Source organism: Pseudoalteromonas xiamenensis (assembly GCF_030994125.1).
Taxonomy (GTDB): Bacteria; Pseudomonadota; Gammaproteobacteria; order Enterobacterales; family Alteromonadaceae; genus Pseudoalteromonas; species Pseudoalteromonas xiamenensis_B.
In genome coordinates this window covers 2,245,001-2,295,000 of sequence record NZ_CP099917.1, presented here as the reverse complement: position 1 = coordinate 2,295,000, position 50,000 = coordinate 2,245,001, and the positions used below count along the sequence as shown (strand labels likewise).

Genomic DNA, 50,000 nt, shown 5'->3' with positions numbered 1-50,000 from the left:
GGTGGTTTAAAAACCATTTCTCGCTTTGCTGAACTGGTTGTGCCTTTCATGGCGCTCGCCTATCTATTACTCGCACTCTATATATGTGCAATAAATGCCGAGTTATTACCATCCGTGTTTGTAAAAATAGTTCATAGTGCATTTGGCATGGAACAAGCAGGTGCTGGCGCAATCGGTTACGCCGTAATGCAAGCCATGATCCAAGGAATTAAACGCGGTTTGTTTTCCAATGAAGCGGGTATGGGTAGTGCAGCAAACGCAGCCGCTACAGCGACGCCAAACCCAAATCACCCAGCATCACAAGGTTATGTGCAAATGCTAGGGGTATTTGTTGATACGCTCGTTATTTGTAGCGCGACAGCGGCAATAATTTTGCTTTCAGAAGCCTATGCTCCAGGTTCAGAGCTGACCGGCATCGCACTAACGCAGGCGGCTCTTGTCAGTCATGTTGGCGAATGGGGGGCGAGTTTCATCGCGATTGCGATTTTATTCTTCGCATTCACCTCTATTGTCGCGAACTATTCCTATGCCGAGACAAATTTACTGTTTCTAGAACATAACCATGAAAAGGGATTAATGTTATTCCGTTTGTGTGTACTTGGTATGGTGATGTGGGGCTCACTCAGTGAACTTGGCATTGTCTGGACACTGGCAGACGTATCCATGGGTTTTATGGCGATTATTAACGTTATCGCTTTATTTATGCTTTCAGGCGTCGTGATTTGGCTAACTAAAGATTATCAATCGCAATTAAAAGCTGGACAAATTCCAACGTTCGACCCGAGCAAACATCCGCATCTTGCTAAAACTTTACCTAAAGGCATTTGGCATTAGATTCATTTTCGGCGCTAGGTAAAAGTAGCGCCTACCTTCCGATTATTAAGTGTGCAATCAACACCTAAGCAGTTGCCTTTTAAAAAAATCTCCGTATAGTAAGGCCCGTTGTCGGCATATAGCGCAGCCTGGTAGCGCACTGTCATGGGGTGTCAGGGGTCGCAGGTTCAAATCCTGCTATGCCGACCATTCTTCCTCTCCCCTATTTCTGAATCTACTTTATCTTTCTATTTCCCTGATCCATCAATCATTTTTAATGCTTTGAACACGCAAACTTGACACGTGACTGAATGCAATCACGCGTCAACAGACGATACAGACAACTTACTTACTGTCTTGGTGCGACATAGCGATAGATCAATCGCTTTTGTTGAAGGGTCAAATTAGGCTGCTTGAGTAACTGCTGCAATGATTTCTCTGCTTCTGGGTAGTCACTACTGTATTTACCTAAATACTGAATAAGGTTGCCCTGCTCTGAAACGTTTTGTGTGAGGTTTAATCGGCTGCTCGCCCACTGAATACTTTTTTCCGTCGGGACTGCATTGACTAATGACTTGGTTGCGTTTTCACGCAAACTTTCCGACTCAACCGAATCCAACTTGTCGACTAAAGCATCCGTCGCATCGGGTAATTCTAAATTTGCCAATGATTCAAACGCGCTCGCAACAACTCGATCACTCTTGTTTACGGTGTACTGTTCAAACGTCTCTATAAAACGTGGCATCCTTGAATTACTGAGTGCAATTAATACTTCACTGGCTTGCTCTTCAGTGTTTGCGGTATCTAAACGTCGTAGCATTGCTTTGCTTAACGAATGTTGTATCTGTTCGTCAACTTCATTTGCATTGATAAGTGACCCCAACGCGTAAAGTGCCATACTCGACAGCTCTTTTTCATCCTGTGATCCATCATTCGCTTTATGCTCATACACCCACCACAACCCATCGATTAACCCCTGAGTGGGCCGAACGAAATCATGACTATAAACAATCGCTCGAGTACGAATAAGAAGATCGAATTCGTTCTTTGACATTGCATCAGCAAACGCTTGCTGCGCTTCAACCGTACCCGATTCAGTCATTGCGTACCACAGCCGTAAATCTACTTCATCCGAGATTTCAGCAAGATGTGTATTCATATACTCAATCAGTGCACGCACTTGCTCTGGATTTTCGCGAAACCATGCCGTTAACTGTTCAATCGCTTGATCTTCGTCGGCAATTATCGCTTTAGAAAACCAAGTCACTATATCACTGTTACTATCAAAACTTAGAGCTTGTTTGCGCTGGCTAGCATGTTGAGCACGTTGGGGTTGCTGATATTGTGCTCGTAACTCGTCCATGGATATGCTGTGTTCAAGTTTTTTATCAACACGTGTTGCAGTTAAGGTAATGTGCTGAGTTAATTCCATGACCCGCTCACTCCCTTGTTGAATCTCTATTCTTTGTGTCGAAACCACCGAATCGACAAGAGTTGTATGTACATTCAGCGTAATTTGGTCGACGCTTTCTTTGAGCGAAAGTATTGAGTTTGGTAAGTCGAACATCGTCTGACTACGAGTTTGGCCTTGTAAATAGTCGGTTTTAATTCGCTCTAGGTGTTTTGCATCTTCTTGTTTATAAGTCGCATGGTAGAACCCCACATTATCCTGTTCCGTCGTTTGCCAAATAGAGGCTGATTCATCGTCTCTGACTACTTGTAATTTTGAAAATAAATTAAGCAGTAAATCACGCTGCGGCTCACTGTAGGTGAATTCAGTCTCATCCAGTTGCCAAGCTCCGTTATTCGTCTTTTCTACTAACACCGCTTTTGCTAACTCCATCGCAATTTCTGGGTCAGTGCCTTTTAGCATTTTTAAGTACGCGATTCGTTTCGTCGGCTGAGCATCCGTATGTTGCAATACGATTATGCCGGAGATGTTTTCTTCAATGCGTTGCAGAGGTGCATTCACAGGGCTGTTAAACAAGGCCGACATAATAGCTCCACTATTTAAACTGCCACTCGAGTTCAACTCAAACTGGTAAGCCTGTATCTCAGGATGACTAGGTGTACTGTCGGTTGACGCGCTCTCTTGTCGCGGTTGCATGATTGCTACAACCAATAAAGCAGCCACACCAACAACACCTGCAAATAAACCGATTTTTTTAATCATATTCTCTACCAAAAAGAAAGGGGCTAAGCCCCTTTCCAACTAAACCAACTTAGATAGTCACCTCAGATGGTGAACCAACATCTATTATTCAATTGTGATCACTGGCGCATTTCGTTTGTTAAATTGGTAACCATGGACTTGGCCTACAATATCAACCGACTTACACCCTTTCGGGAGTTTATAACGCTCGTTAAAACTCTTTTTCAGTGTCTTTTTAAATTGACCATTACACCCCGACAGAGTCAGGTAATCTTCTGGACTGAGGACAATTTTCATCCAAAGAAGCTTAAAGACATTTGCCTCTGCAATACGACCTTTCGCAGACACGTATGCATAAGTGGACTTTGGTTGTTTGATAACGAGTTTCGTTTTTACCTTCAATGCAGCCATTTTAGGCATACGATACTCTTTCATTTCGCCCCACGTTTTACCCCCTTTCCAGAGGTTGTTCGTGTTGCGCGTCCCACTCCACTCCATAATTGTCTTAGACTTTTTATTCCATTTAAACCCTAACCACTTTGGCTTTTTCCATTTGGCCCACACAGATACCTTACCATCCAGATGACGACGAATAAAATCAAGACTCGCATTAAGTTCTGCGTAATCGCCACCCAGCATTCGGAACGTCGTCGAGAACGGCGCATCGAGTCGCATCAAGTTAAGATCGACCGATACACCCGCTTTCGCCACCCATGCATTCACCGATACCCCACCAGAGGCGTCAATCGATGCATAAGGCCCTATTGTACTGCCTAATATATTTCCACGTGCGACATAAACATTCCCAGTGATACCGGCTTCGCCTTTAATTGCACCTTTAAGGGTAAATTTGATGCCCCAGTAGTAATAGTTCTTTTTCTTTTCTTTTTTCTTGTACTTGCGATACCTTTCTTTACCTTTACTATCGCGCGTTTCCCAAAGTACATAAATGTCATCACGGTAATAGTCACCGACAACCTTTTTCTGTTTCCAGTAAACCTGTCCAAACACTTTAACCGTGTTTTCCCAGTAACTGTTGTACGGATCTTCCAATGCCGCACCATAGAAATCGGCGTTCAAGACATCATGTTTACCGCCAAACATGTACACTTTTAAGTGTCCACCAGCGTCAAAAAAGCCTTCATACGGAATATTTAAATCGCCCACACGATAGCGAAGACGACCATCCAGTCCATATTCAATGCGGAACTTGGATTTATTACCACCACTGCCGTTCATACCCTCTTGCGCGAACGTGACTATCGTTCCTCGCGCTTGGTCTACTGCATTGTTGGTACGTGATGATGTTTCAGGTTTAACGTCATCATGAAGATAAATCACAGGAATACGAAAAGTATTGTTTAAACGCTGTTCAGGGAGCTCATCCAATTGAGCATCTGGGTCCAATTCAATGACTAGCTCGCCTTGCACATCAGTGCCATTCTGCTTAAGTGCATCGTATAACGCTTCGGTTGCATAAAGCTCAACACTAGCACCCATTTCTTCACCTGTGCGCACGCTTGCACAACTTTCTTCTTCAGGGCACGCAACATCAAAAAGCCAATCAGAGCCATTCAACAGCTCAGTGACCTGACCATTTTCATCAATGGCCAATGCATCATCTTGTTCCGTGGCTTCACGTTGACGAGTGCGATTTGTTAGATTGAGCGGATAACGGCCTAATGTTGCTGATTCAAAGAAAAATTTCGTTGTGAGCGGATTTACCACATTCGCATAATCTGATGTGACAGAAAAGTTAGCTTCTAACAATGGCGCTTCCGTGTTTAATTCGCGCGAATCATCAGGACGCTCACCAAGGACGAAACTGTAGTTGTTTACGTTTGCGGACAGAAAACGTACATCACTCGATATGTTAGGTGAGTAAATAACGTAGCCTATAAGTAGATTCGATAAAATCGTTTCACTTTCTAAATCCTCTGCAAGTTGGGTCACCATTCGCACTTCAAACGCGCCCGCCGGAATGTCTTCATCAAAACCCAGTACATGGTTGATGTCATTGACACCAACCTGCAGATCAATGGCTTCTTGACCGACAAGATACTGTTCTTGAGTGAGTGTGTCCTTCAGTACGTAGTGCATTACTGCCCCAGATAAAAGTACATCACTTCGAATCCCGATATGTGCTGCCAACTCATTTTGTTCATTCGTCACAAACGTACTTGGCGACCCGACTAACTCTAGCTCAGCGGCTGAAACAAGTGGGCTTGCAACCAAACCAAGTACCGCAATGGTCTGCATAACGCGTTTCTTACCTAAGCGGCGGAGCATGACCACAGCCATCATAAACACTAACAACCAGAACATACTTCCTCCTGACTTGGTGTTATTTGTGTCTGGTGTTTTATCACCATTTCCATCACCTGTTTGTGGTTTCACCGTAGCGATGACACCTGGATCTACAATGACACCATTGGCCTGTTTATCATCGTCATTTGGTCCACCATCTTGGAGCGTGATTTCGAGACACTCATTTCCTTCTACAAGTCCTGGTACATAGTCTTCATGACCAATCCAAGGACACACTCCGAGTGTTGTTGGCGCAGAACGAAGTACGTTATGTGCATCTTCCACAAAATCAAACCAACCCAAATTAGCGTTGTATTTACGATACTTCGCGTCTTTTGGTAAAGGTACATTCAGCGGCAGAACTAACTGAGTCTGTTCACCTTGCTTGACATTGTGAATCTCAAAATCCCAGACTCGCGTGACGAAGTCATAGTGACTGTCAGTAGCCGTGAATTGTTCAAGGAATACGGAACCACTGCCTTGAGTTAGCGCTTGTTTACCCGCTTTTAGAATCGTCCCAATTGCCGATTCTGCAAGTCGCTTCTCGCCATTGGCGTTTTCTACTTCCATTTGGTTTTGGGCCAAATAACGATTGTCTAGATAGTCAGGAATGTTATCGTTGTCGCTGTCGCCCAGCCCTTCTTCGACATCAGGAACACCATCACCATCTGAATCTTCAGATGAACCAGGCTCAGCCGCTAACACTGAAAAACGATATACCGCAGAGGTAGATAAAGGTTGTGTACCGTTGTCCGTCGCATTTAATGTGATTTCGTATAGCCCTTCTGCTAATGCACTTGGGTCAAATGCAAAACCGGTGTTCGATGGCGTGTTTGAGCCAATCGCACTCGGCACTGTCCAGTCAAGTGTGATCTCGTCTTGATTCGCGTCAGTAACATCAGCGGCTACCTGTACCATTCCACCATCACGCGTGATCCAAATGGCAGGAGCGCCATTTTGTAGGACGGAAAGTGAAATCGCCGGTGCTAGATTTGCAGAGGTAACCTCTATCGACACGGTGTTAGCAGTTCCGATGTTTGCAAATGAAAGTTCATTTCGAGCCGCAAGCTGAGACAAACGAACGCCTAATTGCCCTTCAAATTCATCCGTTAAACCTAGCTGCGCAACATCGATTAGAATGGCTTGTTCAGCATCCCCTTGTGCAAAAGAGACGCTACCAGTTTGCAATACACTTTGGTCTTTTGCATCAAACACTTCAAAACCAACGCTAAGTGGATATACAGGCGATTCACCATTCGTTTTAACGCTAAGCTTAACCACACCATGGTGCGATGTTGTCATTAATTGCCCGCTTTCTAATAGGCTAAGCATTGGGCGCACGTAGACGTCTTGGATTGTAGAAGCGCTGTTACCTGCACTGTCCTTCGCCGTTAACTCAACACTGTGCTTACCCGGCGCCAGGACCAACGCGTCGCGTTGAATTTCAATCACTCCGTCATTCAAGTCATAGGCATAATCTTCTTCAAACCATTCTTCATTGAACCCTGTCAAACGCTCAGTAGCGTTTAACCACACCGGTGAGCGAATCACAAACGTAGGTGGCGCTGAATCAAGTTGAGGATTGAGGCCATTGAGGTATTCATATTGGTTCGTCAAACCATCCGAGTCTAAATCCAGCTCTGCATCCGCCGCATTTTCTGGGTCTAAATCGTAGCGACGCTCGAATGCATCAGGCATAAGATCGCCATCGCTGTCGAGGTAATCTTTACCATCAAGAGGGTCCGTACCTTCAAGTAGCTCTTCCCTATCAGAAACTTGGTCTGCATCAGAGTCTTTGAAGTCAAACGCATTCAATGGATCAGTACCATCACGTTTTTCTTCCGCATCAGATGTCCCATCACCGTCACTATCAAGGTAATCAGTGACATCAAACGCATCGTTACCCGTTAAGGTTTCATGGAAATCAGGTGCACCATCGCCATCACTATCAAGGAAACTCGCTAGATCGTTTGGATTAGTGCCTTGCTCAATTTCAATAAAGTCAGGTACCAAATCGCCATCAGAGTCTTTATCTGATGCATCATTGGGGTTAAATCCAAGTCGCAACTCAAGATAGTCAGCAAGACCGTCACCATCAGTATCTTTGAAACTTGCAACGTCGCTTGGGTCCGTGCCCTCGCGAGCTTCGATGTAATCAGGCACACCATCTTTGTCGGTATCTAGATACACATTGCTATTGGCTTCATCCGTTTGTTGTACGAACTCAACAAAGTCTGGTACGCCATCCTCGTCGGCATCTTTGTAACTCAGCGGGTCATTCGGATCCGTGTTAGTCCAAAGCTCAAGTACATCCGATACTCCATCGCCATCACTGTCTTTAAAGGAGGTAGGGTCGTTCGGGTCGGTTCCATCATTTCGCTCAACACTGTCACGTACACCATCTTTATCGGTATCGATATCTAAACTCAGCGGATCAAAGGGGTCCGTATTTGCTAAGAACTCCTCGTAGTCCGATACGCCATCGCCATCACTGTCAATCGCACTATCTTCATCTTCTGGATTTGAACCCTGTTGAATTTCAATTACATTAGGAATGCCATCACCATCGGTGTCGGCAAATGAGCTGCCATCTAACGGATCAGAGCCTTCTCGCAGTTCCGCCGTATCTGGCACACCATCACCATCAGTATCTAAATAGCTATGAGGGTCATTAGGATCCGTGCCTTGCTGAACTTCAACGTAATCAGGTGCACCATCGTTATCGGCGTCCACAAAACTTGTGCTACTTGTTGGGTCAGTGCCTGCAATCCCTTCTTGGAAATCAGGTACACCATCCTGGTCCATGTCCGTGAAAGATGCAGGGTCATTCGGATCGGTACCAAGCTCTATTTCAAGTTGATCCGATACACCATCATGGTCCGCATCTGGAAAACTTGTTTTATCAAATGGATCGGTCCCGGCAAGACGCTCATCTTCGTTCGTCGTGCCGTCACCATCGGCATCACCACCATACTCAAGCTTCAGCTCAATAGGCAACGACGTTGTCTCAATACCATCAGAGACTAAAACCGTGATTGGGTAACTTTCTGTGATCCCTGCTTTAACATCATCAAAAGTAATTGGTTTCACAATCGAAATGTGACCGCTCTCATCGATAGTGAACGAATCCGCGTACTCGCCCGCCTCTAGAGCAAACGTAAAACTGCTTTCTTTATCGATATCCTTCGCTTCAATCTGCACTATTTCTTGCTGGTCAAAACCAAAAGAACTGTACGCAGAGTCTCGGCCGTCAGGTATGAGTGGCGATACAATTTCAGGTTTATCGTTTTGACCAATGATGTCGAACTCAACGAGTTGTGTAACTTGCGCACTGCCTGGGACGACACTTTGAACGGCGATGGAAAGCTGCTCTAACGCTTTCTCGTCTTTGCGAAGGGGTTGAACTTTATCTTCAAAATTCGCGTCTGAAAGATAAGGCTCCATCAGTGCGTAGTACTGATATGTCCAAACACTCCCATCAAATTGAAGTTCACCGTATTTTCCCTGATACTTATCAACAACCACATTGGCGGGATCTTTCTCAATGTCTTCAATTTGTGCCAGCAGTTTTTCTGCCGTCAACAAAACACCGTCAACGTTATCTTCACTCACTGGTGTTAGACGTAGTACCCCTTTGGAAGTAGGCTGGTCGTCAATCGGTGTTACGGTAAACGAAATAGCTGCTGATGCATTCAGCTCACCATCTGACACTTCCACCGCAGCGGAATCGGCACCGAAATAGTTCGCTTGTGGCGTATATTCAACACCGGTAATCTCTTTCAAAGCAATGCGCTGATTTACGGATACTGGCTGACCATTAAAGGTGAGCTGACCTTGTGTTGGGACACGAGTAAAGACGACTTGCAATTCATCTTTACTGTCTTTGTCAGTTGCATTTAGCGTCAAAAATACTGATGTATCTTCCCGCAACTCAAACTCTGCATTGTCAACCGTTGGCGTATGTTTAACGTCGCGAACCTCAACCGAGAACGTATTAGAGGTAGACTCACTCAGGCCATCGGATACCTTCACTCGAAGATTGGAGTAAACACCGATGTGCTCTTCTTGCGGCGTCAAAATTAAACGTCCATTCGATGCATCCAATGACATCCATGACTCGCCATTCACAAGCGATAGTGTGAGCACATCTGAATCTTCATCACTCGCAGTAATACGAACGGTTTTTTCTTCGCCTTCATCCAATACAATGCTCGCAACAGTGCCTACTTCGGGTGAGTCATTGACGTTGCGTACCGTCAAAGAGAAAGGCGCGAGAGAAACGGTTTTCCCACCACTATCACTCACAGAAATTACAATATTGTCCGTCGTACCAATGTTCGCTTGCCTAGGCGTACCTGATAAGCGACCTGTTTTAGTATCAAACTGAGCCCAACTTGGGCTATTTGTAATACTAAACTTCAGCACATCTCCGACATCGACATCCGTTGCAGTCGGCACAAAGTTGTAGGCTGAATCTTCCTCTGCTGTGACTACGGGTGTGCCAGAAATAGTAGGCGCGTCATTCGTGTTAGTGACTGTCAGATTAAATGCAGCCAACGCCGTTGAGCTGTTTGAGCTGTCTTTCACTGAAATGACGATGTTCGAGGTCGTACCAACATGCTCGTTCGTCGGTGTGCCTGACAATTTGCCTGTAGCAGGGTCAAAGGTTGCCCATGTTGGCCGATTAACAATACTAAACGTCAACGTATCACCTGTGTCTATGTCACTGGCGGTTGGTGTAAAGCTGTAGGGAGAATCTTCTGCTATCGTCGTTGCTGGCGTACCGGAAATTGAAGGTGCATCATTGACGTTTGTGACTTGCAAGTCGAATGCAGTAAGCGTTCCTTGACTACCTAAACTATCCGTTACTGAGATGACAATGTTCGATGTCGTCCCGACGTTCGCATTCCCCGGCGTGCCTGATAATTTACCTGTCTTATCATCAAATGTAGCCCAACTGGGAGGGTTGATAATGCCAAATGTATGGGTATCACCGTAGCTAATATCGCCGTCCGTCAATGACGGTGTAAACGCATAATTTCCACCTTGTGCGATGGTTGTTACCGGAGTACCTGACAGGGTCGGCGAACGGTTGACAACAACATTCAGCGTAACGGTTAGATCCGCATAGCCATCGGTTACAATGTATGTCAGAGGGTCAACACCTGTAAATCCACTTTTCGCTGTGTAGGTAATGTCACTGCCCGAAAGACTGACGCTACCGTTTGTTGCATTTATAACACCTTTCAACGAAAGCGAATCCCCATCAGCATCCGTGACTGACTTTAAATAATCGTTAATAGACGTAGATTCATTTGGTTTAACAAGCACTGATCGACTTGAGGCCGTTGGCGCTTTATTCACACATGCCTTTACGCTTGCATTCGGCACACAAGGATCGCTCGGCTCCGAATCTTCGCTGTTTTTCACGCCGTCTTTATCTTCGTCGCGATCACCAAATGCACTTAAGGCTGAAGTGAGGTCACTGGTTAGGCCGGTTAAGTGATAAAAGCTGGCCTTTTTATTTGCCGCGAGAGTACCTTTATCTTGAATAAGATAAATCGCCTTGTCTGAGGTGATCGTTGAATTTACCGCTGGTTGATCTGTCCACAACGAGCCATATAAGTCAAATTCGTTGAATTCTCTATTATAATGTACTCGACTATTTGGCTGGTTAGAGACCAGGTAGATACTAACGCCTGTTGACGTGCCTTTTGCTTCAACAGAAACTTGGTTACTTGGCGCTTGAGACAATACGGTATTTCGGGTACTTGACGTTCCACCCATACCACTTGATTCTTGATCAGGGTCTAGGCCTCGTGCAAAACGTAAATCTGTAATTTCTACCGACGTTAGGTTTTCCACCTCAACAAACGACACATAATATTGATCAAGATCGCCAAAATAATGTGTAATAGTCACTCGAATATCTTCGTTTTCCCCAACCCAACGGGCTTTCAACTCACTACCTGTTGATAGGTTTTCGATAGACTTAAATTTAAGTGCTTTAGGACCTGAAGAGGGCGATGTTTCAGCTCTTCCTTGCAAAATAGAGGTGGTTACACCTTCTTTTTTATAATTGAGCATGAAACCTTCGAACTCGGTTCCTGGTAGGAAAAAATCAACGGTACTGGCTGGATTTCCTTCATCAAGGCCATCCATGTCAGCAAAAAGACCTAAACGGTATTGACCAGATTTTTGATAGTAGTGAAAGTCAGAAGGAACTGAAACACCGGCTTTTGTTCCGAATGTACCAAGTTCGTTTACGCCAATTGCAAGATATTTACCTTTGAGAAATACCTGATTCTCTGCCAGTGCAGAAACCGGGTTCGCAGCCTGTGCGGACATACAAAGGCCAGCAGCAAAGACTGACAAAGCTGATTTGAGCAACCTCAAGCCTATCTCCTAGTTGTTATTTTTCTGGCTTGATAAGTTAGAAAACCACACAAAACTCAACCAATCGCAACGTGTCCCTGTACACGGTTTCAGTTTGCTTTTTTATCATCCAGATGGGTGAAGAGAAAAATGGAGGCCGGATGATAGATTATTGTTATTTTTTATTCAATTACATGCGATTACACTTTAGAGTTTTTACACTAAAGTATGATATAGCTCTATTTTAGCAACACAAAAATACGGTTTAAGTTTCTTATTTCGGGGCGTAGTTCACCCTTTATTGGCGCGTAATTTTGCAACAATAAAATCTTCATGCGTCACGTAAAGTAAACCCGCTATACGACGGATAAGATGTTCTTCATGACGATCTATTTCTCCATCCGCTAATGCCATTTGCCACAACAAGGTTAAGATATCGATGCGCTCTTCACTGCTGGTTTGATTGTTTATCGCTTTAGAAAAGGCATAAAGATCGATGGCTTCATCTACTTTGCCCTTTGCATCTTGCACCAGTTCTTCAGCTTCTTGCGACGTTAGGGATAATCGATTTTGCAACAAACGAATCGCTAAGGCTTGCTCTTCCGGATGCAAATTCTGATCGGCTTGCATCACTTCCACCAGCAACGCGCCCAGCGCAAGATTGAATTCATGTTTCGGAATACCTGAACTTTGATCACTGATACATAACCAATTTTTAATTTTCGCGAGCATGTTGTCTCCATTCATTCTAAGCTACACTAGTGACAAAGGATCCGTCGTAAAAGGAACATCATGCCTTTCAATAAACGCCTATTTGCGCTCACAACCATTCTCATTCTAGCGGGATGTTCTTCAACGCCCGTGCCTTTGGGGCAAGCCGAACGCCTATATGATTTTGATCATCAAGTTCATTATACTCAGACTCGCTATTCTGACGAGAGTTTCCTTGTCAGTATTGATAGCGACAGTTATGCCCATTTTCAACAACAAAGTACCTTTTTATTGCGCCATGCAGAACGTCTTTGTCAAGCTAACGACCCTGTTCTGACTATCAAAAACGGCATTCAAGATTTTGACCGTTTTCCTAAAAAGATCCGGCCATTTCAGCCGAACTTACTCGTATGGATACGCTGTGAAAAGCCGAAACCACTCTCAATCTACATGCTGAAAAACACTGGCGATACGTCAACGGCCAAACCGTAATTGGCCGAAGCGCTAATATCTTCGACGGATAACTAATCTTCGTAACCCCACGGTGCAGAAGGCGTCTTTATTGGCTGAGATAAGTCAAAGTCCACACGAAACTCTCTTCCTTCACGGATCAATCGATAGCTGAATGTTGTATCGTACACATACATTTGCCAAATGTTTGTTATAGACTGTGCCATACCAAGCCGAGCAAATAACGCTTTAGAGTATTGATCGGCTGGGAACGATTGAACTTGATCAAAACCGGCATCAAGCGTATGGCCACCGTACATCGTGGACACATCATCACTGCCATCTTGGTGGCGATGATCGTGTTTTAAACTAAGACCACTACCCGTTTTGGTGACAATCCAAGTACGAGATGCGTCGTCACCAACATGAAATGGGATCTGTAGCTCTTTCTCGTTACAACGGCGCACGTGCATCACTAATTTAGCTTTATCAAACTTGCTCGGGCCTTGGTTATCGACCACCACTTTACCTTGAAAAGCCTTACCACACAGCGCTGATAAGCGATTGAAGAAAGCATCATGGGTTGGAATTGAAACTAAAGGTGCGGGACGTGCCAACGCTGAGACGCTACTCAGCAACAAACTCAATGCAACTAGGCTTTTCATTCATAGTACCTAAAACAACAAAAGCCAAAGGGTAAATGCCCTTTGGCCTTTTTAATATTAGAATGCGATTAATGAACGCGGATAAGCGCTCAGTTTAAGCGTGATGCCATGCTTCTTGCCAAGGTCGCTCTTTTGCAAGGTTGGCTTCGTAGGCATCAATGGCGGCATTTAGTTGTTCAGTCTCGCCGATAAAATCTAGACCACTGAGTAGACGCGCTTTAATATCCGGCCGGACATCAAAATGAATTGCCTCAAAGTCCGACGAGTGGATCAATTGATTTTCCAGATCAATTTCAATGTGCACTCGTTCGTTCGCTTCACACACCGCAAACAGTGCATCTAACGTCGCGGCGGGTAACGCAACGCACAACATTTGATTGTTACCACAGTTGTTGAAGAAAATATCCGCAAAGCTTTCAGCCAAAATCACGTTAAAGCCGTATTGTTTTAGCGCCCAAGGCGCGTGTTCACGAGAAGAACCACAGCCAAAATTATCGCGCGTTAACAAAACACTCGCCCCTTGATATTGAGGGAAGTTCAACACAAACGCCGGATCAGGTTGACCATTATCAAGGTAACGCCAATCGTAAAACAATGCGGCATCAAAACCATCACGACTCGTCGAAGTCAAAAATTGCTTGGGAATAATTTGGTCCGTATCCACATTGTTTTTATCAAGCGGTGCAACTAACCCGTGGTGATAGATGCTCATACTGCTTCTCCTCGAATATCCGTAAAGTGACCCGCAATCGCGGCTGCCGCGGCCATTGCCGGACTCACTAGATGCGTTCGTCCGCCTCGCCCTTGGCGACCTTCAAAATTGCGGTTAGATGTAGATGCGCAGCGCTTACCTGAGCCCAAACGGTCATCATTCATCGCCAGACACATTGAACACCCAGGCTCACGCCATTCGAAACCTGCGGCCACGAAAATGTCTGCTAACCCTTCTTGTTCCGCTTGCTGCTTCACTAAACCAGACCCAGGCACCACCAAGGCTTCCACCCCTTCAGCAACTTTTTTACCTTTCACGATTTCCGCCGCTGCCCGTAAGTCTTCGATACGACTGTTTGTACATGAACCGATAAACACAGTGTCGACTTTTGCATCACTGAGTTTCTGACCCGCTTCTAGCCCCATGTATTTCAACGCCGAGCGCATCGCTTCAGCTTTGATTAAATCAGGTTCAACATCTGGGTTTGGCACTAACTCGTCAATGCCTATCACTTGCTCTGGACTGGTGCCCCACGTGACTTGCGGTTGAATTTCATCGGCATGTAAGGTCACTGTGTGGTCAAACGCCGCGCCTTCATCGGTACACAACGTTTGCCAATACGCAACGGCTTTGCTGAAGTCCTCTCCTTTCGGTGCAAATTGACGGCCTTCCAAATAAGCAAAGGTGACTTCATCCGGCGCAATCAAACCGGCTTTGGCGCCCATTTCAATGCTCATATTACAAAGCGTCATTCGCGCTTCCATTGACAGCGCTTCAATTGCAGTGCCACAGAACTCAGCAACATACCCCGTGCCACCAGCTGTGCCCAGCTTACCAATGACGGCAAGAATTAAGTCCTTCGCCGTCACTGTCGGGCGAAGCGTGCCGTTTACTTCAATTTTTAATGATTTGGCTTTCTTCTGTTGCAATGTTTGGGTGGCTAAGACGTGTTCAACTTCAGAAGTACCAATACCGTGCGCCAACGCACCAAACGCACCATGCGTTGATGTGTGGCTGTCACCACAGACAATGATCGTTCCAGGTAATGTGACACCAAGCTCAGGCCCCATGACGTGAACAATGCCTTGATTGATTGAATCAAGGTCGTACAACGTGACCCCGAACTCTTCACAGTTTTTAGCCAGTGCCAACAACTGATTACGAGATACTTCACTTGCCGCATCCAATGAACGGCTTTTCGTTGAAACGTTATGGTCCATCGTCGCGAAAGTTTTTTCTGGACAACGAACTTTGCGACCTTGCTCACGCAATCCCGCAAAAGCTTGCGGTGAAGTCACCTCATGGACTAAATGACGGTCAATATAAAGTAAATCCGTTTGCGCATTTATTTTCTCAACCACATGCGCTTGCCAAATTTTATCGTAAAGTGTTTGTGCCACTTGCTACATCCTTAAATTCTGGTGAGAAATTACGCGATTCGCTGCACGATTGCTTGCGCAACGTCTAACGTCGTATAACCTGCATTTGGATAAATATCCGGTGTGCCGACACCCGCGGCCACGGCTTCAGCTACTGCTTTTTCAATACAACGAGCCGCTTCATCTTGACCAAGCGAGTAACGCAGCATCAGCGCTGCACTGAGAATTTGCGCAATCGGATTTGCAATTCCCTTACCCGCGATATCTGGCGCAGAGCCGCCAGCAGGTTCATACAAGCCAAAGCCAGATTGATTGACGCTCGCGGATGGTAATAAGCCCATAGAGCCGGTGATCATGGCGCATTCATCCGATAATATGTCACCAAATAAGTTATCGCACAGCAGCACATCAAACTGGCTAGGTTGTTTCACCAACTGCATAGCTGCGTTATCAATGTAAATATGCGAAAGCGTGACATCAGGGTAGTCTTTACTGACTTCAACGACGACTTCTCGCCAAAGCACGCTGGATGCTAAGACGTTGGCTTTATCCACTGAAGTGACGTGATTGCTGCGTAGACGCGCCGCCTCAAAGGCAAAACGTGCAATACGCTCTATTTCTGCTCGAGAATAACGTTGCGTGTCAAAAGCAACTTCTTCAGCCCCTTCGCCTGAGCGCCCCTTCTCACCAAAGTAGATACCACCGGTGAGTTCACGCACGCACAGAATATCGAACCCTTTCGCACTAATATCCGCACGCAATGGTGATGCGGCACTTAATGCGGGTAACAATTGAGCCGGACGCAAATTACAAAAAAGACCAAAGTGCTTACGTAGAGGTAATAACGATGCACGTTCAGGTTGCTGATGAGGTGGAAGATGCTCCCACTTTGGACCGCCAACCGAGCCAAATAATATGGCATCTGCTGCTTCACACGCTTTCAGCGTGACGTCAGGCAGCGCTTCACCATGCGCGTCAATGGCCGCACCGCCAACCAATTGGTGTTGCATCGTCAAATGGAAATTAAATTTTTGACTTACCGCATCGAGCACTTGCTCCGCTGCCGCCATAACTTCTGGACCGATCCCATCACCTGGTAAAACGGCTACTTGATAACTTGGTTGGCTCATCCTGCTTTCCTTTGTTGCTTTAAATCAGATACTTGTTGTGCACGGTAAATTAAGTTGTACACGCGAATTAAGGCTCTTACCGACGCTTCCACGATATCAGCCGCAAGGCCAGCACCATGATATTGACGTCCATCGTACTTGGCGATGATGTCGACTTGACCTAAAGAGCTTGCCCCTTGTCCTGTCGCATCTAAGTTATATTCAATGATCTCGACTTCCATACCTGTAACACGCTCAATGGCTAGGAACGACGCTTCAACAGGCCCATTACCCGTCGCAGCTTCTTGGCTGGCTACGCCACCGATGGTCATGCCGATAGTTGCACTTGCCACAGACTGTGAATTCGACGTTGAGTTCACAAACTGCAGTTGGTAATGTTCATCCTTATCGTTGATTTGATTAAAATAAATCATCGCTTCAAGGTCGTAGTCGTATACGGTTCCTTTTTGATCGGCAAGCGCTAGGAAGCTCTCGTACAAGCTGTCCATATCATAGTCGCCTTTTTGATACCCAAGCTCTTCCAAGCGATGTTCAATCACATGGCGACCTGAACGTGAGGTCATATTCAATTGATTGCTTGGTACACCAACGCTTTCTGGCGACATGATTTCATAGGTATTTTGTGCTTTTAACACGCCATCTTGGTGAATGCCTGAGCTGTGGGCAAACGCATTCTCACCCACAATGGCTTTATTCGGTTGAACTGGCATATTGCAGATTTTAGACACTTGACGTGACGCACGGTAAATTTCTTCACTGCGAATGCCGGTATGCACTTTCAAATGGTCTTGGCGCATTTTGATGATCATCGCAATTTCTTCTAATGAACAATTGCCAGCACGTTCACCAATGCCATTGATAGTGCACTCGATTTGTCTCGCTCCCGCTTGAACGGCCGCGATAGAATTCGCAACAGCAAGGCCTAAATCATTGTGGCAATGAACACTCAAACGCGCCTTGTCGATATTCGGCACATTATTTCGTAAGTGATAGATCATTGCAGCGTATTCATCCGGCGTGACGTATCCAACCGTGTCAGGCAAGTTAATCGTCGAAGCACCAGCATTAATCGCGGCTTCCACTATTCGACATAAATGGTCGTGTGGCGTTCTACCCGCATCTTCACACGAAAACTCAACATCATCGGTGTATTGGCGTGCCAATTTGATGGATTTCACCGCCATCTCTGTGGCATCGGCCAAGCTCATTCGCAATTTATGCTCAAGGTGCAACGGACTCGTCGCGATAAACGTGTGAATACGACCTTGCTCAGCAGGACGAAGCGCTTCACCACAGGCTTCAATGTCTTTTGCAACCGCACGTGCCAATCCACAAATTACAGGACCTTTAACCTCTGTCGCAATGCGTTGCACAGCACGAAAATCTGCAGGACTCGAGACCGGAAAACCCACTTCCATTACGTCGACGTTCAAGCGGCTGATAGCATGAGCGAGTTGCAGCTTGTCAGTTTCCGTTAGACTCGCTTTTAACGCCTGTTCGCCGTCTCGTAATGTCGTGTCAAAAATCCAAACCTTGTCCTGCATATCTGTTTCCTCATTCCCAAAAATAAAAAACCCCCGCTAGTGCGGGGGTAAAAAAGTGGTTACTTAATGCGCAACTACGCCCCGCTCCTGCACCTTGGCAGAATCAGATTGAGGAGTAGTGACAATAAAGTGAACATTTGCATTAAAAGTATACCTGTCGATGAATTAGTCATTTTGTACCATGGACAAGGAAACCGGATCAAGCATAAAAATTTCAACCCACCCACACAAAACAATCAAGAAAAAGCCATAAAATACAAATTTAAATGAGTTATTGGATTATAAATGCAAAATAACAAAACCATGGTCAATGACAAGCCAAAATGAAGGGAATATGGGATAGAAAAATTTTTTATCAAAAAGTGTAAATAAACGCGCGTCTATCGTCGTCACGTCAGCCAATGGGTTATTGTGTGCCGCAGTGTAAGTGTAACAACGCTTTTTGCTTTAAGTAGTGTGTAAGAATGAATGTTACAATGACCCGTAGTGACCCGCACCACGCGCGATGTAACGTAGTTGCCAAATCAATCGTTCAGTAAGCTCTTTTCGTTGCGCTTGGTCTTGATCAAGTGCTTCAGCGCCAGAACTAAAGACCAGAGTGACCATCGCCTCCGCTTGAATATAAGCGTGGAGCGATTCGCAGTGCGTTTCGCTTTCTAAGTAGTGAGCTAATTCTAAGATAAAATGTTGGATCTCTCTTGCCACCGCCGCGCGAAATGCTTTCGAGGTACCTGAACGTTCGCGCAAAAGCAGCCGAAATTGGTTACTTGAGGTATCGATAAATTCCATAAACGTATTTACTGACGTTTGAATAACACTTCCACCATTGGCAATTCGACGGCGCGCTTGACGCATTAACTGACGAAGCGTTAAGCCAGCCTCATCCACCATCGTTAAACCCAACTCGTTCATGTCTTTAAAATGTCGATAAAACGACGTTGGTGCAATACCCGCTTCTCTGGCCACTTCACGCAAACTCAAATTGGAAAAACTGTGCTCCGCACTTAACTGGTTAAACGCAGCTTCAATTAGTGCTTCACGCGTTTTTTGTTTTTGTTGAGCACGAATGCCAGACATGACGTTCTCCAAGTGAAAAAGACCGAAAGCGTTCTTCTGTTGTCGTAAATAGGAAAGAATGACTGCTTTGCCAATGTGCCTTGGCAAAACAGACAAATTAAAACAAAGCTCGCTGAACGATACAAGTAATACCTTATTTATCCTGAAAATAGCCGATGACCGAACAACGCCCCCAAGTTAAACACCGCAGTTAAGTAAAATTATGCCATCGCTATTTTCATGTTCTAGACTCAACGTAAGAGGTGAGGTTTAGCTTGCCCTTATTTTGTTACGTCACCAGCATTTCCTAAGCTGCGATAGATCAAATTATTGCCAAAATACGTTCCCTTAACATTGACTCATAGCTGGTTTGCGACTATTTTAGCGTACAGTTGTACGCTGAGATTTTAAAAGTCATGAAAAATCCCCCTTTAATTTGGAAGAATATTCTCTTTTTTAGTTTGTCGTTTTTAGCGGCAGTAACCCTTGTGCCGTGGTATGGATTCGAATACGGATACACCGCTGCGAACTGGATTGCCTTTGTTGTCTGTATGTTTTATGCCGGTCTGTCTATCACTGCAGGTTACCACCGCTTATGGGCACATAAAGCGTACGATGCCCACCCCGTCGTACAGGTTGTTTTTGCGCTTGGTGGTGCATTTGCACTGCAAAACAGTGCGTTGCATTGGAGTTCTGATCATCGCGTACACCATGGTCATGTTGATGACGTAGAAAAAGATCCTTATGCCGCCACCAAAGGATTCTGGTTTAGCCATATCGGTTGGATGTTGCGTGACTATCAAGGGGAAAGTTATGGCGATTACAGCAACGCGAGAGACTTACAGAAAAACAACGTCGTCATGTGGCAACACCGTCATTATATGAAATTAGTCTTATTGACGAACATTGGTATTCCCGTCTTACTAGGGCTGTTGTTCGGCGATTTTGTAGGCATGCTGTTGTTGTGTGGTGTACTTCGGTTGGTATTAAGTCAACATTTTACTTTCTTTATCAACTCGCTCGCTCACATTTGGGGTTCGCGTCCTTACACGGAAAAGAATACCGCGCGCGACAATGGCTTCTTAGCGCTATTTACCTATGGCGAGGGATACCACAATTTCCACCACATTTTCGCCAGTGATTATCGTAACGGCATTAGATGGTATCACTATGATCCGACAAAATGGATTATTCGTGCCATGGCAATGTTAGGTCTTGCAAGCAAACTTAAACGCACACCGGTTGAACGCATTGAGAAAGCCAAAGCCGAAACCTTGCTTAATCGCACTCAAGGTCGTCTTGCAAAATTGCCTTTAGCGCAAGATAAGCTTACATTGTTACACCAAGAGTATGAATTACTTCTGAAAAAATTGCAGACCTTCTGTGCTTTGCAAAAACAAATTTTAGAAGTGAAGAAAAATGCCATGTTAGCGCAATGCGATAAACATGCTTTACTAAAACAATATCAAGAGCTCGAACAGGCTTGGCAGACACAAAAGCAAGCTTGGCTCGCGCTTAACGCGAGGCTTCTGAAGGCCGCTTAAGCCTTTGGTCACAGCCTCAAATTAGAAGTAAGGAGAGGCTGTGGCAAAAACCAACCCAGCGACAGCAACATCTGTCGAAACACCAAAACCAGCATTCCAGTACGACGCTATCATCATCGGCACAGGCCCTGGTGGTGAAGGCGCGGCAATGAATTTATCCAAACGCAATAAACGCGTCGCCGTGGTTGAACGCCTTCAAGCGGTAGGTGGAGGTTGCGTGCATTGGGGTACAATTCCATCGAAAGCTCTGCGCCACTCAGTTAGTCGTTTTATTGAATTTAAAGCCAGTCCATTTTATCGGATCTCTGAACGTAACCAGCGTATGACGTTTTCAGATATCCTCAATCATGCCAGCGACGTAATAGGCAAACAAGCCAGCTTGCGCTCTAGCTTTTATGAACGTAATCGCATCACGTTATTTCAAGGTGATGCCAGTTTTATCGACCGTTATACCGTAAAAATCACACACCCAGATGGCACGTTTGAATTGGTCACCGCACCGATTGTGGTGATTGCCACAGGCTCTAGACCATATCGTCCAAAAGAAATTGATTTTAACCATCCTCGCGTCTACGACAGCGATACTATTTTAAGTCTCAAAACAGATCCACAACGCATAATGATTTACGGTGCTGGTGTCATTGGCTGTGAATATGCGTCAATCTTTAAAGGCCTTGGGGCCAAAGTCGATTTGATAAACACTCGTGAACGTCTGTTAGCCTTTATGGACGATGAAATCTCTGACGCACTGAGTTACCACTTTTGGAACAATGGTATTGTTATTCGCCACAATGAAGAGTTTGATCGCGTTGAAACACGGGAAGATTGCGTCATTTTACATTTGCGTTCGGGTAAAAAAGTCAAAGCGGATTGCTTGCTGTTTGCCAATGGACGTACAGGCAACACGGATTCGCTAAACCTTGCTGCGGTAGGTCTAAAAGCGGATGGACGTGGTCAATTGAAAGTGAATCAAGCCTACCAAACCGAGATTGATAACATTTACGCGGTTGGCGATGTCATTGGTTACCCCAGCTTGGCCAGTGCAGCCTTTGATCAGGGCCGTATTGCCGCAGATGCCATTATTCGCGGCAATAAAGATGAAAAGCTCATCATCGATATTCCAACGGGGATATACACCATTCCAGAGATGAGTTCCGTTGGAAAAACAGAGCAAGAACTGACTGCGGCTAAAATACCCTACGAAGTTGGGCGTGCGCAATTCAAACATTTGGCCCGAGCGCAAATCACGGGCACGGAAGTGGGTAGCCTAAAAATATTGTTCCATGCAGATACCAAAGAAATTCTCGGTGTGCATTGTTTTGGTGAGCGTGCGTCCGAAATTATCCATATCGGCCAAGCCATTATGGAGCAGAAAAATGGCGGTAACAATGTCGAGTATTTCGTCAACACGACGTTTAACTATCCAACCATGGCTGAAGCCTATCGTGTTGCGGCATTAAACGGCTTAAATCGTTTATGTGACTAATACCAAGCTTTAGCAAGCGCGCGGCGATCGCACATCCGATTATTTCACTAAGGCAGGTTCCCTGCCTTTTTTATTACTCAAAAGTTAACCAATTGTAATACATTGTAATCATTTATCCGTTGATTTCCCCGATACCCAGCTTCGTCTATTCAGTAATTTGAACGCCAAGGCAACCCGTTCACCTTGAAAAGTAATTAATTACTTACTCAGATAGCAATCATTTAAGGCAAGTAAATTGCTTGCAGTAAGGAAAAACATAACAAGGTGAGCTTACTTTGGAGTCATACATGGATATTCGCTCACAATCACTATCAGCTTCTACTTTTCAATCTTCTGCAACGCCAGAATTGACGATAGAACTCACGAAATATTTACATCAACAACTGACCCCGATTGCGTCAGATTCACTTACCATTGAAGTCGCGGAGGACAATCACAAACAGCTGGTCTATGGTCACTCTTTGAGTGCCATTAACCAACCGATATGCAGCTTTCCGATTATGTATCAACGCAGACAAGTGGGCGCATTAAATCTCTTTCGCCGACAGGTGATCAAATCACTGTCACAAGAGCACCTGCACCAAATTTCCAAAGCAGTCGCTTTTCTTATCCAGCGTAACAGCACCCACCATCGGTGTGACAAGCAGCTTGGCCGCACTCTGCCCCTAATTGGTTTTAGTGATGCTATTTTTCAGCTCGATAGCCAAATAGAACGTGCGGCAAGCGCCAGATACCCCGTTATTGTGCAAGGCGAAAGTGGCTGTGAGAAGCTCAACGTCGCGTGTGCTGTCCATTTCAACGACCCGTCAAGACAAGGCGCGTTTATCGAGCTAGACTGCCAATTATTCCTAAATGACATCGCATCGTTTTTATCTCGTTTTCAAGATTCTGTGCGAAGAGCTCGCTGTGGCTCCTTGCTGCTCAGTCATATTGATCAACTCCCTTACAGTGCTCAGTTGCAACTCGCAGATATGATGACCGACTGTTCTGACGACCATGACGCCTGTGGCTTAAGAGACGTTCGCGTGATGGTCAGTACTTCACATTCCTTATCCCAACTCACTCGGGATGGACGTTTTTCCGCTGCGTTATTTGCACGGTTGGACTTCCTGACTTTAGTGGTGCCACCACTGCGAGATAGACCAAATGACCTTGCTGAGATTATTGAACGAATGATAGAACAGCACAAATTGTTTGACGATCAGTATGTTGAACCACTTGCTAAGCACTTTTTGTGTAAATATCAGTGGCCGGGTAACTACTCCGAGCTCGAGAAAACGTTAGTTCAACTCCTCACATTTTCCAAACAAAATCCAGTATCCATTGACGATTTAAATGTGCTTACTCCACACATTCTCGGCGCACCAAAGTTAACTGAGCCATCGCCTGTTCAGTCAAATCAACACCGCAAGCTAAAACTGCAATCGCAATGCGTGCAGTTATTACATCGAGAAGACTACGAGACGTTTAGTCATCTTCATCCTGGACTCGCCAAAGCACTTAAATATATTGGTGAGCATTGGCAACAGGACTTGTCATTAACCAACGTAGCAAGTAATGCTTTCGTCAGCCCATCACATCTTTCGTACCTGTTCAAAAAGAATTTAGATCGCAGTTTCAAACAAATTTTGACGGAATTACGGATCGAAAAAGCAAAATCTAAAATTGAAGCCAATCCTCACATTCGTATCACCGATTTGTGTCTGGATGTCGGTTTTGGTGACCTAAGTCATTTCGAGAAAGTGTTTCGTCGTTACACCAACGAAACGCCTCGTGAGTATAAAAAACGCTTTCATCTCTAGCCAGCAAACTGCTGGCTTTTTTTGCTGCAAAACCATGCTTTTTAACTACTTTTAGCTACCTTATCCCGATTTATAATCCGAGTGTTCTTTTACGCTAGTGTTGCCCAACTCTACATAAGGAGACATCATGTTGGCAACAAAACAACCCCGCTTGGCGCTCACTAAGTGCCAATTCGCTTTGCTGGCCTTAGTTCATATGCCCGTGCTTGCCGCCAGTGATTTTTCGATTCCCATTTCGGTATCAGGCACGCTCAAAGCCGATGCCATCTACGACTTGTCCGGACTACGTGGCGACCGAATGGATTACCTAGCAACGCAAGCTGGAAGTGATTCACCCTACAGTCGATTTCATATGCGAGAAAGTCGACTGAAAGTGCAATGGCAAGACGCTCAACATAACGTATCTGGTGTCATTGAAGGCGACTTTTTTGCCAATGGCACGCATTCAAGCAGCAGTATAGAACGAATTGCAAATGGCGATACGGGCCGTTTGCGCCACGCGTACCTTTCCAGCAATCAATGGTTAATTGGCCAAACGTGGTCAAATTTTGTGGATGCCCGTAGTTTTCCTGAAACCTTAGATTTCTCAAATGATACAGGCCAAGCATTTGTGCGCCAAACGCAAATTCGTTACAACCAACCTTGGCGCCAATTCATCTTTTCAGCCTCCCTCGAAAACCCCGAATCTGACGTCATTAACGAAAGCGGCCTACAAACCGATTCCTCGGATAGCTTGCCCGACGCAACGTTGCGCCTACTTCAGCAACACGGTAAAGGCCATTGGTCGATTCAAGTTATTCTGCGCCAACTGTCTGTGACGCAAAATAACCAAGCCTATAAGGCACTTGGGGGTGCTGCTGCGGTATCTGGCCGCTGGTATTTCAACGAAGCCACGCATATTCGCTGGCACTTTACCTGCGGCAAAGGATTGGGTCGCTATTTACAAGAAGCCAGTGGCTACGCGGCGATATTTGATGGTCAAACCCTCAGCACAATAACGAGCAAAGGTGGTTATCTCGCGCTGCAACATCATTGGCACCCGACACTACGCAGTAACGTGAGTATTGGCGCACTCAGCATTGATTTGCCTAACGAGCTTCAGGACAACCAACGTCTAAATACGTTGCTTTCAAGTCACATTAATACCATTTGGAAATCCTCGAGCGTCCTGGAGTTCGGCTTGGAATGGTCGTGGTTTGAGCGCGCACAATACGATCAGCCAACGGTGACACAGCACCTTCATGGTTCTCGCCTACAGGCCTCGATGAAATACCAATTCTAAACAAGGAGTCGAAAATGAACACCTGCCTACGCTTATGGTTTGCGCTGTGTCTAAGCTTTTTTATGTTGGCTGCGCAGGCGAAAAACACACTACAAAACAGCATCGAGCCCATTTTACAACGAGGCGAACTCCGTATCGCGATGTACCAGCACGACACTCCGCCTTTCTATTTCACTCAAGACAACACGCTGACCGGCTTAGATGTCGAGCTGATGCAAGGCTTTGCCAACCACTTAGGCATTCCAGCACGCTTCTTACGCCAAGCAAGGACGTTAAATGAGGCTATCCAAATGGTCGAAGAGGGGAAAGCAGACATTGCCATCTGCAAGCTGTCCATCACCTTTAATCGCGCGCAAAAAGTCCTTTTTACCAAACCTTATATTCGGTTGCGCAAGGCGTTGCTTATCAACCGCGTACTACTGCAAAAACAACAAGGTAAACGGTCCAAATATGAAGCGATACAAACCTTGGAAGGGAAGCTCGCAGTGATTGGTAATTCTTCTTACGAAGATTACGCAAAACAACGCTTTGTTCATATGGAGATAGTGCCCTACCCAACATGGCAGGACGCGGTCAACGCCGTACGCCAGCAACAGGTGGTTGCAGCCTTTAGAGATGAAGTGGAAATCAAAAAGGTGATCGTGGATAACAATAACGATGCCGTCAACGTCATGACCGTTGTGCTCGACAATGACTTTGATAACAAAGGTATCGCCGTTTCGCGAGAGGCGGGTTACTTGAAGTACCTGCTGGAGCTGTACATGGACAACCTAAACTTAGAATTAACTGCCAACAGAGTGTTATTTGATTACCCAAAATTAATTGAACACATTCATCGTAACCAACTAAAGGAAGACTAAATCATGCCTAAGATCCCTTTTAATTTGCAATGGCTACGTTCGAGCTGGACGGTCTTTTTTGGTGCGCTAGTTGGTATTTACATTGGCCTATATGACACCCAATACCTCTCTATCGTTGCGCCGTTAGGTCAGTTTTACCTCGATGTGCTGACCATGTGTATTTTACCTATTCTGCTTACTGCTATCTCACTCAGTATTGGTCGCCTCTTAAAACAAGCAAATAGTCAATGGTTGCTGCTGCGGCTATCGTTGGTCTTTTTTGCCTGTTTATTGGGCGCCAGCACGCTTGGCGCACTCGCTGGTGCGATTTTTACCCCTGGCAGCCAATTAGATACCGAATCGCTGAAAGCGATTGGACAAATTATTCAAGACTTTTCAAATGCCGATCTGGTTGTGGATTTACATACGCCTTATGAGGCACCTCCTGAACAGTCCATGCTTCAGGCATTTCTGTTTAGCTTAGTGCCCGCCAATATTTTTTCCGCACTCAGTCATGGATATACCGTGAAAGTGTTGTTCTTTGCATTGCTGTTTGGTTTTGCCATTGGTGCAATTCGCCAACAAGCCTCTGACCATTTGTGTCTGTCATTTGAAGGTATTTATGCTGCGTTTACAAAAATAGTGCAATGGATGATGTACCTGTTTCCATTTGGTTTGTGTGGTCTGCTTGCCAGTACTTTGTCTAAGATTGGTGGAGAAGCATTGGTCGCGATGATCAAGTTTGTGCCCGTCGTGATACTCGCCTTTATTTCATGGTTTATGATCGTCTACGCGTTGATGTGTTGGCGATTAAAACATTGGGTTATGCCGTTTACGGCGCTAAAAGAACCGATGACGATTTCGCTTGGCACAGCTAACACTATGGCCAGTTTACCGAGTGCATTAAAATCCATGCATGAACAATTTGGTTATGACAAACAAAGTGTGGATCTACTTATTCCACTTACCTTCAATCTGTGCCGTATTGGTCCGACACTTTATTTTGCCCTCGCAACGATGTTTGTTATCCAAATCTACAATGTGGATCTGACGTTCGGTGTGTTTATGGTAGTGGTTCTGGGCTCCTTGCTTGCAGGCACTGCAACGGCGGGGTCATCGGGCGTTTCAATGCTAACGATGTTGAGCTTGGTCTCGGGACCGCTCGGTTTGCCATTGGATGCAGTGCTGATTCTGTTTGTAGTGGTTGATCCTATTATTGCACCATTTAGAGTGATGGCCATCGTACATAGCGCCTGTGCAATTGTGACCTGGGTGCTACCGAAACCGGCGCACCCTATCCAAACACCTCTTGTCGCTACACATTAGCAACTTGCGGCTTGAGTCAATTGTCGCTTAGCCAGATGGCGATTGATCATTTGGCTAAGCGACAGCGAACATGCGGCCAGCGCTGCACCAAAGTAAAACACCAATGCATTGTCGTACAACCACACAATACCGAATGCCGCAGGGATCACAACCGCAGCAATGTGATTGATGGTAAAACTCACTCCCGCTGTTGCAGCAATGTCCTCAGGCTCCGCAATTTTCTGAAAATAGGTTTTCAGTGCAATCGCCATAGCGAAGAACACATGGTCAACGACATACAGCGCAGCGGCCAATTCACTGGATTCCACCAGCGCATAGCCAATAAAGACTAGGATCAAACCACTGTATTCAATCGTGAGCGCGCGTTGTTCGCCAATCCGACTGATCATCAGCCCAATTTTAGGGGCTAGAAAGATGTTAATGACGTGGTTGAGCATGTACAACGTCGTAATTTGAGCAACATCAAAACCGAACTTTTCCACCATCAAGAAACCCGCAAACACCATAAAAATTTGTCGACGGGCTCCCGAAAAGAACGTTAACAAGTAGTACAAGGTGTATTCTTTTCTCAAGATAAGCTTTTTATGCTGAGTTGTCTTTTGTGGAAAATAGGGGTGTGACAACGTCAAATACGCGGTCAATAACAAACCGAATCCACCAATGATCATATACATCGCGGTATACCCTAAGGTGAACCAGCTAAATCCCGCCCACACAAACGCAAACGTTACAAGCGACGCCATCGACTTGATAGACAACAATTTGCCCAACTTTTCTGGCGCTTCGTCTTTACTAAACCATTGTAAACTAAGCGACTGGTTTAACGTTTCGAAGTAATGAAATCCCACTGACATCAATACGGTGGTCGCATACAGGCCATAAACGGTGGGAAACAAACCCGTAATCGCAACGCCGATTGAAATCAGACATAAGCTGATCAGCGCAAACGTTTGCTCTTTTAGAACCAACAACACAAATATGGCCGTAAACGCAAGGAATCCAGGTATCTCACGTAACGATTGCAACATACCGATATTCGCCCCATTAAATGACGCGGTTTCGATAGCAAAGTTATTGAGCATCGCATTCCAGCCAGAAAAGGTGACCGCCATGATTATGGTGGACAACACTAAAAAGCTAAATGGAGAACACCACGCTTTGGTATTCGACTTTGACATCCTATCCCTCTGATAAATTGATTAAGCACAGGAGATAGTTTACGCTGCTATATAAGTGACCAATATGACTAAATATGACAAATAATTTATCAGATCGGACAAATGTGACATGGCAATCGGTCCCTGCTCGCTTTCGCCGCCTTGAGCTTGATAGACCGCTTTTCCCAAGACCAACGACGATGCCACCGTTTGAGCACATTCCATTGCATGCACACCCCTTTGGTCAACTGGCTTACATTAGCCAAGGTGTGCTCACGATGGTGACCGAACAAGGCACGTTCGTCATTCCCCCCAACAAGCTTTGTGGATCCCGCCTCAAGTCGCTCACGAAAGTTATTGCCGCTACGGTGGTGCATTTCGGAGCGTTTACGTTAATTTAGAGTTTTGTGAAGCGCTGGGCGATACCGCGTATACCATGGATGTCGATGAGCTGTTACGGGCGATGATTTTAGAAGTGTGTCGTTGGCCGACGGATTATGATCTCGACGACTCAAAAAAACGATTCATTCAAGTATTCATTGACCGAGTGCTTAGCGCACCCAAAAATGCATTTTTCTTTGCCCATGCCAGTGATCCACGCTTAACATTGATTGTTAGTGAATTGCACAGTAACCCATCATGCCAACGTACTTTAGAGCAATGGGGCGATTTGGTCGGGGCATCTAGTCGGACCCTCAACCGCTTATTCCACAAGCATTTCGATATGAGTTTTCGCGATTGGAAACAAAAATATCGAGCGCTGCGCGCCATCGAACTATTAAGCGCAGGCCTATCTCAACAAACCGTGGCAAATCAGTTGGGCTTTGAGTCTTCCGCCTCGTTCAATCACGCCTTTAAGAAAGTCTTTTCACAATCTCCAGGTCACTACGTGAAACAACGTTCACTGCGCACCTAACGGCAATCTTCGCTGGATTGACTTAGTTCTCCCGCTAAATCCCCGCAACCTCAGACTATATCACCGATTGCCGCCGCCTTCATTTCTCTATCATGGGTTTACTAACACGACCCAACTACATTGAGGAAATCATGGCGGGACAAACCTTAACACTGCAAACTTTAGTTGAAGCCATCATGGGCTCCATTTCCGAAGCGCAAGATCAAATTGAGCGGCAAACGCTGCAAAACATTTATGAATGGTTTGACGAAGACGGTCGACCAAAAATGATTTCATTTCGCGTACCCGCTTTTGGACCAGAAGCGGATAAAAAGCGCGCGAACGGTGAAACACCAGAGCGGGAGCTGCATGTACCACTCATTACACTCACTCAGAATAATCCGATAAAAATCAAAAAGCTCACCTCTAAGTTCGATATCAGCCTCAATGGTGTCGAAAGTTTAGAAGCGCAAGAAAATGCGGAAGGCAAATTGAAAAAAATTCTCTCCACCGATTTGTTCTCTCGAGCGGGGAAAAAAGGCGAACGAACCGCCAGTATGGAAATTGAATTTGAGGCAGGCGAAGCAACTGAAGCGTACCTCAAATTGCAAAATGAACTCTTGAAACTGTTTTAAACCCAGTCCGCCTTCGCAATTTCGTGAAGTGCTGACAGGCAACTGAACACTCTTCATGGCGTTTCGAAGATGGGATGGAAACCCCTCAACTCATAACAACTAAGGAGATATTATGAGTGAATTAGTAAAAATGTCAGATCAATTTGGTGGCTTACCAATGGACCAACTGATTGGCGGTCCTTTGTCAGCAGCATGTGATGCACAAGTTTCACTCGCTAAAGCAACCTCTGACTTTATCGAAACCGTTGGCTTTGAAAATGGCAAAGTACGTATGGTGCCATTTAGCTTCGAAAAGCCGGAGCAAATTCAACAACCAGATGGCTCGGTAAAAATTGAAAGCACGGCATATGAAATCAAAGTACCGTTCATTTCTATCGTGTCAGTACCGACACTGCAAGTCACAGAAGTCGATGTGAACTTCATGATGGAAGTGAAATCGTCATTCAGTGAGCAAACGAAGGACGATCGCCAAGCATCGTTCGAAGCTGAAGCCTCAGGCCGCATTGGACCATTTAGCGTTCGCGTTAAATGCCAAGGCTCGATTTCTTCAAGCAAAGAAACTCAGCGTAAATCAGACAACTCTGCAAAATACGATGTTACCGTGAAAGCTCGCCAAACAGGTACGCCTGAAGGTCTGTCTCGCGTACTCGATATTCTGCAACAGTCGATTGCGCCGGTGCCTGCGGCATCAGAGCCAAAAGCGGCATAACTGTTGATGGCCTCAATTGAGGCCATTCTTTTTGGGAGAAATTCATGTTTGGACAAGTCGCACAGCATACATTCGATATAACGGATGTCGGACACATTGAACGCATTGTCGTCGGGACGGTTGAACCCGACAAGATTCCAACCGAACAAGAAAACGCGAATAAAATGGCGTTGATTAACCGTTGCCTTACCGAGTTTCCAAAGGGGCGGATCATCGGCACAGAGCGCAGTTTCAGCCTTGTCCGAATAGGTGAACACCAAGTCGTGCTTGAATGTGTCGCTTACCACATTGGCTTCAAAAAACGTCCGTTGTGGATGATTGAAGAGCAAGCCACAAAGCAAGACTTCAAAGTCGATCAGAGTAAATTGGATGAAATTATCGCTGCGCATTCCCAATAGATGCGCAGCGTTTAAGATCTGACCAAATATCCTTCTACTGACCACACCGTGCCATTAACCCCACATCAACCTGCGCACAACCCACGGAGTAGCTAAAGTTCTCGACGAACACCTCCATTAACTCTTTGCCTCGACGCCACTCGCCTATCGGCACTTTAGTCCCGTCTTGGTGTTGAAAGTGAAAGAAGTGTTTGCTTCGTCTATTTCTTAGACGCCGTTTAAGAACTTCCACCTCGAAAACTACTCGCTCATACACTGTTTTACTGACACGTTTTCCACGCAAACCACTCGTTGTGACCACTGACGAAAGTTGCGGGGTTCTAAACAGACTGCAGCTGAACCGACACCACTTGGAATAAGTAAAAAGCGTTTGGAAACTTGTTTAATCTGTTCTTTACATGTCACTAATTTGTATATACAAGCTTAAATTACGCATTAAATACAAGTAATTAAGCCTGACTCATGGAAGTGACGCGGTGTATCAATGAAAAGAGAAGCAGCGCCGCTGCTTCTTAAGGTTTAGTCGTAGGAGAATTATCGTTTCGGCTCAAACTGCGTTTTACGTTGTCGATGAGTTTATCCATAATGGCAAAGAGAATATCAACGTTGTAGCCCATTAAAAAAGCCAGAGCCATGGGGGATAAAGAGGCAAGCCCGTTTACTTCATCGGGTTTCAAAAACCATCCAATGATCATACCGCCCAGCGCACCGAGCGTTAAACGTAGTCGAAATCGAATTTCACTGTCGAACGAATAAGTGAGTGCTTTAATTTCGCGCAACAAGTCACGCAAAATAAAGATAAACGCCCCCAAGAGTCCGTAAAGTAAAGGTAAAATATAACCCTGCAACACTTTTAGAACGGATTCAGCAAAGAGCATATGCTCAAACAATAATTGCCGTGCGGCGAAACGGCTTTGTTCCAATTTCAGCGCTTCGATGGCCTCGCTACTCGCGGTTTGTCTTTGCAATGCCCGAGCTCGCGTTGCGAAAGCATCTTCATCGTCCGGTAGAATTGAGTGTGATAGTGGTACTCCGAGCGTCCAAAGTCGATTCCAGTTGGCGAGTAATTTATAATTTGCATCGAATTGTTGCTCCGTCATGGCAATTTTATCGGCCAGGCGCTCAACCACATCGAGACGATTTGCAACCTGCTTCGCTTGGCTGAGCTCCATTTTTAGTTGCTGTTTTTGTTCGTCTAAATGCAACAGGTTGGCATTCAAAGCGTGTCCAAACAAATAGCATACTTGCACCATTAACAAGCCAATAAGTGCGCACATCGTTCCCCGCCGATACCAAATCACCGCTTGTTCTGCTCGAGTGCGTTTTCGCTGTGGTTTTGTGCTTTTAGGGTCTATGATGGGAATAATTGCATGGATACTATCGACCGTCACTGGATGCACACTTTTTGCTAGCTGGTCGTAACACATCAAAAACTGGGTTTCGTCTTCAGCACTCCAAATACCCGCTTGCATTTTGTGCTTCGCTTTAACTATCACTTGTGCCACAGATTCATCTATCGAAACGTGTCCATTACGAGCAATGTAGGTCAACAAGCGTTGACCATCATTGATCACCTTTTCCATTTCTGGTGTAAGTGTTAACTTACTTCTATCTTCAATAAGCATAACAGTACACCATGTCTCCATGTGCAGTATGTAGCTGAGCTTCATCCCCTTTGTTATGCCAAATTGCGCGAGGACTTTGAAAACTGTGTCCGCCCGTACTTGCGTCAAAGTGATTGGTGTATACGCGACACGTCGCGAATGGGGCAAGCTTACTGCGCTTAGCGAATACAAACACTTGCCTGCCTCTTACCGAGCTTAAACGCCACCCTGATAAGTCCACCCAATGCGGTGAGTTATTCATTAATTCGACAAATTCATCGGCTTCGGTGTATTTCTCTTGTCCGTCATAGGAAAGATAATTAATGACAATAAAATTCGTCGCTTCACGTTCATACACCCAGCTACTGACGCAAATACCTCGGTTGTCTCTGAGCTCTAACTTGTCGCCACTCACCGAAAGCAATCGACCGCGATGATGGAATGACAAAGGAGCATAACGCTGAACGTCCACTCGAATTGACTCCCCAGGCTGCAGATGCGTCTGTGGAGGAAAAACAAAAGGTCGAGCTAAGTTCGAGATCAGCGTCCATTGACTCAAATCCACAATGGCAGGGCCATGATTAGTCAGCACGATGTATTCCTCTTCACCGTATTCAACTTGGCTAATTTTCAATTGATACCCAGAGCACAACTCATAACACGCTTGCCACCAGCTATGTAAAGGCGATAGCAATATGCCATTTTGCTCTGCTTGCTGGTGCAACGTTTCAGCGCCTTTGGTTACTTGTGCGTTCAACTGCGTCCAAATGGTCATTTTTTCGCTGTGGGAAGACAGAGACTGATGTAAGTGCTCAACACGTTCTGGATTGAAGGTCTCATTCATAGGTTAAACTCCTTTGCGAATACCGCTTTAGCGCGGTCTAAATACGCTTTTCGCTCTTCTAATCCGTGAAGTCCACCGTTGATACGCCGCGTGATATGCAGGATATCGTCTTCATCGGCGAACGTGTTCAAGCGCTTAGACTGCCAATACCAACATGCCGAAAGCACACAAATATTCAGATCTTCTGCTACTCGTTCAGGTTCTGAGACCAGATTTTCTCCAAGCCATTGACCGCAGCGCAGATAATTTTCACGACCTGTTAATTGAATTAAACCTCGCCCACGAAAACGCCATCCATCACCGGATGCTTCTGTGCCATTTCCCATACGACTAGCATAGATACGGTTTGCGATAGCTTCCGGCTTACGGGCATAACTCTCAGCAATCACCAGATTGGGAAAGTATTTGGCGAATAAATTTCTCAATGCCGTTGCACTGTAATTAAGGTTTTCGGAACGATGTCGAAACCCGCCGCTTTCATGTGCTACTTGCGCAAGAAAATGCGCAATGCGCAGTGGGGTGTTAATGGAAAAACGTGAAAAGTGATTGTTTAGAGGGTCTACAAATGGGTGCAATATGGACGCGGATGTGGTTGGGACAATTTGACAAATTGAGTCGCAATCGACCGCTAGCGAGATATTGTTTTGCATAACAAACTCCTTTTTCGAATAGGAATTTGATTGTGGCTCGCTCTAAAATCGACTTCTCGGGGGGTTATAGGAAAGAATAAGGCAGATCAACGAGTGTGATCTGCCTTTGAACATCATACGACTAGTCGATACGTGCTGAACCCTTTGCGAGAAGGGCCAACCGAAACAACTATTTGCACACCTTAGTCTTGGTGATATTGACGACTAAACTCATGAACCGCATTGATAAATACCCCTGCGTTTTCTGGATCGACGTCTGGAGTAATACCATGCCCTAAATTGAATACATGACCTGTGCCATGACCAAAACCAGCAAGAATGTTCTGCACTTCTTCACGAATACGATCATGCGTACCATGTAGCATTGCTGGGTCCATGTTACCTTGTAGAGCAACTTTTTCACCCACGCGACGACGAGCATCCGCAATATCAATTGTCCAATCTAAACCGATTGCATCGCAGCCAGTTGCCGCAATCTTCTCAATCCATTGACCGCCATTTTTGGTAAATAGCGTGACCGGTACTTTACGACCATCGTTTTCACGAATAAGACCATCGACGATTTTGTGCATGTATTGCAGTGAGAACTCATTGTAATCACGTGGACTTAGTACACCACCCCATGAGTCAAAAACCATCACCGATTGAGCACCAGCTTTAATTTGCGCATTGAGGTAGTCAATCACCGAATCAGCCAACTTATCTAACAGTAAGTGCAAGGTCTTTGGTTCAGCAAACGCCATCTTTTTAATTTTACCAAACGTTTTGCTGCTACCACCTTCAACCATGTACGTCGCTAACGTCCAAGGAGAACCCGAGAAGCCAATTAACGGAACTTCCCCTTTCAATTCACGGCGGATAGTGCTCACCGCATTCATGACGTAGCCAAGTTCGTCAGTTGGGTCTAAACGAGGGATCGCTTGAACATCAGCTAGGCTATTAATCGGTCTTTCAAAACGAGGACCTTCGCCTGTCTCAAAATACAGACCTAAGCCCATTGCATCTGGAATGGTCAAAATATCGCTGAATAAGATTGCAGCATCGAGCGGATAACGACGTAATGGTTGCAATGTTACTTCACACGCCAACTCTGCATTTTTACAAAGACTCATGAAATCACCCGCTTGCGCACGTGTTGCACGGTATTCTGGTAGATAACGCCCAGCTTGACGCATCATCCAAACCGGTGTCACGTCAACAGGTTGCTTTAACAGCGCACGTAAATAACGATCGTTTTTCAATTCGCTCATGGCGTAGGTGATCCCTTGTACAAATGAATTGGCGAGAATTGTATCACCATCTGCCCATTGGCTCTATGTTTTAGTCATTGGGGTCGTAAATTTGACGCGCCTTTAATGATCTAGATTAAATTTAGTTTCTTCAAACACTTAAAAATAATTTTGCAAACGTAATATTAAACTATTTGCAACATCGAAAATTCCTTGGTATAAATTTGTCCGCGTTAAAGAAAAATAACAACAAAACACCTTCAAAATAATAATAAGTACTTGTACATACAAGCTAAACTGCATTATTACGACCACCTTCGGGTGGTTTTTTATTGCCCGCGTTTTTTCGACTACATTCCGACACGCTTTTTATTTTCTTATAAATCAATATCTTTTGATTTTTATGATGGAAATCTTTCAAAAAGTTATTGATCTTTTGGTCAGATTTCATTTTGATAGGGTAAACGAACCCGCTAAAGGAGATCACAATGCTTGAGCGTTTAGAACAAGCCCAAGAACAATGGGGCGGCAGCCATTCAGTTATCGATAACTGGCTTGCAGAACGTCAAGAACTGCTGGTCAAGTATTATCACCTAGCAGGGTGTGCACCGTACGACAAAAAAGATCACGCGTTACCTGAACAAGCGCAAATTCAAGCGTTTTGTCAGATTTTATTAGACTACTTGTCGGCTGGTCATTTTGAGATTTACGATGATTTGGTGCAGCAGTGCCAGAAGAAAGGCCCAGAGAGCTTAAAGCTCGCGCAAGCACTGTATCCACGTATTGCAGAAAGTACAGACCTTGCTCTCGACTTCAACGACAAGTACGCAGAAGCGAAAGGTGAAGGTTTATTAGACCAGTTTGACAAAGAATTGTCGGAGCTAGGTGAAGCACTAGAGCAGCGTTTTGAGCTCGAAGATGAGCTTATCCATAACTTATACGCAAACCATACTGACGTATAATTCGTCATTGTACGAAATTAACCAATAAAAAAGGACCGTTACGGTCCTTTTTTATTGCATTAGCCTGAATTACTCAGCTGCAGAAGAAGCTTCTTCTTGAATTTCAAGCAACTCAACTTCAAATACTAATGTTGAGTTCGATGGAATACGACCAAGATCACGCTCACCGTATGCTAATTCAGAAGGAATAGTGAAACGGAACTTTGAGCCAACAGGCATAAGTTGAAGACCTTCAGTCCAACCTGCGATTACGCCTTTCAATGGGAATGTTGCTGGTTGGTTACGTGAGTATGAGCTATCAAACTCTGTGCCATCTAACAATGTGCCTTTGTAATGTACTTTTACTACATCAGTTGCAAGTGGCTTCTTACCTTCACCTTGTACAAGCACTTCATACTGAAGACCTGAATCAGTCGTAGTAACGCCTTCTTTTTTCGCGTTATCCGCTAGGAATTTTTCACCATCCGTTTTGTTTTTCTCAGCTTCAACTTTGGCGTGTTCTGCTTGCTTCTCACGAACAGATGTATCAAGTGCAGTTAACACTTCACGAATTTTTGCTTCATCAATTTTCGCGTTACCTGCTAGCGCATCTTCAAAACCACGCATAAGCAGTTTTTGATCAAGTTCAATGCCTAACTCTTTTTTATCGGCAAGATCTTTTTGTAAGAAATTACCAACCGACGCACCGATACCGTATGCTTGTTGCTGTGCTTCTGTGTCTAGTTTCACTTCCGCGACTTTTTCTTCTGCTTTTTGATTACATGCTGCTAGCGCAAGCACTGATGCCGCAATAAGCGACAGTTTCAAAGTGTGTTTCATGGATTTTCTCTTGTTAATGTTTTATTAATGATTGTGATTTCGCCACAGTATCATTTTCAATACGATTATGCCAAATAAAGCCGCTGTTTCACCAAGGTCGTGCCAAAGTAGTCTAATGGTGGTACGCTGAATCAAGACTAAATGGTAGAACGCTTTTTTTGTTCGTTGCCCAACTATTACTTCGCTTGACGGGATTAGACCTGATATATGTACAAACGTTCATTTATCAAGACCTGCTTAACGTACTTATTCGTAACGCTGTTTATAAGTGGCTGCAAGGAACAAACGTTGCCGGGAAAATCCGTCAGCCAACTTGCTCATGCTGATCTCGGTGCCTACGCAGCAGCCATTTCAGCAGATGGACGTTACAGTTTAGTGTCGAGCACCAATCAAGGTGTACTGCTTTGGGACAATCGATCTAATACCGTGCTTTTTCAATGGCATCAAGATAAAAATGAGCAAAATCTTGTCCATAGCCTCGCGATTTCATTTGATTCGCAAGTTGCCGTTACGGCAACCGACACCAATTTTGCGTTGTGGGACATCAAGACTGGTCAAAACCGCGGATTTTACCGTATTAGTAAAAGCACCATTCGAGATATTGCTATCAGCAATGAAGGACGTTTTGTGCTTTACGGCCGCGCAGATAATGTGGTTGTTTTAGTGGACCTAGCCGAAGGCCGTCGGCTGGAGTTTCTTGGTCACACTGAGAAAATCAATTCCATTGCCCTATCCCCCAATGGCCATTTTGCTCTCACAGGTGGTAATGATTACACCGCCTATTTTTGGGATACCCGTACAGGGCAAGTGCTCCATCGTTTTAACCACCCGTCACGCGTAACAAAGGTCGCACTAGACAATGAAGGTCGCTACGCGTTCACTGCCGATAGCATGAAAAAGGCAAGTATTTGGCGGCTGACTTCAGGTGAATTAGTCTCGCAATTGCAGTATATTGCACGCCAGAAAATTTTTAGTGCAGTCACCTTCAATAAACAAGGCACACTACTGGCCACAGGTACCCCTAACCGCCAATTAACGTTGTGGGATTTAAATACGGGTGAAAAGCAGGGTCTTTGGCAAGTCGAACCTAGAGAAGGGTCGAGACCAAAATCTGCCGTGGTGTTCGCTGCTGCTTTTGTTGACAACGATGCTGCGCTACTCACAGAAAGTTCTAATGGCATGTTAGAGCGCTTTGAACGGAATAATTAGTCATGAAAACGTTAGAACAACGCATTGTGGAACTCGAAGAGCGCGTTGCTTTTCAAGATGAAACCATCGAAATACTGAACGATGAGATGAAACTACATCAACAGCGTTTTGCTAAAATGCAGCGTCAGTTGGAGCTTTTGGCGGAAAAAATCAAAGAATCGCAGAATGGGTCAATGATGCACCCTTCACAGGAGCCACCACCGCCGCATTATTAATCAATGAGACGGGTACAAGAAAAACCAAAAGGGCTGTAATTTGCCCTTTTGTCGTTATTCAGGTTTGAATACTCCGATAACTTGTTCAAATTGGCGTGTCGAGGCTTGTACCGCTTCCTCAGGTTGAACCATGATATGGCCACAGTGGATACATTCCACTTTTTCAACGTCATGTTCTTTGTAAAGCATCATGCCATCTAACTCTTTACACTCTGGGCAACTCGCCCCAGCAATAAAACGCTTTTTCTGCTTCACTGTAACCCCTTAAACTGCTTTCTACCCACTTCTGAACTTAATTAACTGCTTGCGATGTGCTCGTGGCTGTCGATTTACGCGTGCAAATCTCGGCTGGCAGAATCGGTGATCGACAACTAACCATCATTTTGCTGGTCAGTTTACCGTATTTACGTCGCCAATGGGTATAGAGCTCAACGTTTTCCATGTTAAAATCCCGGTAATTAATTTTGTGAAACTGACGCTATGATCCAACTGACTGAAATCGAACTACTTCGTGGTGGTAAAACACTGTTGAAAGAGGCCAGTGCGACCCTTTTCCCAGAGCATAAAGTGGGATTAGTAGGCGCTAATGGCTGTGGCAAATCAACCTTGTTTGCACTCTTGAAAGGAGAACTCCACTTAGACGCAGGCACATTTACGATTCCGAAAGATTGGTCGATGGCGTCAGTTAAGCAGGAAACGCCTGCACTTGAAATCAGTGCTTTAGACTACGTTTTGCAAGGCCACCCTGAATATTACGCGTGCCGTATTGCGTTACGTGACGCTGAGGCCGCGGGCGACGGAGCAAAACAAGCGCAAATCCACCAGCAGTTAGAACACATCAAAGGGTACAGTATCGAAGCCAAAGCGGGCGAACTTCTCCATGGTTTAGGCTTCAGTAATGAGCAGATCCCACTCCCTGTTAGTTCATTTTCAGGTGGCTGGCGCATGCGATTAAACCTTGCACAGGCCCTGATCCGCGATGCCGATTTATTGTTGTTGGATGAACCGACCAACCACCTCGATTTAGACGCAGTTTATTGGCTAGAGCGTTTTCTTCGCGCATACACTGGCACACTCGTACTTATCTCGCACGACCGTGAATTTTTAGACGCCGTAGTTGACCAGATTTGGCACATTGATCAACATCGTATCAATGTCTACAAAGGCCACTACTCTCAGTTTGAACGCCAAAAAGCAGAACGTATGGCTCAACATCAAGCAATGTTCGAAAAGCAACAAACGACCATTGCCCATCTGGAACAATTTATTACCCGCTTTAAAGCAAAAGCCAGTAAAGCAAAGCAAGCACAAAGCCGCGTTAAAGCGCTTGAACGCATGGAAAAATTGGCGCCAGCACACGCTGACTCGCCATTCAATTTTGAATTCCGAGATCCTGACACCTTGCCGAACCCGCTGATGTCACTTGATGAAGCTCAAGCGGGTTATGGTGACAAAACCATCTTGCACAAAATAAAGCTCAATCTCGTACCTGGAAGTCGTATTGCGCTGCTGGGTCGAAATGGCGCAGGGAAATCAACGCTGATTAAGCTGCTTGCTGGTGAGCTATCGCCACAGGCAGGTGAAGTATTTGTTCACCAAGGTTTAAAAATAGGCTACTTTGCGCAGCACCAATTGGAGTCCCTCGATGCCAGCGCCAGTGCGATTACGCATTTGCAGCGTCTCGACCCGAAAGCCTCAGAACAACAACTGCGAGACTTTTTAGGTGGGTTTGCGTTTCATGGTGACAAAGCGCTTGAACCGGTTGCGCCATTTTCAGGTGGTGAGAAAGCCAGATTGGTACTCGCGATGCTGGTTTATCAGCGTCCGAATTTACTACTCCTCGATGAACCGACTAACCACTTAGATCTTGAAATGCGTCACGCACTCGTGATGGCACTACAGGGTTTTGAAGGGGCAATGGTCACCGTGTCGCATGATCGCCATATGTTAAAAAATACGGCGGATGAATATTACCTAGTCGACAATGGTGAGGTCACGCAGTTTGGTTATGATCTCGATGCATACTACCAATGGTTGTTGAACCAAAATCGTGAAGCAAATAAAAAAGACGAGCTTGAAGACAAAGCCAACAGCAGTGCAAATCGCAAAGAGCAAAAACGCCTAGAAGCCGAATTTAGAAAGTACATCCAACCTTTGAAAAAAAGCATTAGCACGTTAGAAGGGAAATTGGATAAGTTAAGTGCCGCGCTGGCGGTCGTTGAAAATCAACTTGCGGACAATGACATTTACTCAGATGAGAATAAAGCACAGTTGACTAAACTATTAGCTGAACAGGCAAAAATCAAACCTGAACTCAATGATGTCGAAGAGTCACTATTGTTTGCACTAGAAGAACTTGAAAGCAAAGAGCAACACTTTGCTGAAACAGGCGAGCTGCTGTAATGAACTCGCCAATTTGCACTACCGCATTTTGGCACTTTTCGTGTGACCTGTATGCCTTGTCAGGCGTACAGGACGCGTTACTTTACGCACAACATCAAGATGCCAAAAACGTCAATATTCTCCTGCTGCTACGGTACTTAGAAACGCTTCATATTCAATTGGATCAACAACAGCTAGATTCCCTTAAGCAATGTACTCTAGAGTTTGATCGTCTTTTTTTAGCCCCGCACAGACTGATTCGCGCCAATTTCAAAGCCACCTATTCACTCCATCCTACGTATTCAACCGTACGCAAATCACTGCTTAACAGCGAATTGCTCTTGGAGAAACTGCAACAGACACTCCTCATTCAGCAACTTGAACAAACCAAGCTACAGACCAATCCTATGGCAAACAACCTAGCGCTTTACACGGATTCACTCACCCTGATTGCCTTATTACGCCAATCTTAAGCTCTGCCAGCCATTTTCACGGTAATTTTATGATCTCGATCAAGGCTCATTCGCTCCGTGCTTTTCGACGATTTAAAACTTGATCCGGATCATGCTGAGCCAGCGATTGCATGTCTATGATTAACCCATAGACAAGTTTAGGAGGCATCACCATGAACGTATTCTTTAGAGACTTTTTTTCTGACCCAGTGTTGTTTTTGTCCTTTGGATTCTTGGGCGTGGTAATTGTTTTATGTCTTTTCTACGTGTACTACTTCATTAAGAAAGTAAACGAAGCTGAAGTTCCTAAATAAGTCTCCAGAAACAGAATTAAGCACGACGCACAAAGCACCTTACTAACCTAGTTAGTCGGGTGCTTTTTATTTGTCCCTCTACATCTTCACAAGCCTTTGGTAAACTGGTCCGACATTGACTCAGACATTTCGTAGCAAAGAGTATGGAATATCAATTCAAGCCAGCTTGGTGGATGACCAATCGACATGTACAAACTATTTTGCCAAGAGCTTACCGCTTGTGGCAACGTACGCCGGTTGACCTCGAAGAAATCGCGACACCCGATGGCGATTTTATTGAACTTGCGTGGGCCACTCCCGCAACGCCCGAGGCCCCATTGGTAATTGTGTTACATGGGCTTGAAGGTAACATTGATAGTTTTTACGCTCGAGGCATGATGCAAGCAGTACGAAATCATGGATTTGATGCGGTTTTGATGCATTTTCGAAATTGCTCCACACACCCCAACCGAATGCCACGAGCCTACCACAGTGGTGAAACCGAAGACATTGGTTTTCTGGTCAACACATTACAAGCTCGTTTTCCAAACCGTGAGCTTTACGCTGTTGGATTCTCGCTAGGCGGGAATGTTTTAGCAAAATACTTGGGTGAGCAAGGGAGTGATTGTGCACTTAAAGGCGCATCCGTTGTTTCTGCGCCTTTTGATCTCTCGACCTCGTGCCAAGTTATCCGTCGCAGTTGCTTTAAGCTTTACCAAAAATACCTGTTAGATAAGCTCAAAAAATCTACTGCACGTAAACTGCCACAAATTCAAGCGCAATTGCAATTAAACGAAAACGCACTAATGGCAATCGATGACTTATGGCTGTTTGATGAGGCGGTAACGGCTCCATTACATGGCTTCGCTGGGGCGGAAGATTATTATGAGAAAGCCAGTGGACAACCTTATCTCCAGCATATCGCCATACCCACACTGGTGATCCACGCGGAAGATGACCCCATGCTTTCTACTGAAGCGGTGCCAAAAGCAGATCAAGTCAGCAAAAGCGTCATGTTAGCCGTTTCAAAGCAAGGCGGCCATGTTGGATTTTTAAGCGGAAAAAACCCGTTCAAGCCAATATTTTGGTTGGAACAGGCTGTTCCACATTTCTTTTCTCAGTTACAGCAAGGTAGACGCCATGATCATCCCGTATCAGCAGCTTGAGGTTGACACGCTCCATAACCTAATTGAACAATTTATTTTGCGTGAAGGCACGGATTACGGTGAATACGAAGTCACTCTCGATCAAAAAGTAGAACAAATCAAAGCTCAACTCAAAGCGGGTGAAGTTGTTATTGTTTTTTCTGAATTACATGAGAGCGTAAATATCATGTCGAAGTATCAATTTCTGGCCAGTCAATCATCGGATTGAATGTAGACATTGTCATTTTTTCGTTATAGTGGAGCGTAGACGCAAACCAATCAACAGGGAAATCTTATGCGACTACGTCCAACGCTCTGCACCACGTTATTGCTACTCGTCACTAGCAACCCATTAATGGCCAGTGACACGGCGATTCAAGCCAGTGAGCACGCCAAGCAAATAGCAAAGCAGGCTTTACTCATTGATACTCATATTGACGTCCCTTATCGTATTGCTGAGAAGTGGGACGATGTAAGCAAAGCAACGGATGGTGGCGATTTCGATTACCCAAGAGCAGTTAAGGGTGGTCTTAACGCGCCTTTTATGTCGATTTACATCCCTGCGAATCTAGAAAAAGAAGGCAAAGGTAAAAGCTATCAACTGGCGAATCAGCTAATCGATTCAATGGAGGCCCTAGCGCAACGTGCACCGGATAAATTTGCGATGGCGTACAGTACAGCGGATATCGAAAAACAATTTAATGCAGGAAAAATTTCCATTGCGATGGGCATGGAAAACGGTTCACCCATTGAAGGTGACTTAAACAATCTGCATCATTTCTATGAACGCGGGATCCGCTACATCACATTAGCTCATTCACAGAGCAATCATATTTCAGACTCCTCATACGACCTGCGCCGCCCGTGGAAGGGTTTGAGTCCATTTGGTAAGGAACTCGTTGTAGAGATGAATAAAGTCGGTGTACTTATTGATGTATCACATATTTCGGATGAGGCATTCTATCAAGTGATGGAGCTGTCCAAAGTCCCTGTAATTGCCTCTCATTCCTCGTTACGTAAATATACGCCTGGTTTCGAGCGCAATATGAATGATGACATGCTTAAAGCGCTGGCGAAAAATGGTGGCGTTATTCAAATCAACTTCGGTTCTAGTTTTGTCACGTCTAAAGCCAATGGCTGGTATGACAAACGCGATGAAGCACAAAAAGAAGCAGAATCCAGCGGCGTAAGCAAAGTCGATTTCCGTGCAGCCTACTTGAAGAAAAACCCGTTTCCTTTTGCGTCACTGGAACACGTTCTCGACCATATCGATCATGTGGTAAAAGTGATTGGTATCGACCATGTCGGCATTGGGTCTGATTTTGATGGTGTCGGAGATTCTTTACCCATAGGTTTAAAAGATGTCTCTATGTATCCGAACCTGATCCAAGGGCTTTTAGACCGTGGGTACGACGATAGTCAAATTAAGCAGATCTTAGGCGGAAATACTATGCGAGTCTGGAAAGTTGCGGAACGTTACGCAACAACTCACTAAAGTAGAGTTAAACTTGCTTTGAAAGGCCACTACGGTGGTCTTTTTTATATCCACATGAACGATAAAAGCGTGTAAAAATATGAATTTAAAGTGAGAAAATGAAATAGTTGAATATATAAGGAAGTGCACCAAGGAATTGGTTGCGGGAGCCGGATTTGAACCGACGACCTTCGGGTTATGAGCCCGACGAGCTACCAGGCTGCTCCATCCCGCGCCTGTATACTAAATGCTGTTTTATACTTCCGACTTAGTGAAAGAAGTTGGTTGCGGGAGCCGGATTTGAACCGACGACCTTCGGGTTATGAGCCCGACGAGCTACCAGGCTGCTCCATCCCGCGCCTGTATGCTAAATGCTGTTTTATACTTCCGACTTAGTAAAAGAAGTTGGTTGCGGGAGCCGGATTTGAACCGACGACCTTCGGGTTATGAGCCCGACGAGCTACCAGGCTGCTCCATCCCGCGCCTGAAAACCTTTAAAAAAACAAGATTTTAATACTTGCTCTTCAAAGAGGTCGCTATCATATAGGATCTAAAGATAAAAGCAAGCCCCTTAGTTGGTTTTTATGACCGTTTGATTGCAATTTAGTCAATTATGGTCTTTGATGAGGTGTTACAATCTTTTGCCATTCCCAATCAGGGTGACCCATGACGATAAAATCTGGATTTTCCGTGCTCTCACGCTGATTATAGGTCAGCGGATTAAACTGCGCATCGGTGATAGAACCACCGGCTTCTTCGACAATAATTTGAGACGCACCAGTGTCCCACTCGCCTGTAGGGCCTATTCTTAAAAAACAATCGGCTTTCCCTTCAGCAATAATACATGCCTTTAAAGAGCAGCTACCGAGCGCTATGGTAGCAAACTGAGCGTTAAGATACTGACTCACTGCTTCTAATTTTTGACGGCGGCTGACCGCAAGCGTGAGCGTTTCTGGCGGTGCTACAAAGATACGCTCCGTCTGCCCATCTTCACGCTTAAATGCACCTTCCTGCTTCGCTGCAAAATAAGTGATGTGTTTAGCAGGCCAATGAATAACTCCAAGCACTGGCTTGTTGTGTTCAACAAGTGCGATGTTAACCGCGAAGTCACCACTTTCAAGAATAAACTCCCCAGTTCCATCCATTGGATCAAGCAACCAATAACGAGACCAATCTTGTCTTTCCGCTAAGGGTGGGATTGGCACTTCTTCTGACATAATAGGAATATCAGGCGCAATAGCATTTAATCCTGCCATTAACACCTCATTGGAGGCCAAGTCAGCTTTTGTAACGGGTGTATGATCGGACTTCTCTTTCGCACCAACATCGTCTTGTTTATAGATTGCCATAATGGCAAGACCCGCTTGTTCAGCAAGACTGATACAGGCCTCTAAGTATTCGTGCATCTTATTCCCCTTCTAAATACTGCTGAAGTAAGAGTAGTGCAGCAACACTTCGTGCTTCGGTGAAGTCGGGTTGAGAAAGTAACGATTGCCAATCGCTCAATGGCCATTTTACAACAATTAACGGCTCAGGTTCGTCGCCTTCGAGTTGTTCTGGGTAGAGGTGTTTTGCAAACAATATATGCATGCGAGCATTAAAATAACTCGGTGCCATAGAGACTTCTTTAAGCTCAGCAAAAAACTCCGCACCAAAACCCACTTCTTCTTTCAGTTCACGGTTCGCTGCTTGCTCGGGTGTTTCGCCAGGGTCAATTAAGCCTTTTGGGAAACCGAGCTGATAGTCATGTGTGCCAGCACAGTACTCTCTGACTAAGAGTAGCTCATTTTCGGCACTTAGAGGCACAATCATGACCGCTCCTCGACCACTGCCTTTGATACGCTCATACTCGCGCTTCTCGCCATTTGAAAATTCCAACGACAAGGCTTCGACAGTAAACAGCTTACTGCGAGCAGTAATTTCAGATTCAATAATCGTTGGCGGTGTCGGATGCTTTTTCTGTGTCATGGACAATTATTTGCTATGATGCGATTATCTAATCATAAAGCCTTTACCTTGAAATGCCTATGCTAAATTGGTCCGAAATCGACACTGTTCTGCTTGATATGGACGGCACACTGCTCGATTTACATTATGATAATTACTTTTGGTTACATGTCGTCCCAGAAGAATACGCAAAAAAGAATCGACTTTCGATTGAGCATGCCAAACTTGTTATCGAACAAAAATACCAAGATGTCATGGGGCAACTCTCTTGGTACTGTTTAGATTATTGGCAAAAGGAACTCGACTTACCCATTATGGCGCTCAAAAGGGAGATCCAGCACCTCATTTCGTTAAGAGAAGACACCATTCCATTCCTGCAGTTTCTCAAGCAAAGTGGGAAGCACATCGTGTTGCTCACTAATGCTCACCCAGATAGTTTGAGCTTGAAAATAGAACGAACGCAGTTTGATGTGTATATGGATAGACTTATTTCCACCCATGAGTACGGTTTTAGCAAAGAGCAACAAGCGTTGTGGCATGCCGTACAAAAAGACTTAGGGTTTAACAGCCGTAGAACCTTGTTTGTTGATGACAGCTTAAGTGTATTGCGAAGCGCGAAGCAATATGGCATCGCACACTTACTCGCGATTGCCAATCCAGATAGTAAAAAACCGCATAATCAAATTTCAGATTTTTTAGCAATTACGGATTACCATCAAGTAATGCCAACGTGAAGATACAACGCTTGCGTTAATAGCTCAGGTTGGCGAGATACATTCGACGCGAAGCTTCATAGCGTGGTGTAGGTGTAGGTCAGAATTTACCGAGGTACGATGCTACAGGAGCCATTCCAACACCGAACTTCGTTTGTTGGGGATCGTTTCTCGAATTGGTCTGAATTTTCTAGAAAAAATAAAACAAAAAAGCCCGACTCTTTCGGATCGGGCTTTCTTTAATTAAGAGTCGGGGGCGCCCAGCCTCGCGATGTCCGGTCTGCGGCCAGAGGCCTTCGACGTTCAAAGCCGGTGAAGCAAAACTGTTTGCTTCCCTAATCGACTTTTCACCCTACTTTCACGTAGCACATCCCTAAACACGTAATAAATAAAAAGGCCTCTTCTTTCGAAGAGGCCTTTTTATTTAATTAAGAGCCTGGCGATGTCCTACTTTCACATGGCAGCTGCCACACTATCATCGGCGCTGTTGCGTTTCACTTCTGAGTTCGGCATGGGGTCAGGTGGGTCCACAACGCTATTGTCACCAAGCATAAGCTGGTTGTCTACTCGCTATCGCAAGTAAACTAAATCTGGAACGCTAATATTAATGTCTTTTACTTCGTCGTTGTCTACTTTAGTCAATACTTAACTTCTAACAACTAAACCACTTTGGCGTTGTATGGTTAAGCCTCACGGGTAATTAGTACAGGTTAGCTTCACGCCTCACAGCGCTTCCACACCCTGCCTATCAACGTTGTAGTCTCCAACGGCCCTTTAGTGGAGTTAAACTCCAAGTGAGAACTCATCTCGAGGCTCGCTTCCCGCTTAGATGCTTTCAGCGGTTATCGATTCCGAACGTAGCTACCGGGCAATGCCATTGGCATGACAACCCGAACACCAGCGGTTCGTCCACTCCGGTCCTCTCGTACTAGGAGCAGCCCCTCTCAATTCTCAAACGCCCACGGCAGATAGGGACCGAACTGTCTCACGACGTTCTAAACCCAGCTCGCGTACCACTTTAAATGGCGAACAGCCATACCCTTGGGACCGACTTCAGCCCCAGGATGTGATGAGCCGACATCGAGGTGCCAAACACCGCCGTCGATATGAACTCTTGGGCGGTATCAGCCTGTTATCCCCGGAGTACCTTTTATCCGTTGAGCGATGGCCCTTCCATTCAGAACCACCGGATCACTATGACCTACTTTCGTACCTGCTCGACGTGTCTGTCTCGCAGTTAAGCTTGCTTCTACCATTACACTAACCGAGCGATGTCCGACCGCTCTTAGCAAACCTTCGTGCTCCTCCGTTACTCTTTGGGAGGAGACCGCCCCAGTCAAACTACCCACCAGGCACTGTCCGTAACCCCGATTAGGGGCCAACGTTAGAACATCAAACATACAAGGGTGGTATTTCAAGGACGGCTCCACAAGAACTAGCGTTCTTGCTTCAAAGCCTCCCACCTATCCTACACATGTAGGTTCAATGTTCAGTGCCAAGCTATAGTAAAGGTTCACGGGGTCTTTCCGTCTAGCCGCGGGTACACAGCATCTTCACTGCGATTTCAATTTCACTGAGTCTCGGGTGGAGACAGCGTAGCCATGATTACGCCATTCGTGCAGGTCGGAACTTACCCGACAAGGAATTTCGCTACCTTAGGACCGTTATAGTTACGGCCGCCGTTTACCGGGGCTTCGATCAAGAGCTTCGTCCAAAGACTAACCCCATCAATTAACCTTCCGGCACCGGGCAGGCGTCACACCGTATACGTCATCTTACGATTTTGCACAGTGCTGTGTTTTTAATAAACAGTTCCAGCTACCTATTCTCTGCGACTCCCGTCTGCTTACACCGCAAGGGCTTAACAGACAAGAGCGTACCTTCTCCCGAAGTTACGGTACCATTTTGCCTAGTTCCTTCACCCGAGTTCTCTCAAGCGCCTTAGTATTCTCTACCTGACCACCTGTGTCGGTTTCGGGTACGATTCAATATGAACTGAAGCTTAGAGGCTTTTCCTGGAAGTAGGGCATCAACAACTTCACACCCGTAGGTGCTCGTCTCGTATCTCAGCTTTAGCGACCCGGATTTGCCTAAGTCACCAGCCTACATACTTTCACATGGACAACCAACGCCATGCTTGCCTAGCCTGCTCCGTCCCCCCATCGCATTCATATCAAGTACGGGAATATTAACCCGTTTCCCATCGACTACGCTCTTCAGCCTCGCCTTAGGGGTCGACTCACCCTACCCTGATTAACATGGGATAGGAACCCTTGGTCTTCCGGCGTGCGGGTTTTTCACCCGCATTATCGTTACTTATGTCAGCATTCGCACTTCTGATACCTCCAGCATACCTCCCGGTACACCTTCAACGGCTTACAGAACGCTCCCCTACCCCGCAGATAAAATCTGCAGCCGCAGCTTCGGTGGTATGTTTAGCCCCGTTACATCTTCCGCGCAGGCCGACTCGACTAGTGAGCTATTACGCTTTCTTTAAAGGGTGGCTGCTTCTAAGCCAACCTCCTAGCTGTTTTAGCCTTCCCACATCGTTTCCCACTTAACATACACTTTGGGACCTTAGCTGGCGGTCTGGGTTGTTTCCCTCTTCACGACGGACGTTAGCACCCGCCGTGTGTCTCCCGGATATTACTTACTGGTATTCGGAGTTTGCAAAGGGTTGGTAAGTCGGGATGAC

40 protein-coding genes, 4 tRNA genes and 2 rRNA genes (2 of these 46 running past the window's edge) are annotated in these 50,000 nt (G+C 45.4%); 23 read left to right on the top strand and 23 right to left on the bottom strand.

Going from position 1 to position 50,000, the window contains the following annotated elements; translation table 11 throughout:
- Together NI389_RS10650 and NI389_RS10645 are read left to right on the top strand one after the other, a co-directional pair.
- Positions 1-834 carry the 3' portion of an alanine/glycine:cation symporter family protein gene (locus tag NI389_RS10650; protein ID WP_308359852.1) on the top strand. Its footprint begins 582 nt before the window's first position, so 834 of the gene's 1,416 nt are visible here — the last part of the coding sequence; its start codon lies beyond the left edge, outside the window; its stop codon occupies positions 832-834.
- Positions 835-946: 112 nt separating this feature from the next.
- Positions 947-1,023, top strand: a tRNA-Pro gene (locus NI389_RS10645).
- 139 nt (positions 1,024-1,162) lie between these two features.
- Here the strand turns inward: NI389_RS10645 and NI389_RS10640 are convergent.
- The 3 genes from NI389_RS10640 to NI389_RS10630 all read right to left on the bottom strand — a co-directional run bounded on the left by NI389_RS10640 (position 1,163) and on the right by NI389_RS10630 (position 12,379).
- Positions 1,163-2,986, bottom strand: a complete 1,824-nt coding sequence (locus tag NI389_RS10640; RefSeq protein WP_308359850.1) for a HEAT repeat domain-containing protein — start codon at positions 2,984-2,986, stop codon at positions 1,163-1,165.
- Positions 2,987-3,070: 84 nt separating this feature from the next.
- Positions 3,071-11,668: a putative Ig domain-containing protein gene (locus NI389_RS10635; protein ID WP_308359848.1), complete on the bottom strand. Its 8,598-nt coding sequence runs from the start codon at positions 11,666-11,668 to the stop codon at positions 3,071-3,073.
- Positions 11,669-11,938: 270 nt separating this feature from the next.
- Positions 11,939-12,379, bottom strand: a complete 441-nt coding sequence (locus NI389_RS10630; protein ID WP_308359847.1) for a tellurite resistance TerB family protein — start codon at positions 12,377-12,379, stop codon at positions 11,939-11,941.
- A gap of 60 nt (positions 12,380-12,439) precedes the next feature.
- Between NI389_RS10630 and NI389_RS10625 the strand changes: the two genes are divergently transcribed.
- Positions 12,440-12,850 (top strand): hypothetical protein, encoded by a 411-nt coding sequence (locus NI389_RS10625; RefSeq protein WP_308359846.1) that lies wholly within the window; start codon positions 12,440-12,442, stop codon positions 12,848-12,850.
- Between the two features lie 32 nt (positions 12,851-12,882).
- Here NI389_RS10625 and NI389_RS10620 read toward each other — a convergent pair whose 3' ends face one another.
- The 6 genes from NI389_RS10620 to fabR form a co-directional block, all read right to left on the bottom strand.
- Positions 12,883-13,473, bottom strand: coding sequence for a hypothetical protein (locus NI389_RS10620; RefSeq protein ID WP_308359845.1), 591 nt, complete (start codon positions 13,471-13,473; stop codon positions 12,883-12,885).
- Between the two features lie 94 nt (positions 13,474-13,567).
- Entirely contained in the window at positions 13,568-14,185 is a 618-nt protein-coding gene (leuD, locus tag NI389_RS10615; protein WP_308359843.1) for a 3-isopropylmalate dehydratase small subunit, read from the bottom strand.
- The gene (gene leuC / locus NI389_RS10610) at positions 14,182-15,585 is read right to left on the bottom strand and encodes a 3-isopropylmalate dehydratase large subunit (RefSeq protein ID WP_308359841.1); all 1,404 of its coding nucleotides are present in this window, start codon (positions 15,583-15,585) and stop codon (positions 14,182-14,184) included. The genes leuD and leuC overlap by 4 nt, the downstream gene beginning before the upstream one ends.
- 29 nt (positions 15,586-15,614) lie before the next feature.
- Positions 15,615-16,694: a 3-isopropylmalate dehydrogenase gene (gene leuB / locus NI389_RS10605; protein ID WP_308359840.1), complete on the bottom strand. Its 1,080-nt coding sequence runs from the start codon at positions 16,692-16,694 to the stop codon at positions 15,615-15,617.
- A complete protein-coding gene (gene leuA, locus NI389_RS10600) occupies positions 16,691-18,238 on the bottom strand; it encodes a 2-isopropylmalate synthase (RefSeq protein ID WP_308359839.1) in 1,548 nt (515 codons plus the stop codon). Before leuA ends, leuB begins: the two co-directional genes overlap by 4 nt.
- Positions 18,239-18,709: 471 nt before the next feature.
- On the bottom strand, positions 18,710-19,315 hold the full coding sequence (fabR, locus tag NI389_RS10595; RefSeq protein WP_208842022.1) for an HTH-type transcriptional repressor FabR: 606 nt from the start codon (positions 19,313-19,315) through the stop codon (positions 18,710-18,712).
- 395 nt (positions 19,316-19,710) lie between these two features.
- Between fabR and NI389_RS10590 the strand changes: the two genes are divergently transcribed.
- From NI389_RS10590 to NI389_RS10565, 6 genes are all read left to right on the top strand, one after another.
- A complete protein-coding gene (locus NI389_RS10590) occupies positions 19,711-20,838 on the top strand; it encodes an acyl-CoA desaturase (protein WP_308359838.1) in 1,128 nt (375 codons plus the stop codon).
- Between the two features lie 40 nt (positions 20,839-20,878).
- Complete coding sequence (gene sthA, locus NI389_RS10585; RefSeq protein ID WP_308359836.1) at positions 20,879-22,324, top strand: Si-specific NAD(P)(+) transhydrogenase; 1,446 nt, start codon at positions 20,879-20,881, stop codon at positions 22,322-22,324.
- Positions 22,325-22,611: 287 nt separating this feature from the next.
- Positions 22,612-24,126, top strand: coding sequence for a helix-turn-helix domain-containing protein (locus NI389_RS10580; RefSeq protein WP_308359834.1), 1,515 nt, complete (start codon positions 22,612-22,614; stop codon positions 24,124-24,126).
- Positions 24,127-24,253: 127 nt separating this feature from the next.
- A complete protein-coding gene (locus tag NI389_RS10575) occupies positions 24,254-25,408 on the top strand; it encodes a DcaP family trimeric outer membrane transporter (RefSeq protein ID WP_308359833.1) in 1,155 nt (384 codons plus the stop codon).
- 14 nt (positions 25,409-25,422) lie between these two features.
- Entirely contained in the window at positions 25,423-26,268 is an 846-nt protein-coding gene (locus NI389_RS10570; RefSeq protein ID WP_308359832.1) for a substrate-binding periplasmic protein, read from the top strand.
- A gap of 3 nt (positions 26,269-26,271) precedes the next feature.
- Positions 26,272-27,573, top strand: coding sequence for a dicarboxylate/amino acid:cation symporter (locus NI389_RS10565; protein ID WP_308359830.1), 1,302 nt, complete (start codon positions 26,272-26,274; stop codon positions 27,571-27,573).
- On the opposite strand, the gene NI389_RS10560 is transcribed toward NI389_RS10565, so the two are convergent.
- Positions 27,570-28,751 (bottom strand): MFS transporter, encoded by a 1,182-nt coding sequence (locus tag NI389_RS10560; protein ID WP_308359828.1) that lies wholly within the window; start codon positions 28,749-28,751, stop codon positions 27,570-27,572. The genes NI389_RS10565 and NI389_RS10560 overlap by 4 nt on opposite strands.
- A 74-nt stretch (positions 28,752-28,825) precedes the next feature.
- On the opposite strand from NI389_RS10560, the gene NI389_RS10555 reads away from it, so the two are divergent.
- The 5 genes from NI389_RS10555 to NI389_RS10535 all read left to right on the top strand — a co-directional run bounded on the left by NI389_RS10555 (position 28,826) and on the right by NI389_RS10535 (position 31,367).
- A complete protein-coding gene (locus tag NI389_RS10555) occupies positions 28,826-29,131 on the top strand; it encodes a hypothetical protein (protein WP_308359827.1) in 306 nt (101 codons plus the stop codon).
- Between the two features lie 35 nt (positions 29,132-29,166).
- Positions 29,167-29,646, top strand: a complete 480-nt coding sequence (locus NI389_RS10550; RefSeq protein ID WP_308359825.1) for a helix-turn-helix domain-containing protein — start codon at positions 29,167-29,169, stop codon at positions 29,644-29,646.
- Positions 29,647-29,777: 131 nt separating this feature from the next.
- The gene (locus NI389_RS10545; RefSeq protein WP_308359823.1) at positions 29,778-30,260 is read left to right on the top strand and encodes a DUF2589 domain-containing protein; all 483 of its coding nucleotides are present in this window, start codon (positions 29,778-29,780) and stop codon (positions 30,258-30,260) included.
- A 112-nt stretch (positions 30,261-30,372) separates the two neighbouring features.
- Entirely contained in the window at positions 30,373-30,969 is a 597-nt protein-coding gene (locus NI389_RS10540; protein WP_208842015.1) for a DUF2589 domain-containing protein, read from the top strand.
- Positions 30,970-31,013: 44 nt separating this feature from the next.
- Positions 31,014-31,367 carry a hypothetical protein gene (locus tag NI389_RS10535; RefSeq protein ID WP_308359821.1) on the top strand — a complete coding sequence of 118 codons (354 nt, stop codon included), beginning with the start codon at positions 31,014-31,016 and terminating at the stop codon, positions 31,365-31,367.
- 512 nt (positions 31,368-31,879) lie between these two features.
- Here NI389_RS10535 and NI389_RS10530 read toward each other — a convergent pair.
- The 4 genes from NI389_RS10530 to hemE form a co-directional block, all read right to left on the bottom strand.
- Positions 31,880-32,992, bottom strand: a complete 1,113-nt coding sequence (locus NI389_RS10530; protein WP_308359819.1) for a hypothetical protein — start codon at positions 32,990-32,992, stop codon at positions 31,880-31,882.
- Positions 32,982-33,815: a lamin tail domain-containing protein gene (locus NI389_RS10525; protein WP_308359817.1), complete on the bottom strand. Its 834-nt coding sequence runs from the start codon at positions 33,813-33,815 to the stop codon at positions 32,982-32,984. Before NI389_RS10525 ends, NI389_RS10530 begins: the two co-directional genes overlap by 11 nt.
- Positions 33,812-34,465, bottom strand: a complete 654-nt coding sequence (locus NI389_RS10520; RefSeq protein ID WP_308359816.1) for a glycoside hydrolase family 19 protein — start codon at positions 34,463-34,465, stop codon at positions 33,812-33,814. Before NI389_RS10520 ends, NI389_RS10525 begins: the two co-directional genes overlap by 4 nt.
- A gap of 182 nt (positions 34,466-34,647) precedes the next feature.
- Positions 34,648-35,715: a uroporphyrinogen decarboxylase gene (gene hemE, locus NI389_RS10515; protein ID WP_208842009.1), complete on the bottom strand. Its 1,068-nt coding sequence runs from the start codon at positions 35,713-35,715 to the stop codon at positions 34,648-34,650.
- Positions 35,716-36,182: 467 nt separating this feature from the next.
- Here hemE and rsd point away from each other — a divergent pair, with 467 nt between their 5' ends.
- On the top strand, positions 36,183-36,656 hold the full coding sequence (gene rsd / locus NI389_RS10510) for a sigma D regulator (RefSeq protein WP_208842008.1): 474 nt from the start codon (positions 36,183-36,185) through the stop codon (positions 36,654-36,656).
- 69 nt (positions 36,657-36,725) lie between these two features.
- Here rsd and fkpA read toward each other — a convergent pair whose 3' ends face one another.
- Entirely contained in the window at positions 36,726-37,475 is a 750-nt protein-coding gene (gene fkpA, locus NI389_RS10505) for an FKBP-type peptidyl-prolyl cis-trans isomerase (protein ID WP_208842007.1), read from the bottom strand.
- 207 nt (positions 37,476-37,682) lie between these two features.
- Here fkpA and NI389_RS10500 point away from each other — a divergent pair, with 207 nt between their 5' ends.
- Both NI389_RS10500 and NI389_RS10495 read left to right on the top strand, forming a co-directional pair.
- Positions 37,683-38,684, top strand: coding sequence for a WD40 repeat domain-containing protein (locus tag NI389_RS10500; RefSeq protein ID WP_372588597.1), 1,002 nt, complete (start codon positions 37,683-37,685; stop codon positions 38,682-38,684).
- Between the two features lie 2 nt (positions 38,685-38,686).
- The gene (locus tag NI389_RS10495; RefSeq protein WP_308359813.1) at positions 38,687-38,899 is read left to right on the top strand and encodes a SlyX family protein; all 213 of its coding nucleotides are present in this window, start codon (positions 38,687-38,689) and stop codon (positions 38,897-38,899) included.
- 54 nt (positions 38,900-38,953) lie between these two features.
- Here the strand turns inward: NI389_RS10495 and NI389_RS10490 are convergent, their stop codons facing one another.
- Positions 38,954-39,154 carry a YheV family putative zinc ribbon protein gene (locus tag NI389_RS10490; RefSeq protein WP_208842004.1) on the bottom strand — a complete coding sequence of 67 codons (201 nt, stop codon included), beginning with the start codon at positions 39,152-39,154 and terminating at the stop codon, positions 38,954-38,956.
- Positions 39,155-39,379: 225 nt separating this feature from the next.
- Between NI389_RS10490 and NI389_RS10485 the strand changes: the two genes are divergently transcribed.
- The 5 genes from NI389_RS10485 to NI389_RS10465 all read left to right on the top strand — a co-directional run bounded on the left by NI389_RS10485 (position 39,380) and on the right by NI389_RS10465 (position 44,666).
- Entirely contained in the window at positions 39,380-41,302 is a 1,923-nt protein-coding gene (locus tag NI389_RS10485; RefSeq protein WP_308359810.1) for an ATP-binding cassette domain-containing protein, read from the top strand.
- On the top strand, positions 41,302-41,754 hold the full coding sequence (locus NI389_RS10480; protein WP_308359808.1) for a TIGR02444 family protein: 453 nt from the start codon (positions 41,302-41,304) through the stop codon (positions 41,752-41,754). Before NI389_RS10485 ends, NI389_RS10480 begins: the two co-directional genes overlap by 1 nt.
- Before the next feature lie 436 nt (positions 41,755-42,190).
- On the top strand, positions 42,191-43,192 hold the full coding sequence (locus NI389_RS10475; protein WP_308359807.1) for a hydrolase: 1,002 nt from the start codon (positions 42,191-42,193) through the stop codon (positions 43,190-43,192).
- On the top strand, positions 43,167-43,400 hold the full coding sequence (locus tag NI389_RS10470; protein ID WP_308359804.1) for a YheU family protein: 234 nt from the start codon (positions 43,167-43,169) through the stop codon (positions 43,398-43,400). The genes NI389_RS10475 and NI389_RS10470 overlap by 26 nt, the downstream gene beginning before the upstream one ends.
- A gap of 66 nt (positions 43,401-43,466) precedes the next feature.
- Complete coding sequence (locus NI389_RS10465) at positions 43,467-44,666, top strand: dipeptidase (protein ID WP_372588596.1); 1,200 nt, start codon at positions 43,467-43,469, stop codon at positions 44,664-44,666.
- A 137-nt stretch (positions 44,667-44,803) separates the two neighbouring features.
- Here the strand turns inward: NI389_RS10465 and NI389_RS10460 are convergent.
- The 5 genes from NI389_RS10460 to nudE form a co-directional block, all read right to left on the bottom strand.
- Positions 44,804-44,880, bottom strand: a tRNA-Met gene (locus NI389_RS10460).
- 47 nt (positions 44,881-44,927) lie between these two features.
- A tRNA-Met gene (locus tag NI389_RS10455) sits at positions 44,928-45,004 on the bottom strand.
- Positions 45,005-45,051: 47 nt separating this feature from the next.
- Positions 45,052-45,128 (bottom strand) — tRNA-Met (locus NI389_RS10450).
- A gap of 128 nt (positions 45,129-45,256) precedes the next feature.
- Positions 45,257-46,051 (bottom strand): 3'(2'),5'-bisphosphate nucleotidase CysQ, encoded by a 795-nt coding sequence (cysQ, locus tag NI389_RS10445; protein WP_308359802.1) that lies wholly within the window; start codon positions 46,049-46,051, stop codon positions 45,257-45,259.
- A gap of 1 nt (position 46,052) precedes the next feature.
- Complete coding sequence (gene nudE / locus NI389_RS10440; RefSeq protein ID WP_208841996.1) at positions 46,053-46,613, bottom strand: ADP compounds hydrolase NudE; 561 nt, start codon at positions 46,611-46,613, stop codon at positions 46,053-46,055.
- A gap of 59 nt (positions 46,614-46,672) precedes the next feature.
- Between nudE and yrfG the strand changes: the two genes are divergently transcribed.
- Positions 46,673-47,326, top strand: coding sequence for a GMP/IMP nucleotidase (yrfG, locus tag NI389_RS10435; protein WP_308359801.1), 654 nt, complete (start codon positions 46,673-46,675; stop codon positions 47,324-47,326).
- A 413-nt stretch (positions 47,327-47,739) separates the two neighbouring features.
- Here yrfG and rrf read toward each other — a convergent pair.
- Positions 47,740-47,854, bottom strand: a 5S ribosomal RNA gene (gene rrf, locus NI389_RS10430).
- A gap of 130 nt (positions 47,855-47,984) precedes the next feature.
- A 23S ribosomal RNA gene (locus NI389_RS10425) occupies positions 47,985-50,000 on the bottom strand; it runs 868 nt beyond the window's last position.

Excerpts from the sequence above, each read along its gene's own strand:
- NI389_RS10640 (WP_308359850.1), bottom strand. The coding sequence starts at position 2,986 with ATGATTAAAAAAATCGGTTTATTTGCAGGTGTTGTTGGTGTGGCTGCT.
- NI389_RS10630 (WP_308359847.1), bottom strand. The coding sequence starts at position 12,379 with ATGCTCGCGAAAATTAAAAATTGGTTATGTATCAGTGATCAAAGTTCA.
- NI389_RS10625 (WP_308359846.1), top strand. The coding sequence starts at position 12,440 with ATGCCTTTCAATAAACGCCTATTTGCGCTCACAACCATTCTCATTCTA.
- NI389_RS10620 (WP_308359845.1), bottom strand. The coding sequence starts at position 13,473 with ATGAAAAGCCTAGTTGCATTGAGTTTGTTGCTGAGTAGCGTCTCAGCG.
- leuD (WP_308359843.1), bottom strand. The coding sequence starts at position 14,185 with ATGAGCATCTATCACCACGGGTTAGTTGCACCGCTTGATAAAAACAAT.
- leuB (WP_308359840.1), bottom strand. The coding sequence starts at position 16,694 with ATGAGCCAACCAAGTTATCAAGTAGCCGTTTTACCAGGTGATGGGATC.
- leuA (WP_308359839.1), bottom strand. The coding sequence starts at position 18,238 with ATGCAGGACAAGGTTTGGATTTTTGACACGACATTACGAGACGGCGAA.
- fabR (WP_208842022.1), bottom strand. The coding sequence starts at position 19,315 with ATGTCTGGCATTCGTGCTCAACAAAAACAAAAAACGCGTGAAGCACTA.
- NI389_RS10590 (WP_308359838.1), top strand. The coding sequence starts at position 19,711 with ATGAAAAATCCCCCTTTAATTTGGAAGAATATTCTCTTTTTTAGTTTG.
- NI389_RS10580 (WP_308359834.1), top strand. The coding sequence starts at position 22,612 with ATGGATATTCGCTCACAATCACTATCAGCTTCTACTTTTCAATCTTCT.
- NI389_RS10575 (WP_308359833.1), top strand. The coding sequence starts at position 24,254 with ATGTTGGCAACAAAACAACCCCGCTTGGCGCTCACTAAGTGCCAATTC.
- NI389_RS10570 (WP_308359832.1), top strand. The coding sequence starts at position 25,423 with ATGAACACCTGCCTACGCTTATGGTTTGCGCTGTGTCTAAGCTTTTTT.
- NI389_RS10565 (WP_308359830.1), top strand. The coding sequence starts at position 26,272 with ATGCCTAAGATCCCTTTTAATTTGCAATGGCTACGTTCGAGCTGGACG.
- NI389_RS10560 (WP_308359828.1), bottom strand. The coding sequence starts at position 28,751 with ATGTCAAAGTCGAATACCAAAGCGTGGTGTTCTCCATTTAGCTTTTTA.
- NI389_RS10555 (WP_308359827.1), top strand. The coding sequence starts at position 28,826 with ATGACAAATAATTTATCAGATCGGACAAATGTGACATGGCAATCGGTC.
- NI389_RS10550 (WP_308359825.1), top strand. The coding sequence starts at position 29,167 with ATGGATGTCGATGAGCTGTTACGGGCGATGATTTTAGAAGTGTGTCGT.
- NI389_RS10545 (WP_308359823.1), top strand. The coding sequence starts at position 29,778 with ATGGCGGGACAAACCTTAACACTGCAAACTTTAGTTGAAGCCATCATG.
- NI389_RS10540 (WP_208842015.1), top strand. The coding sequence starts at position 30,373 with ATGAGTGAATTAGTAAAAATGTCAGATCAATTTGGTGGCTTACCAATG.
- NI389_RS10535 (WP_308359821.1), top strand. The coding sequence starts at position 31,014 with ATGTTTGGACAAGTCGCACAGCATACATTCGATATAACGGATGTCGGA.
- NI389_RS10530 (WP_308359819.1), bottom strand. The coding sequence starts at position 32,992 with ATGCTTATTGAAGATAGAAGTAAGTTAACACTTACACCAGAAATGGAA.
- NI389_RS10525 (WP_308359817.1), bottom strand. The coding sequence starts at position 33,815 with ATGAATGAGACCTTCAATCCAGAACGTGTTGAGCACTTACATCAGTCT.
- NI389_RS10520 (WP_308359816.1), bottom strand. The coding sequence starts at position 34,465 with ATGCAAAACAATATCTCGCTAGCGGTCGATTGCGACTCAATTTGTCAA.
- hemE (WP_208842009.1), bottom strand. The coding sequence starts at position 35,715 with ATGAGCGAATTGAAAAACGATCGTTATTTACGTGCGCTGTTAAAGCAA.
- rsd (WP_208842008.1), top strand. The coding sequence starts at position 36,183 with ATGCTTGAGCGTTTAGAACAAGCCCAAGAACAATGGGGCGGCAGCCAT.
- fkpA (WP_208842007.1), bottom strand. The coding sequence starts at position 37,475 with ATGAAACACACTTTGAAACTGTCGCTTATTGCGGCATCAGTGCTTGCG.
- NI389_RS10500 (WP_372588597.1), top strand. The coding sequence starts at position 37,683 with ATGTACAAACGTTCATTTATCAAGACCTGCTTAACGTACTTATTCGTA.
- NI389_RS10495 (WP_308359813.1), top strand. The coding sequence starts at position 38,687 with ATGAAAACGTTAGAACAACGCATTGTGGAACTCGAAGAGCGCGTTGCT.
- NI389_RS10485 (WP_308359810.1), top strand. The coding sequence starts at position 39,380 with ATGATCCAACTGACTGAAATCGAACTACTTCGTGGTGGTAAAACACTG.
- NI389_RS10480 (WP_308359808.1), top strand. The coding sequence starts at position 41,302 with ATGAACTCGCCAATTTGCACTACCGCATTTTGGCACTTTTCGTGTGAC.
- NI389_RS10475 (WP_308359807.1), top strand. The coding sequence starts at position 42,191 with ATGGAATATCAATTCAAGCCAGCTTGGTGGATGACCAATCGACATGTA.
- NI389_RS10470 (WP_308359804.1), top strand. The coding sequence starts at position 43,167 with ATGATCATCCCGTATCAGCAGCTTGAGGTTGACACGCTCCATAACCTA.
- NI389_RS10465 (WP_372588596.1), top strand. The coding sequence starts at position 43,467 with ATGCGACTACGTCCAACGCTCTGCACCACGTTATTGCTACTCGTCACT.
- cysQ (WP_308359802.1), bottom strand. The coding sequence starts at position 46,051 with ATGCACGAATACTTAGAGGCCTGTATCAGTCTTGCTGAACAAGCGGGT.
- nudE (WP_208841996.1), bottom strand. The coding sequence starts at position 46,613 with ATGACACAGAAAAAGCATCCGACACCGCCAACGATTATTGAATCTGAA.
- yrfG (WP_308359801.1), top strand. The coding sequence starts at position 46,673 with ATGCTAAATTGGTCCGAAATCGACACTGTTCTGCTTGATATGGACGGC.